General features: G+C 33.7%; 60 protein-coding genes, 1 tRNA gene and 3 rRNA genes. 43 read left to right on the forward strand and 21 right to left on the reverse strand.

Annotated elements, in window-relative coordinates:
* The 4 genes from H6411_RS03750 to H6411_RS03765 all read right to left on the reverse strand — a co-directional run.
* A partial coding sequence (locus tag H6411_RS03750) for a hypothetical protein (RefSeq protein WP_216083308.1) occupies positions 1-248 on the reverse strand: 248 nt, incomplete at its 3' end.
* A gap of 20 nt (positions 249-268) precedes the next feature.
* Positions 269-517 (reverse strand): hypothetical protein, encoded by a 249-nt coding sequence (locus tag H6411_RS03755; RefSeq protein WP_216083309.1) that lies wholly within the window; start codon positions 515-517, stop codon positions 269-271.
* 152 nt (positions 518-669) lie between these two features.
* A complete protein-coding gene (locus H6411_RS03760) occupies positions 670-3,702 on the reverse strand; it encodes a type I restriction endonuclease subunit R (protein ID WP_216083310.1) in 3,033 nt (1,010 codons plus the stop codon).
* 230 nt (positions 3,703-3,932) lie between these two features.
* Complete coding sequence (locus H6411_RS03765; protein WP_216083311.1) at positions 3,933-7,127, reverse strand: type I restriction endonuclease subunit R; 3,195 nt, start codon at positions 7,125-7,127, stop codon at positions 3,933-3,935.
* A gap of 190 nt (positions 7,128-7,317) precedes the next feature.
* On the opposite strand from H6411_RS03765, the gene H6411_RS03770 reads away from it, so the two are divergent.
* Complete coding sequence (locus H6411_RS03770; protein ID WP_216083312.1) at positions 7,318-8,877, forward strand: type I restriction-modification system subunit M; 1,560 nt, start codon at positions 7,318-7,320, stop codon at positions 8,875-8,877.
* Positions 8,878-8,890: 13 nt separating this feature from the next.
* Here the strand turns inward: H6411_RS03770 and H6411_RS03775 are convergent, their stop codons facing one another.
* Positions 8,891-10,402: a BAR domain-containing protein gene (locus tag H6411_RS03775; RefSeq protein WP_216083313.1), complete on the reverse strand. Its 1,512-nt coding sequence runs from the start codon at positions 10,400-10,402 to the stop codon at positions 8,891-8,893.
* Between the two features lie 453 nt (positions 10,403-10,855).
* Between H6411_RS03775 and H6411_RS03780 the strand changes: the two genes are divergently transcribed.
* Together H6411_RS03780 and H6411_RS03785 are read left to right on the forward strand one after the other, a co-directional pair.
* A complete protein-coding gene (locus H6411_RS03780) occupies positions 10,856-12,409 on the forward strand; it encodes a type I restriction-modification system subunit M (RefSeq protein ID WP_216083314.1) in 1,554 nt (517 codons plus the stop codon).
* Positions 12,410-12,546: 137 nt separating this feature from the next.
* Positions 12,547-14,103 (forward strand): hypothetical protein, encoded by a 1,557-nt coding sequence (locus H6411_RS03785; RefSeq protein WP_216083315.1) that lies wholly within the window; start codon positions 12,547-12,549, stop codon positions 14,101-14,103.
* A gap of 32 nt (positions 14,104-14,135) precedes the next feature.
* On the opposite strand, the gene H6411_RS03790 is transcribed toward H6411_RS03785, so the two are convergent.
* The 3 genes from H6411_RS03790 to H6411_RS05935 all read right to left on the reverse strand — a co-directional run bounded on the left by H6411_RS03790 (position 14,136) and on the right by H6411_RS05935 (position 15,539).
* On the reverse strand, positions 14,136-14,621 hold the full coding sequence (locus H6411_RS03790; protein WP_216083316.1) for a hypothetical protein: 486 nt from the start codon (positions 14,619-14,621) through the stop codon (positions 14,136-14,138).
* A 14-nt stretch (positions 14,622-14,635) separates the two neighbouring features.
* Complete coding sequence (locus H6411_RS03795) at positions 14,636-15,187, reverse strand: hypothetical protein (RefSeq protein WP_216083317.1); 552 nt, start codon at positions 15,185-15,187, stop codon at positions 14,636-14,638.
* Positions 15,188-15,410: 223 nt separating this feature from the next.
* Positions 15,411-15,539, reverse strand: coding sequence for a hypothetical protein (locus H6411_RS05935; protein ID WP_369408499.1), 129 nt, complete (start codon positions 15,537-15,539; stop codon positions 15,411-15,413).
* 212 nt (positions 15,540-15,751) lie between these two features.
* Here H6411_RS05935 and H6411_RS03800 point away from each other — a divergent pair, with 212 nt between their 5' ends.
* The 4 genes from H6411_RS03800 to H6411_RS03815 all read left to right on the forward strand — a co-directional run bounded on the left by H6411_RS03800 (position 15,752) and on the right by H6411_RS03815 (position 18,260).
* Positions 15,752-16,591 carry a hypothetical protein gene (locus H6411_RS03800; protein WP_216083318.1) on the forward strand — a complete coding sequence of 280 codons (840 nt, stop codon included), beginning with the start codon at positions 15,752-15,754 and terminating at the stop codon, positions 16,589-16,591.
* 3 nt (positions 16,592-16,594) lie between these two features.
* Positions 16,595-17,032: a hypothetical protein gene (locus tag H6411_RS03805; protein WP_216083319.1), complete on the forward strand. Its 438-nt coding sequence runs from the start codon at positions 16,595-16,597 to the stop codon at positions 17,030-17,032.
* Positions 17,033-17,120: 88 nt separating this feature from the next.
* On the forward strand, positions 17,121-17,603 hold the full coding sequence (locus tag H6411_RS03810; protein ID WP_216083320.1) for a hypothetical protein: 483 nt from the start codon (positions 17,121-17,123) through the stop codon (positions 17,601-17,603).
* Between the two features lie 192 nt (positions 17,604-17,795).
* Positions 17,796-18,260 (forward strand): hypothetical protein, encoded by a 465-nt coding sequence (locus H6411_RS03815; protein ID WP_216083321.1) that lies wholly within the window; start codon positions 17,796-17,798, stop codon positions 18,258-18,260.
* Between the two features lie 162 nt (positions 18,261-18,422).
* Here the strand turns inward: H6411_RS03815 and H6411_RS03820 are convergent.
* Positions 18,423-18,498 (reverse strand) — tRNA-Arg (locus H6411_RS03820).
* 59 nt (positions 18,499-18,557) lie between these two features.
* On the opposite strand from H6411_RS03820, the gene H6411_RS03825 reads away from it, so the two are divergent.
* From H6411_RS03825 to H6411_RS03835, 3 genes are read left to right on the forward strand one after another with little or no spacing between them, the layout of a single operon-like run.
* Complete coding sequence (locus tag H6411_RS03825; protein WP_216083322.1) at positions 18,558-19,307, forward strand: hypothetical protein; 750 nt, start codon at positions 18,558-18,560, stop codon at positions 19,305-19,307.
* Positions 19,307-19,639, forward strand: coding sequence for a thioredoxin family protein (locus H6411_RS03830; protein WP_216083323.1), 333 nt, complete (start codon positions 19,307-19,309; stop codon positions 19,637-19,639). Before H6411_RS03825 ends, H6411_RS03830 begins: the two co-directional genes overlap by 1 nt.
* Positions 19,632-20,663, forward strand: coding sequence for a glutamyl-tRNA amidotransferase (locus H6411_RS03835; protein WP_216083324.1), 1,032 nt, complete (start codon positions 19,632-19,634; stop codon positions 20,661-20,663). Before H6411_RS03830 ends, H6411_RS03835 begins: the two co-directional genes overlap by 8 nt.
* On the opposite strand, the gene ruvB is transcribed toward H6411_RS03835, so the two are convergent.
* Positions 20,643-21,566: a Holliday junction branch migration DNA helicase RuvB gene (ruvB, locus tag H6411_RS03840; RefSeq protein WP_216083325.1), complete on the reverse strand. Its 924-nt coding sequence runs from the start codon at positions 21,564-21,566 to the stop codon at positions 20,643-20,645. The genes H6411_RS03835 and ruvB overlap by 21 nt on opposite strands.
* Positions 21,567-21,568: 2 nt before the next feature.
* Positions 21,569-22,192: a Holliday junction ATP-dependent DNA helicase RuvA gene (locus H6411_RS03845; protein WP_216083326.1), complete on the reverse strand. Its 624-nt coding sequence runs from the start codon at positions 22,190-22,192 to the stop codon at positions 21,569-21,571.
* A gap of 44 nt (positions 22,193-22,236) precedes the next feature.
* On the opposite strand from H6411_RS03845, the gene H6411_RS03850 reads away from it, so the two are divergent.
* Positions 22,237-25,224 carry a hypothetical protein gene (locus tag H6411_RS03850; protein WP_216083327.1) on the forward strand — a complete coding sequence of 996 codons (2,988 nt, stop codon included), beginning with the start codon at positions 22,237-22,239 and terminating at the stop codon, positions 25,222-25,224.
* Positions 25,225-25,234: 10 nt separating this feature from the next.
* Here the strand turns inward: H6411_RS03850 and H6411_RS03855 are convergent, their stop codons facing one another.
* Entirely contained in the window at positions 25,235-25,414 is a 180-nt protein-coding gene (locus H6411_RS03855; protein ID WP_216083328.1) for a hypothetical protein, read from the reverse strand.
* 238 nt (positions 25,415-25,652) lie between these two features.
* On the opposite strand from H6411_RS03855, the gene H6411_RS03860 reads away from it, so the two are divergent.
* The 31 genes from H6411_RS03860 (at position 25,653) to H6411_RS04010 (ending at position 50,680) form a co-directional block, all read left to right on the forward strand.
* Positions 25,653-27,117 (forward strand): 16S ribosomal RNA (locus H6411_RS03860).
* A gap of 208 nt (positions 27,118-27,325) precedes the next feature.
* Positions 27,326-30,275 (forward strand): 23S ribosomal RNA (locus tag H6411_RS03865).
* Between the two features lie 63 nt (positions 30,276-30,338).
* A 5S ribosomal RNA gene (rrf, locus tag H6411_RS03870) occupies positions 30,339-30,452 on the forward strand.
* Together the 16S, 23S and 5S rRNA genes form the textbook arrangement of a ribosomal RNA operon.
* A gap of 201 nt (positions 30,453-30,653) precedes the next feature.
* A complete protein-coding gene (locus H6411_RS03875; RefSeq protein WP_216083329.1) occupies positions 30,654-31,445 on the forward strand; it encodes a hypothetical protein in 792 nt (263 codons plus the stop codon).
* Positions 31,446-31,449: 4 nt separating this feature from the next.
* Positions 31,450-32,298, forward strand: coding sequence for a hypothetical protein (locus H6411_RS03880; RefSeq protein ID WP_216083330.1), 849 nt, complete (start codon positions 31,450-31,452; stop codon positions 32,296-32,298).
* Between the two features lie 2 nt (positions 32,299-32,300).
* Positions 32,301-33,104 carry a hypothetical protein gene (locus tag H6411_RS03885; protein WP_216083331.1) on the forward strand — a complete coding sequence of 268 codons (804 nt, stop codon included), beginning with the start codon at positions 32,301-32,303 and terminating at the stop codon, positions 33,102-33,104.
* Positions 33,105-33,107: 3 nt separating this feature from the next.
* Positions 33,108-33,926, forward strand: coding sequence for a hypothetical protein (locus tag H6411_RS03890; RefSeq protein WP_216083332.1), 819 nt, complete (start codon positions 33,108-33,110; stop codon positions 33,924-33,926).
* A 2-nt stretch (positions 33,927-33,928) separates the two neighbouring features.
* Positions 33,929-34,720, forward strand: a complete 792-nt coding sequence (locus tag H6411_RS03895; protein WP_216083333.1) for a hypothetical protein — start codon at positions 33,929-33,931, stop codon at positions 34,718-34,720.
* A gap of 15 nt (positions 34,721-34,735) precedes the next feature.
* On the forward strand, positions 34,736-35,215 hold the full coding sequence (locus H6411_RS03900; RefSeq protein ID WP_216083334.1) for a hypothetical protein: 480 nt from the start codon (positions 34,736-34,738) through the stop codon (positions 35,213-35,215).
* A gap of 169 nt (positions 35,216-35,384) precedes the next feature.
* Positions 35,385-36,194 carry a hypothetical protein gene (locus H6411_RS03905; protein ID WP_216083335.1) on the forward strand — a complete coding sequence of 270 codons (810 nt, stop codon included), beginning with the start codon at positions 35,385-35,387 and terminating at the stop codon, positions 36,192-36,194.
* A complete protein-coding gene (locus H6411_RS03910) occupies positions 36,194-37,063 on the forward strand; it encodes a hypothetical protein (RefSeq protein WP_216083336.1) in 870 nt (289 codons plus the stop codon). The genes H6411_RS03905 and H6411_RS03910 overlap by 1 nt, the downstream gene beginning before the upstream one ends.
* A 7-nt stretch (positions 37,064-37,070) precedes the next feature.
* Positions 37,071-37,937 (forward strand): hypothetical protein, encoded by an 867-nt coding sequence (locus H6411_RS03915; RefSeq protein WP_216083337.1) that lies wholly within the window; start codon positions 37,071-37,073, stop codon positions 37,935-37,937.
* A gap of 2 nt (positions 37,938-37,939) precedes the next feature.
* Positions 37,940-38,761, forward strand: coding sequence for a hypothetical protein (locus H6411_RS03920; RefSeq protein WP_216083338.1), 822 nt, complete (start codon positions 37,940-37,942; stop codon positions 38,759-38,761).
* A 3-nt stretch (positions 38,762-38,764) separates the two neighbouring features.
* Complete coding sequence (locus H6411_RS03925) at positions 38,765-39,124, forward strand: hypothetical protein (RefSeq protein WP_216083339.1); 360 nt, start codon at positions 38,765-38,767, stop codon at positions 39,122-39,124.
* A 129-nt stretch (positions 39,125-39,253) separates the two neighbouring features.
* Positions 39,254-39,598, forward strand: a complete 345-nt coding sequence (locus H6411_RS03930) for a hypothetical protein (RefSeq protein ID WP_216083340.1) — start codon at positions 39,254-39,256, stop codon at positions 39,596-39,598.
* 2 nt (positions 39,599-39,600) lie between these two features.
* On the forward strand, positions 39,601-40,404 hold the full coding sequence (locus H6411_RS03935) for a hypothetical protein (RefSeq protein ID WP_216083341.1): 804 nt from the start codon (positions 39,601-39,603) through the stop codon (positions 40,402-40,404).
* Positions 40,405-40,414: 10 nt separating this feature from the next.
* On the forward strand, positions 40,415-41,248 hold the full coding sequence (locus H6411_RS03940; protein WP_216083342.1) for a hypothetical protein: 834 nt from the start codon (positions 40,415-40,417) through the stop codon (positions 41,246-41,248).
* A 131-nt stretch (positions 41,249-41,379) separates the two neighbouring features.
* The gene (locus H6411_RS03945) at positions 41,380-41,829 is read left to right on the forward strand and encodes a hypothetical protein (protein WP_216083343.1); all 450 of its coding nucleotides are present in this window, start codon (positions 41,380-41,382) and stop codon (positions 41,827-41,829) included.
* Positions 41,830-41,923: 94 nt separating this feature from the next.
* A complete protein-coding gene (locus H6411_RS03950) occupies positions 41,924-42,709 on the forward strand; it encodes a hypothetical protein (protein ID WP_216083344.1) in 786 nt (261 codons plus the stop codon).
* Positions 42,710-42,715: 6 nt separating this feature from the next.
* Positions 42,716-43,210: a hypothetical protein gene (locus H6411_RS03955; protein ID WP_216083345.1), complete on the forward strand. Its 495-nt coding sequence runs from the start codon at positions 42,716-42,718 to the stop codon at positions 43,208-43,210.
* Positions 43,210-43,707, forward strand: a complete 498-nt coding sequence (locus H6411_RS03960) for a hypothetical protein (protein WP_216083346.1) — start codon at positions 43,210-43,212, stop codon at positions 43,705-43,707. Before H6411_RS03955 ends, H6411_RS03960 begins: the two co-directional genes overlap by 1 nt.
* 143 nt (positions 43,708-43,850) lie before the next feature.
* Positions 43,851-44,174 carry a hypothetical protein gene (locus H6411_RS03965; protein WP_216083347.1) on the forward strand — a complete coding sequence of 108 codons (324 nt, stop codon included), beginning with the start codon at positions 43,851-43,853 and terminating at the stop codon, positions 44,172-44,174.
* Positions 44,175-44,510: 336 nt separating this feature from the next.
* On the forward strand, positions 44,511-45,347 hold the full coding sequence (locus H6411_RS03970) for a hypothetical protein (RefSeq protein WP_216083348.1): 837 nt from the start codon (positions 44,511-44,513) through the stop codon (positions 45,345-45,347).
* Positions 45,348-45,351: 4 nt separating this feature from the next.
* The gene (locus H6411_RS03975) at positions 45,352-46,212 is read left to right on the forward strand and encodes a hypothetical protein (protein ID WP_216083349.1); all 861 of its coding nucleotides are present in this window, start codon (positions 45,352-45,354) and stop codon (positions 46,210-46,212) included.
* 3 nt (positions 46,213-46,215) lie between these two features.
* On the forward strand, positions 46,216-46,974 hold the full coding sequence (locus H6411_RS03980) for a hypothetical protein (RefSeq protein ID WP_216083350.1): 759 nt from the start codon (positions 46,216-46,218) through the stop codon (positions 46,972-46,974).
* 6 nt (positions 46,975-46,980) lie between these two features.
* Complete coding sequence (locus H6411_RS03985) at positions 46,981-47,418, forward strand: hypothetical protein (protein ID WP_216083351.1); 438 nt, start codon at positions 46,981-46,983, stop codon at positions 47,416-47,418.
* 196 nt (positions 47,419-47,614) lie between these two features.
* Positions 47,615-48,139, forward strand: a complete 525-nt coding sequence (locus tag H6411_RS03990; protein ID WP_216083352.1) for a hypothetical protein — start codon at positions 47,615-47,617, stop codon at positions 48,137-48,139.
* A gap of 3 nt (positions 48,140-48,142) precedes the next feature.
* A complete protein-coding gene (locus H6411_RS03995) occupies positions 48,143-48,928 on the forward strand; it encodes a hypothetical protein (protein ID WP_216083353.1) in 786 nt (261 codons plus the stop codon).
* 3 nt (positions 48,929-48,931) lie between these two features.
* A complete protein-coding gene (locus H6411_RS04000; protein ID WP_216083354.1) occupies positions 48,932-49,423 on the forward strand; it encodes a hypothetical protein in 492 nt (163 codons plus the stop codon).
* A gap of 4 nt (positions 49,424-49,427) precedes the next feature.
* The gene (locus tag H6411_RS04005; RefSeq protein WP_216083355.1) at positions 49,428-50,192 is read left to right on the forward strand and encodes a hypothetical protein; all 765 of its coding nucleotides are present in this window, start codon (positions 49,428-49,430) and stop codon (positions 50,190-50,192) included.
* A 2-nt stretch (positions 50,193-50,194) separates the two neighbouring features.
* Positions 50,195-50,680, forward strand: coding sequence for a hypothetical protein (locus tag H6411_RS04010; protein WP_216083356.1), 486 nt, complete (start codon positions 50,195-50,197; stop codon positions 50,678-50,680).
* Between the two features lie 5 nt (positions 50,681-50,685).
* Here H6411_RS04010 and H6411_RS04015 read toward each other — a convergent pair whose 3' ends face one another.
* From H6411_RS04015 to H6411_RS04025, 3 genes are read right to left on the reverse strand one after another with little or no spacing between them, the layout of a single operon-like run.
* Positions 50,686-51,636, reverse strand: a complete 951-nt coding sequence (locus H6411_RS04015; protein ID WP_216083357.1) for a hypothetical protein — start codon at positions 51,634-51,636, stop codon at positions 50,686-50,688.
* Positions 51,637-51,678: 42 nt separating this feature from the next.
* A complete protein-coding gene (locus H6411_RS04020; protein ID WP_216083358.1) occupies positions 51,679-52,611 on the reverse strand; it encodes a hypothetical protein in 933 nt (310 codons plus the stop codon).
* Positions 52,611-53,267 (reverse strand): hypothetical protein, encoded by a 657-nt coding sequence (locus H6411_RS04025; RefSeq protein ID WP_216083359.1) that lies wholly within the window; start codon positions 53,265-53,267, stop codon positions 52,611-52,613. Before H6411_RS04025 ends, H6411_RS04020 begins: the two co-directional genes overlap by 1 nt.
* 189 nt (positions 53,268-53,456) lie before the next feature.
* Here H6411_RS04025 and H6411_RS04030 point away from each other — a divergent pair, with 189 nt between their 5' ends.
* Entirely contained in the window at positions 53,457-53,750 is a 294-nt protein-coding gene (locus tag H6411_RS04030; protein ID WP_216083360.1) for a hypothetical protein, read from the forward strand.
* Between the two features lie 5 nt (positions 53,751-53,755).
* Here H6411_RS04030 and H6411_RS04035 read toward each other — a convergent pair whose 3' ends face one another.
* From H6411_RS04035 to H6411_RS04060, 6 genes are all read right to left on the reverse strand, one after another.
* A complete protein-coding gene (locus H6411_RS04035) occupies positions 53,756-54,421 on the reverse strand; it encodes an ICP22 family protein (protein ID WP_216083361.1) in 666 nt (221 codons plus the stop codon).
* Between the two features lie 27 nt (positions 54,422-54,448).
* The gene (locus tag H6411_RS04040; protein WP_216083362.1) at positions 54,449-55,150 is read right to left on the reverse strand and encodes a hypothetical protein; all 702 of its coding nucleotides are present in this window, start codon (positions 55,148-55,150) and stop codon (positions 54,449-54,451) included.
* Positions 55,151-55,166: 16 nt separating this feature from the next.
* Positions 55,167-55,853, reverse strand: a complete 687-nt coding sequence (locus H6411_RS04045) for a hypothetical protein (protein ID WP_216083363.1) — start codon at positions 55,851-55,853, stop codon at positions 55,167-55,169.
* Positions 55,854-56,034: 181 nt separating this feature from the next.
* On the reverse strand, positions 56,035-56,712 hold the full coding sequence (locus tag H6411_RS04050; protein ID WP_216083364.1) for a hypothetical protein: 678 nt from the start codon (positions 56,710-56,712) through the stop codon (positions 56,035-56,037).
* Between the two features lie 231 nt (positions 56,713-56,943).
* A complete protein-coding gene (locus tag H6411_RS04055; RefSeq protein ID WP_216083365.1) occupies positions 56,944-57,324 on the reverse strand; it encodes a hypothetical protein in 381 nt (126 codons plus the stop codon).
* The gene (locus tag H6411_RS04060) at positions 57,272-57,610 is read right to left on the reverse strand and encodes a hypothetical protein (protein WP_216083366.1); all 339 of its coding nucleotides are present in this window, start codon (positions 57,608-57,610) and stop codon (positions 57,272-57,274) included. The genes H6411_RS04055 and H6411_RS04060 overlap by 53 nt, the downstream gene beginning before the upstream one ends.
* Positions 57,611-57,671 lie beyond the last annotated feature (61 nt).

The following is a 57,671-nucleotide window of genomic DNA, read 5'->3' on the forward strand; positions in this document are numbered from 1 at the left end:
CTGTCTTGTCATTTGCTTTGCTCATCTTTTTCTAAATTTTCATAAGTCTCTGCTTTTGTTGGCCTTAATTTACTTCCAAATATTTCGCTAAATTTATAACTTACTTGCCTTCATGATGAAACCTCAAATTTTTCTTCAAAACCTTCTGATTGGAATTTTTGTTTTAGTTGAGTAGTTCCTACTACACTAGAAGAAGTTACAATCGTTGCCCCCCCTGCTAATTTTGCTGCCGGAGGAACTAGCTGCATTTTGAATTAATAGAAAAACTTTATTGAGATCCTTTGCAACTGTTATCTTCTGTGTGTTTAAAGCTAAAGAAACATTTATCTTTATTTGCTTCTCTATCTCAGTTTCATAACCTGCTACTTGCATCTTTTAGTTCTTGAGTTGGTTCTCAAGGTTTTTTTATTTTTTTAACTTCTACCTTTACGCCATCTTGAACTATGTAATAAGTTCCACTTATTGCGGCAGGAAAAACCGTAGAACCAGCTAAAGCAGCTTTTATGGGAATGGACATCTTTATTTGATGCCTCAAATTTTATTTATTGTTATTTAAATTTTGAGTTCTGCTATGTATGGATAGTTATTAAGAAGTTTTTTGTAAAGCTTATTTTTTTTCAGATTTATTCACTTAATTAAAGTGATGTAAGAAATTTCGAAATATTGAAACTACTCTTCTTCTGGGAAATCTTCGTCCTCAAAAATAAAGTAATATTTGTTGAACAATTCAAATAATTCTCGAATAATCCTTTCTATTTTTTCTCTTCTTTCTTGTCTAAATTCTGCTTGTCTTGACATTGGTTTGATTAGCAACCTGTCAATCTTCCCTCCTGATAAATCAAAATTTTTATTTTTAATTCATACTAATATGATCTCTTGTAGGTATGCTTCATCTAATCCTTCTTTATTGGCCACTCTATTTGCATCCTGATCTATTTGTTTTTTAACTCATTTTTTAAATTTAACAGGTGCTATTCCTGCTCGGACTGCATCTCTGTAACTGATGATGTATCCTTTAAAATCTTTTAGGTTTATGCTGTAGTCTAAAAGATCTTCAATTTTTTCTCAAACTTTATTTACTTCTCCCTCCCTTTCTTGTTCGCTTCATTCTTCCATTAGATTGTTAAGGTATTTAAAGTCTATTTCTTCTTGCTTTAGGTACTCAACTACAAAATCCAATTCATTTTCTTCAGGAGAACTTTTTTTATTTTCTGGTTTTGGTGTATTTATTGTTGTTTCTGTTTCCATAAGAGCTAAATAGTATTTCTTTAACTGTTTTTCTTTCTGATCATCTATTATTTTTTCAGCTTCTTTGAATTCATCAAAACCTCTAAGAATGCTCTTGGCTTCTCATAATTCATGACATTGCTCTATAAATGCACTTGGTTCTTCAATAACGTCTACCATTATTTCGTTTAATTTGTAAGCTGAACTTTTATATCTTTCGTATACGGCCGGATAATCAGACAACACACTTAAAAATCTATCTTTTGATTTTTTTGAATCTTTTAGGTATATTTTGAAAGCTTTTGCTACGTTTTTTTCTGCATTATGTCTGAAACATACTACGTTTCCTGCTGGTTTAGCTGCGTCTAGAATCCTGTTGGTTCTTGAGAAAGCTTGAACTAAGTTGTGCATTTCAACGTTTTTATCTATCCATATGGTGTTTAGCGTTTTGGAGTCGAAACCGGTTAGGAACATGTTTACAACTATCAACATATCTATTTCTTTGTTTTTTAGCCTTTCAGATACATCGTATTGAAAGTTGTCGAATTTGTCTATTTTGAAAGAAGTTTTGAATGTTTGGTTGTAATCTTCTATTACTTCCTTTAGGAAATCTTTATTTTTTATAGAAAGCTTGCTTGTTGGAGGCAAATCTTTAGATTCGTCAATTTCTTCTTTTTCACAACTATTGCTGAAGATAGTTGTGATTATTAAGGGTTCTTTTTTACCTTCTTGTTGTTTTTTGAATTCTAGGTAGTAAGCTTTTGCGCTTTCAATGGAATCAGTTGCGAAAATTGAATTGAATCCTATTCTCCTTTTTGCTGCTATGCTTTGCTCTTGCCCTCTGCAGGTTACTCTATCGAAGTTATCTAGGATGTATTTAGCTATTGCCGTTATTTTTTTTGGATGTTTATAAGTTGGATCTTGGTTTATTGTTGATTTTTTAGAATCATCAGACAAATTAATTATTTTTGCGTGTAAGTAGTCTACTGTGAACTTTAGGACGTTTCCATCTTTTATTGCATCGTCAATGCTGTAACGGTGCAGCTCTTTTCCAAATAAGTTTTCTGTTGATGATTTATTTACTTTTTTAGGATCTTTTTGGTTATGGAATATAGGGGTTCCTGTGAACCCAAATAAGTGAGAATTTTTAAATGTTTCAATAATCGCTTCTCTCATTCTTCCTGCTTGACTTCTGTGACATTCATCAAAAATCAGAACAAACCTTTTATCTTCGAAGCGGGAAAGTAGTTTTTCGTATTTTTCGTGCTTTTCTGAAGTTATTGTCTTCTTAGATTGTTTATCGTTTGCGGATTTAGCTTCTTTTATTAAACGAGTTAGTCTTTGAATAGTTGTTACTATTATTTTTTCGTCATTTTCTTGCAGTAGTTTTTCAAGTAAATCTTGTGTGTTGTTGATTGCGTTTGTTGAGCCTTTTTCATATTTTTCAAATTCATCAATAATCTGTTTATTCAATTCCCTCCTGTCTACTACAAAAATAACTTGATCGACTTGTTCTATATCTTTTGCAAGTTGAGACGCCTTAAAAGAAGTTAGTGTTTTTCCTGAACCTGTTGAGTGCCATATGTATCCTCCTGTTTCTTTACTTGTTTTAAGACCCCTTATTATTGATGAATGTATCTTTTTTAATATTTTTTCTGTTGCACATATTTGGTAAGGTCTAAGAACTAGAAGTTCGTTTTGCGCGTTAAGTAAAGAGTATTTAGTCAGCATTGAATATAGAACCTCTGGATTAAGGAAGTGAACGGAGAAGTCTGAGAAAACTTTTATTTTTTCATTAGCTTGGTCTGATCAGTAGATAGTAAATTCAAAACTAGCATTTCTAGATTTTGTATTTATGTCAGGTCTGTTTGTGCTTGAGTAATATTTTGTTTCCTTCCCGTTGGAAATGATGAATATTTGTATGTACTCAAAAAGTTTGGAAGAAGGAATGTAAATGTTTTTTATTTTTTTATTGAACGCCGCTTTTATGCTTATGTTTTTATCTACTAACTCAATTTGTATTAAAGGCAATCCATTTATAAGAATTGTTACTTCGTTGCTAAATGAATTGTCTTTGTCTGGGAATTGTTTTATAAATTGAAAAGCATTTTTTTCTATGTTTTGTAAATCTAGTAAATGTATGTTTTTTATTCCTCCGGACTTTAATCTCAAGCTGTCTATCATCCATCTATTTCTGTGTATTACCTCTAATTTTTCTTCTCTGCTTTTATTAGTTAATTTGGAATAGATTTCTCTTCATTCTTCATCTGAAAGCTTAATTTCATTCAATCTCTCTAGTTGTTCTCTCAGATTTTTAATTAGTTCTTCGTTATTAGTTATTTTGCTTTCGTACTTAATTCCATGCTCGGTTAGCTCTCTTATTATTTTTTCATCTGAATCTTCTTCATCTCCAGAATCGTCATCCTGGTAAGAAAAGAAGTATTCTTGGCAGACTGTTTCTTTGAAGTGCGACATTTGTTAGGGTAGGTTAATTTGAATTGTATGTCCTTATTTTTTTCTCTGAATAATTAATTTGTGAATTTTGTTAATTACCAGATGCTTTAAATGGAATATATTCTACAAATTTGGGTTTAGGATGATTAAATCTAAACTTTCTTTTTTTTGATTTTAAGAAATAATTTAGGAACAAAATTAGCAAAAAAATTTTCTGAAAAAATAATTTTTATTAATTTTGCTAAAGGCAATTAACTGTTACTTTCTCAATCATTATCGAACAATTCCAGGAATTTAGCGAAGAAATTGTTTAATTTTTCCATGACACTTTTTACTTTGTTGTTTCTTTCCTCCCTATAAGCTGCTTGCCTTGACATAGGCCTTTGAAGAATTTCATCGAACTTATTTCCTAGCATATCCATCATTTGTTTCTTGAAGCAGCTAATCATTAGATGTTCTACTTCTTTTCTCTTTAAACCTTCTTCTTCAACAATTACACATAGATCTTCTTTGTATTTCTCTTTAACTAGATCATCTCATTCAATCTCTATTCCTTGTTCTCATTTATCGAAGTATTCAACAACTAGATCTTTTTTATTTCTGAATGTGCAGCTGGCATCTATTTTCTTAAGAGTTTCATCTTTAAATATTTCTATTTCGCTTGATTCAGCTGGTGTAACGGTTTTTATCTTTTGAGAAAATTCTTTCATTTTCTCTCTTATATAGTTGGCATCGATTTCTATTTGTTTGATTAATCCGATTTCGAATCTAACGTCTTTTCATTTTTCATCGTCATTTCCATTTTTGTCTTTTGGTTTTTCTGCATAAAGTTTGTTGTAGTGTCCGATGTAATCCTGCATCTCTCCTTCAGAGATGATTTCTTCGTCTTCTGTAAATTCGTCATAACAGGATAGGAGAGATCTTTTAAGAAGTCATTCTCCGAATTTTTTTGAGAATTCAATGTTTTCTTCTTCTGTTTTGTCTATTAGTTCTGGTATAGGGTATTTAGTTTTTATTTCATCGGAAAGTGCTTTATATGCTGGATAATTGTCTTCATATTTACCTATTATTACAATGCTTCTATCTTTGTTTTTTGAACCGTGTTCTATATAGTGATCAAAAGCTTTTTCAACATTTTCTATGGCGTCATATCTAAAGCAGATGATGTTACCGAATTGTTTGGAAGAATTAAAAATTCTGTTTGTTCTTGAGAAGGCTTGAATTAGATTGTGCATTTTCAAATTCTTGTCTATTCACAGAGTGTTTAGTGTTTTGGAATCGAAACCTGTTAGGAACATGTTTACCACTATACATATGTCAATTTCTTTGTTTTTTAGTCTCTCAGATACATCTGAGTGATAGTTGTCGAATGAATCTAACTTGAAGCCGCTTTTGAATGTTTTGTTGTAATCATCTATAACTTCTTCAAGGAAATTTTTGTTATCTCCTTTAATTTGGTCTATTGCATGAGAGTCTTCTGCTTCGTCTTTTTCATCTGAAATACAACTGTTACTGAAAATAGTTGCTACTGTTAATTTTTCCTCTTTATCTTCTTGTTGTTTTTTGAATTCTTTGTAGTAAGCTTGCGCGCTTTTTATTGAGTCTGTAGCAAAAATTGAGTTGAATCCATCTTCTCTGTTGGTTTTTAAGTTTTTGTCTTTGGATCTTAGAGTTTTCTGGTTGAAGTGCTCAATTATGTATTTAGTAACTTCTGTTATTCTGCAGACACATTTAAAAGCTAAATCTTTTTCTGTTTCTTGCAGCACTTCTAAAGATACATTGGAATTGGTTTTATTTACGTAATCTATACGAAATCCTAGGACGTTTTTGTCGCTTATCGCGTCATAAATGTTGTAACAGTGTAATTCTTCTCCAAATAATCATTCAGTTGTTTTCAAAACATTCAATTTTCTTTTAATTTCTTTGTCTTCTCTATCATCATCTGCTTCCTCTTCGTCTGTAGAAAAAATAGGGGTTCCAGTGAATCCAAAAACATGCGATTCTTTGAAAGTTTTTATGATTTGTCTTCTCATTTTTCCTGCTTGTGTTCTGTGGCATTCATCGAAAATAAGTACAAATCTTTGCTCTCTTAATATCTCCAGTAATCTTCTGTATTTTTCTTTTGTGTTTCCTAATAAATACTTATCTTCGTATTTTTGCTCTTCTTCGCTCTCTTTTTTTGATGCAGGAATAGCGTCTGTTAGAAGTCTGCTTAATTTTTGGATTGTTGTTACAACTATTTTTTCTTTATCTTCATTTAATAAGCTGTTATGTAAGTCTCTGGTATTTCTTATTGAATTAGTTGATCCTTTTTTATAGTTCTCGTATTCATCTATAGTTTGTTTGTTTAAGTCTTTTCTGTCTACTACAAAAATAACTTTATGTATTTCATCGATATGAGTCGCTAACTGCGCAGCTTTAAATGAAGTTAGTGTTTTTCCTGAACCTGTTGTATGTCATATATATCCCCCAGTTTTATTTCTTTCTTCTTCATTTGAATCGTTTCTTTTTCAGTGATGGTTTATAGACAGTTTTATTTTCTGAAGTATCTTTTCTATTGCGCAAATTTGATAGGGTCTTAAGACTAGTAAGTTATCTTTAGAGTTAAAAACGCAGTAATTTATAAGAATGTTTCTTAGTGTGTCTTTTGATAAGAAGTAATCAGCGAAATCTAATAAATCTAGTATTTTTCTATTTTTCTGATCTGTTCAGTAGGATGTAAACTCAAAATTTCCAATTTCTGATGATTTTTTAGCTCCAGTTGGTCTTGTTGTATTTGAGTAGTATTTTGTTTCTGTTCCATTTGAGATCACGAATATTTGTAGATATTCAAATAGTCCTGAAAAACTGTCTTTTTTGTTTATGTATCTATTTATTTGATTGAAAGCTTCTTTTAAATCTACACCTCTACTTTTAAGTTCTATTTGAACCATTGGCAAACCATTCATAAGAATGGTTACGTCATATCTATCTAAATTTATGTCTCGATATTGATTTATTACTTGAAATCTATTATTTCCTGGTTGAATTTTGTTTATTAGGTGTATGTTTTTAAAGCTTCCGTCACTTCTTCTTAGAGGGATAATGTGATCATTTCTTTGGATTCTGTTCGTTTTACTATTCTTGTCCCCTCTTTCTATTTCTATATAAACTGTTTCTCATTCTTGATCTGTAAATATTACGTTGTTAAGTTGTTCGAGTTGTTTTCTTAAGTTTTCTTTTAAAGATTTGGCATTTTTAATTTTCGGTTCATAAGAAATTCCCTGATTGTCTAATTTCTCTATTAGTTCTCTTTCTAATTGTTCTTCTGTTTGAAAGTGCCTATATTTTCCTTCGTGGGAAGGAATATATTCGCATACAACAGTTTTGTCCTCTAGAAGAGCAAGAATATTCCTCTTTACGTATATTTGCTCTTTGTCTTCTTTTTCTTTTGTTATTAATTGCATTTATATGTAGATTTAGTTCGTCTTAGTAAATAAAAGTTATTAAATGCACTTCAATGTATTGATTTTATTTGAATGTTATATTCTATTACCTTGTGCGCACATGTAATATAAGTTAATTAATGCCCAGCCTTTAATGATTTTTATTTAAAGCTTTAAAATTACTTGAGTTATTAATAACTTATTTACGGGCATGAAAACTTTTCAAGATTTTTGTAAAGGTGTTTGAGATGAAGCTAACAAGCTAAGGGAGAGTATTGATGCGTGGGATTTCAAGAATTATTTCTTGGGATTCATGTTTTACAAGTACATTTCAGACGATTTTTCCAAGTGGGTGAGTGACAATGAAAAGAAATGCGGGCACTTAGATTTTGATTATTCAAAAGAAAAAGATGAGAATTGAAACGAAGAAGACTTTATTGTTGATGCTGTTAAATGTAAGGGGACTTATATAAAACCTAGTCACCTTTTTCCTAGAGTTTATGAGAACTTTAAAAATAATTATGACAATTTGAACGAGGAATTAGTTCAAGTTTTTGATTCCATCGCTAAGTATTCATACGATGGTGGTATTTCTAAATTCTCTGGTTTGTTTGGTGAGGTTGATTTGGGTAGTAACAAACTGGCTGCGTCAATAATTGAGAGGAATAGAAAGATTATTGAGATTATGGAGTTTTGACAAAAGTTAAATTGGGAAGGCGTTGAAGGATATGAAGGCCAGGATAAAGTTGGTGATTTGCATGAATTTTTATTAGGTCAGTTTGCAGCCAATGCTGGAAAAAGTGGTGGTGAGTTCTACACTCCTTCAGAGGTATCTGAGTTGATGGTTAGATTAGCTCTTGTTCAAGCTAAAGATGTTACTAAGGTTTATGATCCAGCTTGTGGTTCTGGATCTTTGCTTTTGAAGTTTAGAAAAGTATGAAAAAAACAGAATCCCGATTCAGGATTTTCTGATTTGGAGATATTTGGGCAGGAGGTTAACAATCCTACTTACAACTTGTGTAGGATGAATATGTTCTTGCATGGGGTTGGTTACAACGAGTTTGATATAGATTGTGGAGATACTTTAGTTAATCCTTGTCATAGAAACCAAAAATTTGACGTTATTGTTTCTAATCCTCCATACTCTATTACTTGAAAAGGTTCAGATGATAACACTCTTGTAAATGATCCTAGGTTTACCTGTGCTGGAGTTTTAGCTCCTAAATCTAAAGCTGATTTAGCTTTCTTGATGCATTCTTTGTATCACTTAAGTGAAAAAGGGATTGCGGTTTTTGTTTCTTTCCCTGGAGTTTTATATAGAGGTGGAGCGGAGCAAAAAATAAGACAGTATTTGGTCGATTACAACTACGTTGATTGTGTTATTAACTTAGCTGAGAACTTTTTCTACGGAACAAGCATTTCAACTAGTATCTTGATTCTTAGAAAATCTAAAACAGACTCTAAAGTGTTGTTTATTAATGCTTCTGAGCAATTTGAAAAGGTTAAGAATAAAAATATTCTTAGAGAGGAGCATATTGCTTGGATAGTTGATAAATACAGGAATAGAGAGAACGTTGACTATGTTTCTAAGTTAGTAGATAACTCAGAGATTAAAGAACAAGATTACACTCTTTCAGTTTCTACTTATGTAGAAAAAGAGGACACAAGGGAAAAGATAGATATAGATGTTTTGAATTCTGAGATTGAAAGAATTGTTGAGAATACTAATAAGTTAAGACAGGGAATTAAAGAAATAATTGGTGGTTTGTAGTTAATTTTTAAATTTATTTTTTTAGTCTAGGTGTTTTATTTGTTGTAGTTGGTCTTCCTAACATTGTTTCAATTCCGGGCATAGATTCTTTCAGCAATTTATCTATTTCTTCTTCTGAGAATCAATTCATAGCTTTCCCTGCTACGTATGTTTGTAGTGATTGGCCGTATTTTACGTCTATTAAGTTTCATTCTCGCGAATTATTCTCTTGATTGGTTCCGAATAGACACAATAGACTTACTAGAAGTCAGATTAGTTCAGGGTCATAATTCACTACTTCTCCTGCAGATTTAGTTATTTTGCAACCTTGGCCGAAAGTAAAAAATTTGGTTCAAAAAGTTTTTGCATAGGTATCACAAATGCTTACCCTCTTTTCTTCTTTCTTTTTTCCTTCTACTCCCAAATAGATTGAAAGAATATTTTTTCTTAGTTTGTCGAAGTCGTCTTTTGATATTTGCTGAGAAGATGCTAGATTTTTAATTATTGATTTAAGTGAGCTTGCTTCTTCTGGTAGTTTTTCTATATCCTTTAATAATTTTTCTTTTTCGTTTAATAAAGATCCCAACAAGACTTTAGGAATTGTTTCTATTTTTTCGTTTACTTTCTTAAGTTTTTCTTTTATTTGTTTGCCTAGTTCTATTTTTTGGATTCTTATTTTTTGCGCTTCCTGAGCGATATTTCCTATATCTGCATCTTTAAGTTTGTTGGTGTCTTTTAATTTTTCAAATATCTTTTTTGCTTCTTTTACTTCTTTTTCGATTTCTTGTTTTATTTTTTCTAATTGACTTTTTATTTTTGAGGCGTGTTTATTGCTATTAGAAAGATTTATTTGTGCTTGTCAGTTTGATTGCTTGAAGAAAGAATATGTCTTTTCTTTCATTTGTTGCATTACGTCTTTACTATTTAGTATTGTTTTGTTATAGATTGTTGATTTTTGACTATCAACATTTTCATTAATTGATTTTTCAGTTTTTGCTATCGCTTCATTGAAAAATGTTTCGACTTTTTTCATAATTTCTTGTATAGAAATGTCTTTTTCTGTGACGTTTTTGAGTTCTAAATTAGGAGAAATGTTTTGGAGATCTTGTGCTAATTGGTTATGTATTTTTGAGGTTTCGCTTACTAATTTAGGTATTATTGTTTCTTCTGTTATTTTTGTATCGTCTATTTTTTTCTGCAGGTTACTTAGGTATTTGTCGCTTACTTCTTTAAGGTAATTTTTTAAGCTAGCTTCATCTTTTTTTCATGCTTTGTATAGAGATTGTTCATCTATGTATTCTTTTATGTTGTCGTATTTAGATAGTATTTCTTTTTCTAGATAGCTAGAAATTCTTCATCATTCTTTTGTATTTATGTAGTAAATAGTTAGAAGAGGAGTAGCTACTGCTGATGAGATTGTTGCGAAGAAAATTAAAGTTTTTTGGATTGCCGATAGTGAAAATTTAGCACTCTTATTGAAACTGTTTATTATTTCTGAGATTTCCGTGTCTAGGAATAATTCTTTCAAAGAGTTGTTTGTTGACATTCTTTAAAACCACTAGTTTTGTGGGGATTGGTTTTTGTACATTTCTAAAAAATGTATTGACGGGTATTTTAATAGCCTTCGCCTAATTTGAAAGCTAGAAAAATGTAAAAGTTTCAGAAGATTTTATTTTTATTCGATCCCTTTGTTAATTTATTTTTTGATTTATTGGATTCAAGTGCTTGAATTTTTATTAGAGAGTAGATCTATTAAATTGTTAGTTGTATGTAATGCGACAAAGGAATAAAATTCTATTAATTGTTAGGTGTAAATTTTCTGGAACTTGCAACATTGATAATAGATTAAAAAAATAAGTGAGATATAAGATATAAGGGATTACGACGTTTTAGTATTAAAGGCTTTTCCTATATGTTTAAGAAAAAAGAACAAAGGTCTTAAATACCAAAAAATATGAACTTTGTTCTATTAAATTTAAGAATAGGCTAGATTTATTTAATGTCTTCCGAAGTCGAAAAGAACGAGCTTTATAAGACGATTTGAGACACAGCTAATAAATTAAGAGGAAGTGTAGATGGTTGAGATTTTAAACAATATTTCTTAGGCTTAATGTTCTACAGGTATGTTTCAGAAGACTTTGTTAATTACATAAATGATAAGGAATTAAAGCAAGGAAAAGAAAATTACAACTATCTAGATAGAGCTAAGTACAAGAACAATCATGGTTCTCGTCAAATAGAGTCAATAAAGGAGGAAAAAGGTTTTTATATTCATTCACATGATTTATTCGAGAATATGTTGAAGTCACATGAAAGAAATTGTAGCCATCTTAATGAGGCACTTTTAGAGGCTTTTGAAAGAATAGAGCAGAATTCAGAAGAAGAATATCAAGGTTTATTTAAGGATATAGACGTTAATAGTAAGAGGTTGGAAAAGACAGTTGAAGCAAGGAATCAGAAGATTATTGAAGTTATGAGGAATGTTAAGAATTTAAAGATTGATTTAATAGATCAACAAGAATCAGATATTTTTGGAGATGCTTATGAGTATTTGATGGCTATGTATGCTTCTAATGCGGGTAAAAGCGGAGGAGAGTATTACACTCCAACGGAAGTTTCTGAGTTGATGGTTAAGTTGGTTCTTGAGAACAAAAAAGATGTAAAGACAATATATGATCCTGCATGTGGTTCAGGCTCTTTGTTGCTTAAGTTTGTGAAGGTACTCAAGCAGGAAAATGCTGACTTGTCTAACTTAGAAATATATGGTCAAGAGATTAACAACACAACTTACAACTTATGCAGGATGAATATTCTTCTTCATGGTATTCATTACAAGAATTTTGATATAGCTTGTGCTGATACTTTGGTAAATCCTTGCGATAGACATAACAAGAAGTTTGATGGAATAGTTTCTAATCCTCCTTATTCTGTTTGTTGAAAAGGTAACGATGATCCTAAGTTAGTCAAAGACCCTAGATTTAAAGACGCAGGAGCATTAGCTCCTAAATCTAAAGCTGATCTTGCTTTTGTCATGCATTGTCTTTATCATTTGGAGGAGAAAGGCGCTGCAGCAATTATTACTTTTCCAGGAGTTATGTATAGAGGAGGAGCTGAACAGAAGATCAGGAAGTATTTAGTTGATAACAATTATGTTGATTGTGTTATTCAGTTAGCAGAGAATTTCTTTTATGGAACAAGCATTTCTACTTGCATAATAGTTCTTAAGAAATCAAAGAAAGAGAAGAAAACCTTATTTATTAATGCTTCTGAACAGTTTGAAAAGATTAAGAATAAGAATAGATTGACCCCCGAGAATATAAATTGAATATTGGATATATATAGACAGAGAAAGAATATTGATTACATATCTAAGTTAGTAGACAATTCAGTTATAGAACAGCAAGATTATGGTCTTTCTGTTTCTTCCTATGTAGAAAAAGAAGATAAGAGAGAGAAGATAGAGATTGATGTTTTGAATAGTGAGATAGAAAGGATAGTTGAGAATACGAATAAGTTAAGACGAGGAATAAAAGAAATAATAGGCGATCTTTAGTTTTTTTTGAGTTAAGTTTTAGATTTTTGTTTTTTGAAAAAAAGTTATTTGCGTAGATAGTAAAAATTGATAAACAAAAAATTATTTTATTTTTTTTAAAAATTTTATTAAATTGTGCAACAACCGCCTTGAAGTAAATGTCACAAACAGACTTCTCAAAAGACCTGTTTTTAGAACTTGATGATTCAGAAATTATTACTTTAAAAGACAAGATTAAAGAAAGATATTTAGAGATAGTAAATGGCAATTTACGTTTTCCTTTAAATAAAGAGAGTACTAGAAGATTTATTGTTGGTTGGCAGAAATTATCTACTGTTAACAAAATTAAGATAGTTTCTGCTACATTTATTGGTTTTTCTGTAGCTATTTCTACAGGAACTATATATGGCATTGATGCTTATAACAGAGTTTGAACTTCTAATTTATTGATTAATGAGATAGTTCCTAATTATGAAGAGTTAGATAAATTCATAGATAGAGATGCTTTATATAAAGCATGGAATGCGGGTCAAACAGAGTTTCAGAAATATTTAAGTGATTCAAGTTCAAAATATTTGAATTCTCTTCAGGAGAAGGTAGATAACACTATTATTTCTAAGGAAACTAAGATATCTAAATTAGTACAAGATGTTGTTGATAAGTACAACCAGCTACAAGTAGATATTCAAAAAGCTGTTCCTAATTTTCCGCAGAAACCAATCGGAAACACTAATGTTTCTATTACTAAGGTTCTTGAATCTGCTGAGAATTATTTGAAGAAAGGTTTTGATGAGGCGTCTAAAAAGATTGCGACTAATTTAGGTAATCAGAAATCAGATGCTTTTAGTAAGACCTTACTTCAAGGAAAACAGGTAAAGACTGAGATTACAAATAGTTTTGCTAATCTTTTTCAGAATCAAAATTACAAAATAAATAATGGAGTTTTTGAGAGCAATAAATATGTTCCTGAAATGGAAAAGAAAATAAGTGAAATAAAAACAGCAATCGAAAAAGATGTATCAGAAATTGAAAAAATTTTTAAAGAGTTAAATGGTAAAGTAGATATTAAAAACGCAACTTTAAATGATCTATCTTCTAAAGCAACTTTTATTAGTGTTAACAGTCAACAATTAAAAAAACAAATAGAGGAGAAATTAAAGAAATTGAATGAAAAGATAGAAGGAATTCCAAAAGCTTTGTTTGGAACTTTATTAGGGAACAATTCACATAAGATCAAACAAGAAATAGAGAAAATTCCTGAGGCAGCAAAAGTTATTAAAACGATACTTAAAAATTTGATAGATTCAAAAACAATCAATAGAGATGATTTTGAAAAATTAAAGAAAGATAATTTGGGTGTTTATTATTACGTAGAAACTTTTAAGCAGCATGACAAATTAGAGAGTATTTGCGACAATATTTTTAAATCTATATTTATTAGATTAGGTACATTCGGAATGGGCTGTCAAATAACAAGAAACTTAGGAAAAGTTCAAGATTACGATACTCAATTAATATGGTCTATCATAGGTCTTCTTTGTATGTTTGAGACAACAAAATCTAACAATTCAAATGATTTGGCATTGTATAGTGAAAATTATCATAGAGCATTTATGACTTATGTTCCAGGGCAAATGACAAATTGATTTACCGAGAATGAAATAGAGAAAATAATAAGTGAATCAAGAGCGCTAGTTAAAAATTTGTTGTCTTAATTTTTAAATTTAAAAAAAGTTTTTGGTTAGTTTTATCCAGTTGATTGTGTTGCTTTAGTTTTGAAACAAGCTTTTTTGAATGCTTGTCATGTTTGGTCTGTATCTTGAGGTTTAGCTCCTAATTCTTTAGAAGCTATGTGTTCGCATCATTTGTTTACATAATTGGATATATCATTTTCTTTTCCTGAGGCTTCAATATCACTATCTTTTGGTTTTTCTATTACGGGCTTTATTTCATTTTCATTCATGTCATTTCAAACTGCTTTTAGGTTTGCCTTGTAAGCGTCTTTTTCGCTTCCTTCCAAAACTGACTTTATATCTGTTTGACTGTTTCCCATATATTCTTTTTGGTTCTTAATGTCTGCTTCTTCTTTTGCGAGAGTCAAATAAGTATTTTTTACTGTCTCTTCTTTTGTTGTTGTAGGTGTAAACGCTCCAGCTGCATAAGCAGCTAAAGCGCCACCACCACCTACTACTGATGTTCCAGCTACAGCAGCTCCTATTGCTTGAGTTGACATTTAATATATCTTTTTTATTGTGTTCCGGCTCCTTGAGAAGTATTTACTGTATTTTGATTTTGAGCAACCGGAGCAACGGTTATATTTTTCTTCTCTAAACAAACAGTTTCAAAAGGTTTTCAATCAGGATCAGATTCAATAGTTGCTTTAGTTCATTTTTCATCTTTTTCTGCATATTTTTTTATTTTTGTAGCTTCGCATCAAGTTTTTGCTTTTTCGAATACCTTATTTAAACTGTCATCATTAGCAGTTGCATTATCTAAATCTGTTGTTTGTACGTCTGTTGCGCCTTCTCTTATTACTATTTTTTCTAACTCTTTTTTGTAATTTTCTTTGTTGGCGTTTGTTGCTTCTAAATTAGTCTTTATCTTGTTTTTTAGTTCATTTCCTCCTCCTATATAAGTATGAGTTTCATTTAATTTAGCATTCAGATAAGCTTGAAAATCTTCGTATTTTTCAGATTCATTCTTTTGATTAAAAGCTCCAGCAGCATAAGCAGCAAGAGTTCCCCCACCTCCTAATATTGCTGCACTTGCAGCTGCTCCAGCTATTGCTTGAGTTGACATATTTTTGAAATTTAAAGCGGCATTATAAAAATTAAGATTTAATTTATCAGTTTTAAAAATCTCTTTTTTAATTTATTTATTTTCTACTGTTAGTATTTTTTGGCATAAGAAAGTTGAATATTATAAAAACGTTGAAAGAAAAAACATTTTTAGCAGTTGTATTTTGTCTTTTTTAAAGTTGCTTCTATAGTCTTAAATGTTTTTTCGAGACTAAAAGTTGTAACTATTCGTCTGATTCTTCTTTCTCTATAGTTGCGGGTTGTGAGTAGGAATATTTAACCCCACACGCAATTGTCATGCAACCGCTAATTATTACTAGAGAGTAAACACCTATTTTTAAAGGGTTTGACATTTTTTTATATTGCCGCAAGAATAATTCTCAAGAGTATAATTTTTTGTCTTTTCGGCTCTTGTTTTCAAGACTTTATGAGGTTTATTTTTGCGGAAATAGGAAATAATTAACTCTACCAAGTGAACCTCTTATGAGGATTTTTGTTACTTAATCTTTTATTTCTTGTTTCGGATAAATTTGTTGGTTTGTAAGCGTCTATTAACTAAATATATATGGCTCACCTAGGATATATTGCTGCATCAATAGGAGTTGTAGTTGTTGCAACAGCGGCCGGTTGAGGGGTGAGTAATTTATTAATTTCAAGCATGCCAGCTTATGTTGTTCTTTCTGAGGGAGTGCCAAATGGAACTACTTATACAGATGACAATATAGGAAAAATTTACGGAGATTATTTAATAGCTCCTTATGGTTCTAATGAGTCTAAAAACTCAGCAGGTGATAGTAATTCAAATAACAATAAGGAATGATGAGAATGGTCTTATGCTTTATTTCAGGAAGATTTGAAATCGGAATCATTACAAGAATGAAGTGATGAATTTAGTGAAATAGAAAGCGCTTTTTCTCCAACTCCTGCTTCGGATGAATCTTCTAAAAAAGCTCTAAATCAAGTTTGTGAAGTTGTCTACAAGAAAAATAAAAACGATTTAAAGCCCTCTAAGGATAAACCTAACAACGCAAAACTTATTAACAATTTTTGAAGGTATTGTTCTTTTTTCCATACAAAGCCAAGAACAATAGAGGAAAACCAAGATAAATATGATGGCGTTAATAAGTATGGAAATCTTAAAAAATCTAGTTTAATTTCAACAGACTTAGAAAAATGAGAGTGAAATGCTTCTTTTTGAGAAGCAAGAAATAAAGAGTTTCTTGGCAATAATGGAGAAAAATCTAATACTAAAGCGACAAAAGGTTCTAAATTTGAGTTAAAAGGAGACGAAGAAGAGAAACATATAAAAGATATTTGTTCAAATGCATACAATAGCGAAAAAGATAACAATAATGATTATCCTGAAGCAGATGTGACTAGATTTTGTACTTTAGAGGGTAAATAGTTTATGTCTGTTGCTAAGGGAGCTGCTGCAATAGGAGCAGGAGCTGTTGTGATAGTTAGTGGGGGGTATGGTGTTAGTACTTTGTTTAAAGTTCCTTATGCATATTCTTTAGATGATTATTTGAAAAAACCCGATTATAAATCTAAAGAGTCAACATATACAACAGGAAAGTTCGGAAATAAAAATAAAACTAAGTTGATTGCTTCTTTTGATCCAGACAATAAAGATAGGTGGAATTACATATATGAGAAAATTCTTAAACCATTACAAATGGCGAATAATGCAAGCAGTAAATTGGATTCTGCTTTTCAGAAGAACCAAGTTACTGTTGGTTATTCAGAAGAAAGCGGCTCTAACGCATCTACGGCACTTAATAAGATATGCGATGATGCTTATAAAGTTGATGATCCCACAGGTACTAAGAAATCTAATATTTGATAATTTTGTTCTTTAGATGGTCAAGAACCTTCTTCAAATTAGAAGTTTGTTTATTTGCTAGTTTGTTAAAAATGTTTAGTACAAAGAATTAATGGATCCACTTAAAGCTGGAATTTGTGCGGGATCTGCTGCGTTAGCGATAGGCGGCGGAATAGGAATCTCTCTTATGAATAGAGAACCTTTTGCTTACACTTTGAATTCTTCTGAGGCCGTTACAGTAGCAGCTACTTACACAAATGGAAATTTAGGCGCCATACAAGCAAATAAGACTAAGTTGGTTGCCGACATAGAAAAAAATAAGAATTGATTTGAGTGGATCTATAAGAATGAGTTAGAGCCCAAAAAAACGAAAGATAGCAAGGCAAGCAATGAGCTTTCAAGTGAATTTCAAGCAGTTACTAAGGGATACGGAAAAGAAACAAATGATACATCTATTGCTTTGAATAAAGTTTGTGATTCTGCGTATAAAAAGTCGAAGACTGATTTTGAAACAGAAGCCAATAAGATCAAATATAAATCAGATGTAGAAAAATTTTGTGTTTATGGGAGTGATAAGTCGTTGAATTTAGAATAGTTTCTTTAAAAGGATCTGAATAAAAATTTAGTTTAAATCGAATATATTTGTCTACATACTTGTTTTTCTTGGCGATATAAGCAATAAAATTAGGATTATAGGACTCATATTATTTTTCTTTATAAGAAGATTGAATAAATAAATCTAAACAGAGCTATAAGGGCAAAATTTGAAGTTAGTTATTAGTTTTCAGTGCTAAATCAAGTTAAGTCTAGGATAGAAATGGCGGCTGTAATTAAGGCTATTTTTACCATTGTAGCTTCTGCTTTTCTAGTTTATGGCGTTGCTAAAGCTATTGATTTGACAACAGCCAAAGAAGTAAAAGAACCGAGAATAACTCTGAATATTAATGATGAAAATAGGGATAAGTTTGGAGGAAAACATGCTAATTTTTTATTGTCTGTTAATCCAGGAGACAATACTAAGTTATGAACGGAGAGAGCATTTAATTTATATAACAACAATTTAACTTCTGGTAGTTTTTTTGAAAACGCAAAATCTCAACAGAATTTAAGTCTTGTTACTGATGAATTGAAGAAAGCATGTGAATCAAAATATAAGACAGATAAAGATATGGGGAACGATTCTTTATGGGCAGAGGTATGAGCTTATTGTTCTATTGATGGTAGAAATTATGAATGAGAAAAACAAAACTAGTGCTTTTTTAACTTTTATAAATGATCCAATATATGCAAAAGAATATTTTTGATAAATGTCTAATTCAAAAGGGGGTTTATAGAAACTAAACAATTAATATTTTGAGTTGTTTTTTCCTTTTCTGTTAAGGGTTAAAATATAGTGTGTTTTTAGCGAAAAAAATGGCACACCTGATAGGATTCGAACCTATAACCTTTTGATCCGAAGTCAAATGCTCTCTCCATTGAGCTACAGGTGTTAAGGTATTAAATTAACAGTGTTAACTAAAAAACTATTAACCTAATAATAGGATATTTAATGTTAGTCGATTGAATGATAGATAAGGAGGAGGCGAATGGGAAAAGGTTTGTAAAACCTGACCATAATGCCTGGCTAGTTCCTGACTTTATTGCTGCATGTAAGAATTTTGAGAATGAATTTGGACTTAGTCTGTGAGAAGCATTGCTTGAATATGTAAGTTATCACAATCCATATTGTGCTTACCTAGGAAGATCTTATGAAGGAGAGGTTGAATTGTATCCTTTGCTTGAGTACAACCATGAATTAAGAAGAGCAACTCTTAAGAAAATATTCTTCATTTCAAAACAAGTTAAGACTATATTTACTCATGATTATCTGGAAGAAGGAAGCAAGAATCCAAATGCAACACCATTCTTTAATTTACTTAATAAGAACATTGCAGAAAAGTATGAAGAGTATCCAGAATTGGAATTTATGGTTGTTCACAATAATATTGAGCCTTCATATGCAAAAGAGATACTTATGAGAATTTCTTTCTACAGAAGATCAGTTAAAAGGTTGTTTGTTTTAGAAAATGAGGCAGTTGGGATAGATTACAACAGTTCAAATATAGTTGCCATCGATTTTGATTTGAGTTTCCTTAAGGAATGCAGATTTTTATATGCTAAAAGGTATTCAAATTTTGAGGAGTTGCTGCCCAAGAATTTGATTATGACTGTTAGTTGTAAGTTAGATTTTGTTTTACCTGAGATTCCAAAACAACTTAGAAGACAGCAACTATTGGATTTAAGTGATGTAAATAACTAATGGCGTTAGTTTTAATTAATACACTGCAGGAAGCAAAAGATCATATTTTTAATGATCAGAATGTGTTGCTTATGGCTAGTGCTACGTTTTGTCCTCCTTGCAAATTGTTGACACCAGTTATTGAGAGTATTGCTAATGATTTTAAGGATAGAAATATTGTTTTTTTGAAGGTAAATTTGGATGATGTTAGGGATGTAAATGATTTATTGTCTGTGGGATCAGTTCCTACACTTATTTTTTTCAAAGATGGTCAAGAATTGCATAGAAGTATTGGATTTTCTGATAGAGAATCAATAGTTTCTCGTTTGAAGCAGTTCTTTCCTGGTGAGTAGTTCATTGAGTAGCGAGCATATAGCTTACAGCTATGTGCTTACTGTTGTTGCCTACTGCTTGATTCTTGCAGTTAGGAAGATAAGACTAAAGAAAAAACAAGGTTTAGATTTTTTTATTATTCCTAAGTTAAATATTCATGGTATCTCGGGGATATCCATGATGACGGCTATGAATATAGCCTTGATAATTACTATTTCCCTTCTGAGTAATCAGATTATGGGAATATTCTTTAAGGTTTATCCTGGTGCTAGGTTCTTAATAGAGAACATTCTTATTAAGTTAGGAGGAATCTTGTATGGACCTTTAATTGGTATTTTTATTGGTTTTACTACTGATTTACTTACTGTTATTTTTACTTCTTCAGTACTTAACTATGGTTATTTCTTTTCTGCCATGATGAATGGTTTCTTAGGTGGTTTAATTCATCAGATAATAAAGATTCAGAATGATAAGGGGAATTCCAAGAAAACAGCTTCTTCAATAGGATTAGCCTTAGTTTCTTTATTTTTTGTAGGGATTGTTTTGAGTGTTAATGCTGAAGGGAAGGAATTTAGTGCAAGAATATTGTCTTTCTCAATTTCTTTACACTGGGGTATATTGTTTGGAATAATATTTGCACTTACAGGAATTGCTATTGCATTGCTAGCAATATCTAGTTTTGCTAATAAAAATGTGGATAACGAGAAATATAACTACAAGGCATGAATTCATATCATGTCTAAGAAATATTTGTTTTTTCTAATACTTGTATGTAATAGTGCCATATACATATTGATTGACATTATTGCTCTTCCTATGTTTGACATTTCTCTTTCTACTCTTCCATATGAGCAATTCTTAATCTGTAGGATTATTACTTCTATTCCTTCTGTTATTTTGTTTTCTTACTTGATTCACTATATATACAGATTGCATTCAAGTATTAGTAGCAGGAATTCAAATGATGCTAAGGGTATGACTGTTGGTGTACAACCGTTTAAGGAAGAGAAGAAAAAGGATTATTTACCCAAACTGATTCATTAACTCTTTTAGAAGTTCCTTCCCTTCTTCTGTTAGATATCTTCCTTTATTGTTTTTTGATATTCAGGAGTTTGAGTATAGATAGGGTTCTATTTTGTTGACTATTGTTTTTTCATCTACATTTATTCTGTAGCTTATAGAAGTTAGAGAACAGCAGTTTTCTTTTAGGGAGTTTAAATATTTAATATCAACTGAATTTAGGCCTTTGTACAGAAAACCGCATTCTTTGATTATTTCTTTTATAGGAGCTTTTTCGTAGGCTAAAGAGTAGTCCTTTACTCTTTTTAGTATTCTTACTGTGTTTCTCGGTATTCCTCTGGAAGAATCTACTATTTCTCTAATATCTTCTTTTTGTAATGTGAGTTCCATTTTTTTGGCTATAGATTTAACTATTAGAGTCAATTCTTTTGGTGTGTATTCATCTAGATAGAAGACATATCCAAATCTTTCTTCTAGAGCTTTTGTTATGTCTCCTAGATTTGTGGTTGCTGCAACTACTGTGAAATTAGGATGAGGAATTCTTATTGTTCTTTTGTTTAGGTTTTTTCCTACTATTAGGTCTATTATTTTGTGTTCTAGGACTGGATAGAGTATTTCTGCTATTTTGTTATTTATGGCGTGTATTTCATCTATGAATAAAACATCTCCTTTCTTTAGCGAACTTATTACTCCCATTAGGTCTGAAATGTGATTTATATTTGCTCCTTGGATGATTTTTATCTGTGATTTAAGTTCATAGGATATTGCGTGAGCTAATGATGTTTTTCCTACTCCTGGAGGGCCATATAAGAGAATGTGGTCTAGGGATTTTTCTGAATTTACTGCTGCTTTAATACCTATTTTTAGAGCTTTAATGATTTTCTCTTTTCCTATAAATTGAGATAAGTTTTGTGGATTTATCTTCATTTTTATTTGTTTAGGGAAAGCAAGGCTAAGGTTTCCTTTATTGCTTCTTCTAACTTAAGACCTTCTATACCTCTTGTTTTTCCTTCACTTATTAGTTTGAAATTTATTTCGTTTAGAGCTGCTTCTGTTTTGTCTTCATCTAGTTCCATTTCTTTGAGTACTCAGATAACTTCTGATCTGATATTTCTTTTTTCTGTTGGAGAAATTAATTTTTTTAGAAGTTCTTTATTTGATGGTTTGCTTAATGAGCCTATGATAAGGGGTAGGTATTTTTTGGAAATGTTTGCTATTTTTTCATGATTTTGATCTAGTAGAGCATCTATGAGAGAATAGGTTCCTCCCATTGAATTGATGATTGAAATAGCTCCTTTTGATCCAATTCCTTTTATTGAGACTAAAAATCTAAATAAATTCAGTGTATTTGAGCTCAAAAAACCAAATCTATTTATTATTAGAATGTTTGAGTTGTCAAGTTTCTGCTCTTCGTAGGTGTGTATTTTGTATTCTTTTTCTGTTAAGAAGCTGTCTTCTTTTGCGGTTCATAATTTGATACCGATTCCATTATTAGTTTCGATAATTATGTAATTAGTGTCTACTAATTTGATTTTTCCTTTTATGAATTCCATTTCTATATCCTTATTAGATTTATTTGGGTAAAAAGGAATAAATTATGTTTTTTACTACATGGTTTACCGCAACCAATCTATTAAAGAAGGGTTTGGGTATTTCTTTACTCTTAGCTGGGGGTGGCTCTCTTCTACATTGAGTAGTTATTAGTCCTGAAATAGAGGGTTCAAAAGCTAAGAATTTACCTGGATCAACTCCTGTTTTAGATAGTAGGAAAGGAAATCCTTATAAGTGACAGCATGGAGATATGTCCTCTGCAGGAGAGTTTTCTAAATTTGATGGTGTTCCGAACATATTTCCTAATCTAACTTCTGCTTATCTGAATGGAAACACTAAGTCAAGGCATTTGTCGGAATTACATAAGTCTTTAAGGGAGCATGTATCTAAGAATGAAGATGTATGGTATGTTTGGACAGATAAGACTTATAAGAATGATGCTATTACTCAGCAAAGTGCTGCAAGATTGAAAAGAGACAATGTTAGTATGTCTCATATTTCAGCTATTGAGATTCCATATAAAAGTCATCAGTTTGTAAGGAACGTTAATTCTTTAACTAAGTCACAGATAATTCAGGATTTACTCTGATCTTTGATAGAGGAGTCAACAGAAGGGAAGTTTTCAGTTAGACCTGATTCAGTAAAGATTGATTTTTCTATAGAGAAGCCGTTATTTGACGTATCTAATTCAGGAGATCAGGATGTATTTCCATTACCTGCTAATAAATTAAAGAACTTTAAGATTCATTTCAAAGTATTTAATTACAGTCAGAATGTTGTTAAGGTATTCAAGACTATACCAATAGAGCCTTTAAGAGAGAAAGAGATACGTATTCAGATTGATAGTGCTGAGATTAGACCTTTTCCTGTTTCTCTTTGAATAGGGATGCAGTCTGCTGTTAAATGAGGATTGTTGCCTACAGATGATAATCAGTTTAACTTGAGTATATATGAGATCTTTCCTACATTAAATACCAGACACTTAAAACTACCTGATCTTTCTATTATCTATGGAAGAAGTAGATTTATCTCTGACTCTGTTGCTTCTCCTTCCTATTCTAGGATGGTAAATACACCTACTTATAAAAACCTTAAAGATGCTGTTGATCCTTTCTTGATAGGTATTACTCCTAAACAGATTGAAGAGGATTTAGAGACTTGGTATGGTTCATTGGCAGCTTTCCATACAAGACTGAGAATACAGGATGTTCGTAAGTTTTTGAGGATTTTGGAGATGCCAATTACAAGTGGTGATGATCATAAGACTTATTCAGTAATAGAGAACTTTGTTAAACATCCTCACTTTAGAAATAACTTCTATAACTTGATTTTCTTCAATGAAACAGGTAGGAAGATGGTTGATAAGGTTTTTGATACTACAAGGGAAGACTCTGTTAATGCTAAGGAGTTGTCTGCAATGTTGAAGGCTCTTGCAAAACAACTTGAGACATTGGAGAACAATATGAAGATTACATTTACTTGGGAGAAGAAGCCAGAGTTAGTTGTTTCTAACGTTGAAGATCAGTCTCCTTATCCTGCTGTATCCTTTAGTTTTTCACAGGAGTTTTCATGAGATCAAGAGATAGTTATTCCGTTTAAGGGGTGTTGGGATGATGATGGTAATAATTTTGAAAAAGATACCCAAAAAGATAGTTGTTCAGGCAATAAACAATACTTTGATTTATCAAATAAATTAGATGGATTAGATGAGATTCTGAAACCTATTGCAAGTTCTATTAGTCCATTTATATTTGGTTTAATTCCTAGTGCTAAGAAATTTATTGGTTGAGAGCAGTGGAAAATTGGTAATAACGAAAAAGTAACAAATAAATATATAGCTCATCACAGTCCTATTTCTCCTGCGATAACTAAGACAAGTGACTATTATGAGCAGACAAGAATGGCTGCAGGATGGAAAGCTCTAGATGTTAAGGTTGTGCATGATATGAGCCAATTCCATGAATTTGTTCATAGTGTTTATTCCAAGATTGATTCTTATAAAGATTTAAATGGAGTGAATATTACGAATTTTGCATCAACTATTGCTGCGGGAGCTACTTTATCAAATGAAAAAAAGAAAAAGGAAATAATGAACGATCTTGTTGCTTTCGGGGTTCATTTGATAAATCAGTCGTTCGATGAAAGTTACTTTAAAAAAGATCAAACATCTCCAGAGAATCAAAGACCATGGCCAGTCTTTTTTAAAACTTTATTGCAACAGCCTTTCAAAATTGATAGTACACAAGTTTTTGCGGGATACAGTAGAGCTATATTTGATGTAGATGAATTTGTTTTAAAGAATACTAAAGAACAACAGCAACAACAGAAATCAGGGGTAACAAAGAATGTTTACAAGATTTCAAAAGATTGACAATCTAAGGATGTAAATGGAAGCAAAAATAGTTCAATTAAAGAATGAGATTATCCAGCTAAATATAAGAGCGAAAGCGTAAAAAACATAGTTCAGAATTATGAAAATACTTATTCAAGTAACTTCCCTAAATCACCTATGATCTTTGATTTTCCTTCAAATGAAAAATGGAATTTGTTTTTGCGACAGGAAGGAGCAACCTCTACTGGATTTATGAGGTACAGGGATAATTTGAAAAATATTATGTTAGAGGCTTTACATAATAAGCATATTCCTGGATCTAATCCTCCAACTGCCTTAAAACACTTCCCAGACCAGAAATTTATTAATTGAAATAGGGTAAAAATTAGTGCCACTCCTATAGATTTGGAGAAGGCATTGAGATCAGTGCTTGCTTTAACTAATCAGTGAAGTACGATATTTAATGCTTATGCTAAAGTAAAACTCCACTCTATGTTAGGTGAGATGATACAAAGAGATCCAATGCTTATTACTGTGAATATGATGATGGAGGATGGTACTTTTAGATTTATAAGAGATCCAATGGTTTTTTCTATTAATTCCGTTTATAGTACTTATCAGTTTTCAGTTCTTCCAAATCTTGATTTCGATAAGATTTCAACAGATTTGAAAGATTTCATTAAGAGAGTTGGGATAAATTAGTTAAATCAGCTTAGTAATAATCGTCTTCGTCGAAAAATTCAAGTTGTTCTTCTTCATCAAGTTCTAAGTCTTCCTCCATTTCTTCTAATTCATTTTTTCAAGTTTCATCTTCTTCTCAAAGTAGATCGTCTTCTTCATCTTCACCTCCAGGAATAAGTAGATAAATTCAGTTATTTAGAAGTAGTTTCATGGGACTGTTTTTCTCGTTCTTGTAAAAAAATTTTCGAGATTATATGGTTTCTGGTTTTTTGTAGGTTTTTAAAAAAGTAAAAAATAAAAATTTCTTCACTTATAAAATGATCTTTTGAAAATTAACTTATTTCTTTTTTCATATATGGCCAAAGAATAAAAATTTGAAAAGATACCTGTTCTGTAATATAATTAATCACCGTCAGATAGTTTTTTGAAAACTGAAAGTCGTCTGTTAATTTACTGAGAGTTTGATCCTAGCTCAGAATTAACGCTGATGGCATGCCTAATACATGCAAGTCGAGCGGACTCGCAAGAGTTAGCGGCGAACGGGTGAGTAATACATATTTAACATACCCCCCAAAAGTGCATAGCTACCCGAAAGGGTAATTAATACACTATAGGAGGCTCCGACACAAGTCGGGGTCTTTAAAGGCCTTGGCCGATGAGGGATTGGAATATGCTCTATTAGCTTGTTGGCGGGATAAAAGCCCACCAAGGCAATGATAGATAGCTGGTCTAAGAGGATGAACAGCCACAATGGGATTGAGATACGGCCCATATTCCTACGGGAAGCAGCAGTAGGGAATCTTCCACAATGGGCGAAAGCCTGATGGAGCGATGCCATGTGAACGATGAAGGTCTTTTTGATTGTAAAGTTCTTTTATAGGAGAAAATAATGATTGTATCCTATGAATAAGTGACAGCAAACTATGTGCCAGCAGCTGCGGTAATACATAGGTCGCGAGCGTTATTCGGATTTATTGGGCGTAAAGCAAGCGCAGGCGGACGGACAAGTTTTGTGTTAAAAGCAGTTGCTCAACAATTGTTTGCGCTGAATACTGTCCGTCTAGAATACGGTAGGAAGTTTTGGAATTTAATATGGAGCGGTGGAATGTGTAGATATATTAAAGAACACCAGAGGCGAAGGCGAAAACTTAGGCCGTTATTGACGCTTAGGCTTGAAAGTGTGGGGAGCAAATGGGATTAGATACCCCAGTAGTCCACACCGTAAACGATGGATATTAGATGTTGGGACTTGCGTCTCAGCGTTGTAGCTTACGTGTTAAATATCCCGCCTGGGTAGTACATATGCAAATATGAAACTCAAAGGAATTGACGGGGACCTGAACAAGTGGTGGAACATGTTGCTTAATTCGATAATACACGAAAAACCTTACCAAGGTTTGACATCCCCAGCAAAGCTATAGAAATATAGTGGAGGTTATCTGGGTGACAGGTGGTGCATGGCTGTCGTCAGCTCGTGTCATGAGATGTTTGGTTAAGTCCCGCAACGAGCGCAACCCCACTCTTTAGTTGTTTTTCTAAAGAGACTGAACAGTAATGTATAGGAAGGTTGGGATCACGTCAAGTCATCATGCCCCTTATACCTTGGGCCGCAAACGTGTTACAATGTTGAGTACAACGTGCTGCAAACCAGCGATGGTAAGCAAATCACTAAAAACTCATCTCAGTCCGGATAAAAGGCTGCAATTCGCCTTTTTGAAGTTGGAATCACTAGTAATCCCGTGTCAGCTATATCGGGGTGAATACGTTCCCAGGTCTTGTACACACCGCCCGTCAAACTATGAGAGGGAGGGCCATTCAAAAACGTATTAATTTGCGTCTAGAGTGAATCTCCTGATTGGAGTTAAGTCGTAACAAGGTACCCGTACGAGAACGTGCGGGTGGATAATCTTCTTTTGAGAGTTTGTGTAAAAGCAAACTAATTTATAGTGAATGAGGTTTCAACTTGATTATGATCACGGCAAAATAGTTCTGTGATCTGTAAAGATCAAGGCGGATGACTTTCAGCTTTGAGAGAACTAATGCAGTTGCTCTCTGAAGATTGTTTTTTGAAAGTAGAAAAGATAATAACCGAGTTAACTTAATTAAAAGTAAGTTAATCATGCGTGAATAAACAAAGGGCTAGAGGTGGATTTCTTGGAAATGGAAGGCGATGAAAGACGTGCTAATCTGCGATAAGCCTGGGGGAGCCGATAAGAGGTTGCGATCCCAGGATCTCTGAATGTAGAAATACGACAAACCTTATGGTATGTCATCAACAGGTGAATCAATAACCTGCTGAGGCGAACCTTGCGAAGTGAAACATCTCAGTAGCAAGAGGAAAAGAAAACGAAGTGATTCCCTAAGTAGTGGTGAGCGAAAGGGGAGGAGGACAAACCATCCTTCGGGATGGGGTTGTAGGACTCTAATATGGTGGCGCCTGCGAGGGCGTTTTGATAAAGGAGAAATTTTTGGAAAAAAATGGCAAAGAGGGCGAACCCCCCGTATCTTAAATATCATGAACACTTATGAGTATCCTGAGTAGGGCGGGACACGTGTAATCCTGTCTGAATCTGCCCAGACCATTGGGTAATCCTAAATACTAACCATTTACCGATAGTGAACAAGTACTGTGAAGGAAAGATGAAAAGAACCCGGAAGCGGGAGTGAAATAGAAACATGAAACCCCTAGCCTACAAAGAGCCAGAGCTCTATACGCCCCGCAAGGGGATGGACGAGTGATGGCGTGCGTTTTGAAGTATGAGCCGGCGAGTTATTGTTGCATGCAAGGTTAAGCCGACAAAAGCGTAGCCTAAGCGAAAGCGAGTACTAATAGTGCGATTAGTATGTGGCAATAGACCCGAAACAGAGTGAGCTATCCATGGGCAGGTTGAAGGCGGGATAAAACCCTCTGGAGGACCGAACCGACTGCCGTTGAAACGTTAGCGGATGACCTGTGGATAGGGGTGAAATTCCAATCGAACTCTGTGATAGCTGGTTCTCGCCGATATAGTTTTAGGACTAGCGTTGGATTATCGAGGTGGCGGAGGTAAAGCACTGAATTCATGATGGCGTGCCCTGCATGTACTGAATGAAATTAAACTCTGAATGCCGTCAACTCTATTCCAGCAGTGAGACTACGGGGGATAAGCTTCGTGGTCGTGAGGGAAAGAGCCCAGATCAACAAATAAGGTTCCAAAATTTAGCTAAGTGGGAAAGGAAGTATCAATTCGTAAACAACTAGTATGTTGGCTTAGAAGCAGCCATCATTTAAAGAGTGCGTAACAGCTCACTAGTCTAGTTTTTTTGCACCGACAGTATAACGGAGCTAAGCTAAATACCGAATTTTTGAGCTCTCTGTATACCAGACGTAAACGGAGAGCGGTAGGCGAGTGTTATATAGGCGATGAAGCTTGAGCGGGAGCACAAGTGGAGCCTACATAAGTAAGAATGCCGGCGTGAGTAACGTATGAAAGTGAAAATCTTTCTAGCCGATTGACTAAGGTTTCCAGGGCAAGGGTCGTCCTCCCTGGGTTAGTCGGTCCTAAGATGAGGCCGAAAGGCGTAGTCGATGGAGAGCGAGTTAATATTCTTGCACTAATTTGATTGGCGATGGGATGACGAAAGAGGTTAATATGGGCGGGTTATTGGATTCCCGTTTAAATTCTTAGTGGGGGGAGTAGGCAAATCCGCTCTCCGTCAACCGCGAGGGATGAATACGAGCGAAAGCTATTTTGCAACTAGCGAAGCCATAAACATCATATTTCCAAGAAAATTCTCTAGCTTAACAATCAAGTAACCGTACCGAGAACGAACACACGTGGTCAAGGAGAAAATCCTAAGGCTATCGAGATAACTACAGTTAAGGAACTCTGCAAAATAGCCCCGTAACTTAGGGAGAAGGGGTGCCTATCAGAAGGTAGGTCACAGTAAAGAATGAGGGGGGACTGTTTAACAAAAACACAGCTATATGCAAAAGTGAAAACTAAAGTATATGTGGCGACACCTGCCCAGTGCCAGAAGGTCAATGAAGGCCGTTAGCTTATGCGAAGCGTCTAACTTAAGCCCTGGTGAACGGCGGCCGTAACTATAACGGTCCTAAGGTAGCGAAATTCCTTGTCAGGTAAATTCTGTCCCGCTTGAATGGTGTAACCATCTCTTAACTGTCTCGACTGTAGGCTCGGTGAAATCCTGGTGAGAGTGAAGACACTCTCTCGCCGCTGGGGGACAAAAAGACCCTATGAAGCTTTACTGTAGCTTGATATTGAAAAAAACCAATGAATTTAGAGAATAAGTGGGAGACTGAGAGGACTAGGCGCCAGTCTAGTCGGAGTCGACAGTGGAATACCACTATTTCTTTGGTTTTTTTCTTACATTCGACCCCTTATCGGGGGAATGGACAGTGTTAGGTAGGCAGTTTGACTGGGGCGGTCGCCTCCTAAAAAGTAACGGAGGCGTGCAATGGTGCCTTTAGCATGGTTGGAAATCATGTGCAAAGCATAATAGTATAAGGGCGCTTGACTGCGAGATATACAAATCGAGCAGGTAGGAAACTAGGCTATAGTGATCCGGTGGTTCCGAATGGAAGGGCCATCGCTCAACGGATAAAAGCTACTCTAGGGATAACAGGCTAATAATGTCCAAGAGTTCATATCGACGACATTGTTTGGCACCTCGATGTCGACTCATCTTATCCTGGGGCTGAAGCAGGTCCCAAGGGTTCGGCTGTTCGCCGATTAAAAAGATACGTGAGTTGGGTTCAAACCGTCGTGAGACAGGTTGGTCTCTATCTCCAGCGGCCGTTGGAAAATTGAGGAGATTCGTTCCTAGTACGAGAGGATCGGAATGAACATACCTCTAGTGTTGGAGTTGTCGCGCCAGCGGCATGGCTCCCTAGCTAAGTATGGAATAGATAAACGCTGAAAGCATCTAAGTGTGAAACTAACTCCGAGACTAATTTTCCCGTCCCTTCGGGGACTAAGAATCCTAATAGAAGATTAGGTTGATAGGGCACCTGTGTAAGCGCTGTAAGGCGTTGAGCTACGTGCTACTAATAATTCGAGTGAATTTACGCATTACTTATAAAGTTAGCTCTCTATTATCTTTTCACTTTCTAATATGAAAAACAATCTGATCTGCGCGGTGAGGATAGTGCGGGGGAAATACTTATACCCATTCCGAACATAAAAGTCAAGCCCCGCACGCCATCTCATTCTTAACAGGAAGTTAACGATAGAGTTGGTTTGCCGCGCTATTTTTCATAGCAACATAAAGTTGCAATACAGCAAAACGAAATACAGGTCATTTGAAATTTAGAGAAAATATTTTTGAATTGTTGATTTTGATTAATGTTTAAAAATGTTTTCTCAATTGACCAAAACATTGATTTATTTAATTTTTTATGATTTATGTCGATGATTTAATTATCTTTGTAAATTAAAAATCAGAAACTCATGGATCCCACAAAATTAGCCGTAGGAGCTGGAACAGCTGTATTAATAGCTGGTGGCGGTTACGGAGTAAGCACATTATTTAAAGGTGGAATGCCTGATTATTTTTCCTTAGCAGCTCAAACCAATAAATACACTACAGATTTCCCAGATTATTTTGTAGATATAGATCACAAAGATAGCAGTTCATGATGAACTTGAGTTTACAACACAAGATATTGAGTTGGTTCAGATGGAAAGACGATTGAAGAAGAAGCAAGACCCGCACCAAAAAAGGCTTTTGAAAATTTAAAAGATGCGGAAGGGATTAAAGGGGCTTGTAAGAAGGTTTATGAAGCAGATAAGGCAAAAGTTAAGTCAGATAATAATCCTACAAATAACGATGAATTTGCAGAAGTAGATGTTTGAAGATACTGTACAGCAATTAAGAAGAAACCAAAGACGATTCAAGAACAAACAGGTGAGTCTTATTCAACTTCCGGCACGTATGGGCAAGCTGATCCAACCAAGCTAATTTCTGTTGAATCTCCTGATAATACATCTTTCTGAAAAGAACAACAGAGATTGTTCTTTAAGGGAGGAGGGAATAGAAGTGGCTCATCGCTAAAAAATAATTCTGCATTTCAAGATTTATATGAAGGTTGAAAATCAGGTAAATCAGTAAAGGATGATGCTCTCAAGAAAACATGTAAAGATGCTTATGGACAGCCAACAACATCTTCTCAGAATCCTAATAAATATCCAGAAGCAGATGTGTTTAGATATTGTTCTTTAAAGCGAACTAAAACTTCTTAATTCTATGGATCCAACTAAATTAGCTGCGGGGATAGGTGCAACTGCTGTATTAATTGCAGGTGGAGGATATGGAATAAGTGCTTTATTAGCAGATGGAATGCCAGATTATATTGTTTTGTCCAAAGGAGAACCTACACCTACCGATAGTACAATAGGTAAACTATACGGCAACTATCTAGTAGCTCCTTATGGCTCTAGAGGAAAAACTAATATCTCTGACGAAACTAAATCTAATAGCAAAAAGTGATGAGAGTGATCTTATAGGAGGTGAGAAAAAGACTTTAAGAAAGGAAGTCAATTAAGTGATGCATTTAAAGATGACAAAAAAATAAATTCAGGTTTTTCTGATGTTACTCCTGAAGCCAATAAAGCAAAAGCTTTAAATCAAGTTTGCGAGGATGTTTACAAGAAAACAGAGAACGATATAACTCCTGATACCGACAATAATAAAAAAAGACTTAGAGATGATATGTGGAAGTATTGCTCTTTTTTTGGAAGGAAGCCAACAACAGTTAAAGAAAAAGATGGAGAGAGTTATGATGCAGGAAAATATGGACAGACTAAAGAAACGGAACTAATTTCTATTGATGATCCATTAAATAAATTATTTTGAGAAATAAGAAATGAAGAATTTTTTGGAAAGCCTTCTATTGACGGTATAGGGGTTGGTTTACAAGAAACAGATAACTCTTTGTTTAAGTCTTTATATGATAGTAAGAGTTCTCAAGGTAGAGGAACAATAAAAAATGCTTGTAAAGAAGCATATTCTCTAACTTCTAATGAAACAGGAACAAAGAAAGCAAAACAAGATAGTGTTCTTAAATTCTGCTCTTTAAAAGGAAAAGATAGTTAATTATGTCTGTATTAGTTAAAGCAGCAGCTGGTTTAGGTGCAGCAGCAACAGTAGCTACTGGAGGATATTTCTTATTTGCTGGAGGTTCAATAGAAGTGTTTGTTATTTCGGAACAAGGAAGTGTTGATAGTGCCATATATGGCACAAATACATTTGGAAATGCGTATGCTGATTATATGGCTGATCCAGGAGAGGAAAAGAATAAGCCATTTTGGGAAGAGTCATTTAAAAAGTGGCAGAATGATAAAAATGTAAAGAAAATACAATTTGGAAAAAAATTTGAAAATGTTGGGTTTGCGTACAAAGGTGATCAAGAAACAAACAATAATACAGCATTAAATCAAATTTGTAAGGCTGCTTTTAAGGAATCAAAGGAAAATGTTGCGAGCAACGTTGATGATACAGATACAACCAAATTTAAAGAGTCTGAAGTCTGAAAATATTGTTCAGCATCAAGAACTGGTTCTAAGCCGGTTTTATTGAAAGATTCACAAGTTAAAGAAGATGCTGATTTAATTGCAGCAACAGAAAGTCCAGAGACATGAGGTAAAAAATCTAAAGAACATTTAGTTTCAACAAAAGATACATCTAATGATTGATTCTGAGAGTTAAGGGAGAAGAAGTTCCGTTCAGAACAGGACTCAACAGAGGCAAGCGAGAAGAATATATTCAAGACTAGAAAGAAAAGCGGAAATACAGTCAAACAAACTTGTCAACTTGCATATGTTAAAGATTCAGGTAGTTCAGCAGATGTTACAGATGCTGATCTTAAAAAATATTGTTACTTTGAAAAAACAACTCAATAATCGATGGATCCAACTAAATTAGCCGTAGGAGCGGGAACAGCTGTTTTAATAGCTGGAGGAGGTTACGGAGTAAGCACTCTATTTCAAGGAGGTATGCCTGACTATGTATCTTTTTCTACTACAACCAGCGCCCTTTATGTTTTTGATTCTCCGGATTATTTTGTAGATATAGATCATAAAGATAGTAGTTCATGATGAACTTGAGTTTACAACACAAGATATTGAGTTGATTCAGATAACAAGACAGCTGAAAAAGAGACAAGACCTACACCAAAAAGAGGTTTTGAGAATTTAAAAGATGCAGAGGGGATTAAGGCGACCTGTAAAGCGGTTTATGCTGCAGCAAAAGAAAAAGTTAAGTCAACAGGAGAACCAAGTACAAATGAATACTTTGAAGCAGATGTTTGAAGATACTGTACAGCAGTTAAGAAGAAACCAATAGTTGTTGGTTCGACTTTCAAACCAGGTTCTACAAGCGAAAAAGAAGATAGTGAATATTCTAATGGAACCTTTGGAAAGGCTAATAAAGATAAATTAGTATCTATAACAGCCAAAGATAATGATTCTTTCTGGCAAGAACAGCAAAGATTGTTTTTTAAAAAGCAAGGTAATAGAAGTGGCGCATCTTTAAAAAATAATTCTGCATTTCAAGATTTATACGAAAATTGAAAATCAGGTAAATCAATTAAGGATGATGCTCTTAAGAGTTTATGTCAAGAGTCTTACGGAAAAGTAGAAGCAACAACATCTTCTCAAAGTCCTAATAAATATCCAAAGGAAGATGTATTTAAATTCTGTTCTTTAAAAGGATCCAGTAATTAAATATGTCACCATTGGCTAAAGCTGCAGCAGGCGCAGGAACTTTGTCAGTTATTGGTGGTGGAGGTTATTTGGCTTATGACAATCTAATTGATACTGGAATTCGTGTTCTAGTTGATTCTGGGAAATTTAAGGAGACATATAAAGATACAAATTTATTTGGCGCCAAATATGGTAGATATTTAGTTGATCCTGAAAGCTCTAAGAATAAAGAATGATGATCAGGTGCTTTTGGGAGATGAAGCACTTTTAAAGTTCAAGATGGTAGTGCTTCTAAGTTGAATGATGCGTTTAAAAATGATGAAAAGGTTAAAAGAGGATTTGGTTCTGTTGAAACTGATTTAAACAAGGTTTGTGAAGTTGCTTATAAGAAGTCTGAAACAGATATAAAAAACACAAGCAATACTAATTACGAAGACAATGTTTGACAATTCTGTTCTTTATTAGAAGGAAAACCAAAATTTATTGGAGACAATGAGTATACAAACCAAGTAGGAAAAGATCATAAAGATAAGGCAGTATCTGTTACGTCAACTGATAAGCAAAATAATAGCTTTTGAGATCTAAGAAATAAAGAGTTTTTTGGTAATAGAAATGCTGCTTTTAAAGGAGATAAGTCATCTAATGGTACTGTATTTAGAGATTTGTTAGAAGGAAAAAATAATGTTGATACTGTTAAAGCAGCTTGCAAAAAAGCTTATGAGACAGATAAAACTAATGGAACTTCTACACCAACCGAATTAGAGAATGATATTAAGAAATTCTGTTATTTAGTTCCTGAACCGGCTCAGTCATAAATTAAACATAAGAATATGTCAACACAAGCGATTGCAGGGGCTGCTGCTGGAGCAGCATTGTTAGGCGGAGGAGGAACTTTGGCTGCTTATGCAGCAGGAGCTTTCGAGAAAGAGCCTGTTAACACTTATAAAACTCAAGTTTTAGCGGATGATACAGTAAAAACTAAGGAATATATTGGCGATTCAACTGAGAAGATAAAGAAGCATTTAGAAGGAGATAAGAATCCTAAATATTCAGATACTTTGAAGGGTGTATGAGATGATATGGCAGATGATGCAAAGAAGACAATGCAGAAGCCATCTGAAGAAAAAGATAATTTATTTTCGGAATCTAATTTAACTTCTAAGAAAGGTGAAATATCTAATTTTGTAAACAAATGATGTGAAGCAACATCTAGAGAAACACTGCAAGAAAAACCAAGCAATGAGACTTCTCCAGAGGGCAAGAAATGAAAAGCATTTAAAGATGCTTGTTTTTATAAGGCAAGTACATAATTAGTTTTAGTTTCATGGTAAATCTTTTTTTGATTCTTAAAAAATATGTTTTTTCAAACGCTGTTAATGGTTTCAAAAATATTAAAAATGAAGTTTTCCGCTTTGTGTTTAGATTTTTATTTATTTACTGTTGCAAACTTTAACACCAATTAAGTAGGAAGATTGTTTTATGGATCCAACTAAATTAGTTGTAGGAGCAGGAATAGCAATTTTGGTAGGCGGAGGAGGATATGGAGTTAGTGCTTTATTTAGTGGCGATGGTATGCCTGATTATGTTGTTTTGTCTGTAGGAAATCCTTCATCTACTGCTGATACATTAGGTAAGCTTTATGGAAATTATTTAGTAGCCCCCTACGGATCTAGAGGCAAAGAAAGCAATGGAGATGTAACTAAATCTAACAATAGTGATTGATGAGAGTGATCCTATAAGAGATGAGAAAAAGACCTTAAGAAGGGAAGTACGCTAAGTGATGAGTTTAAAGATAATCAGAAGATAAATGGAGCTTTTTCTATTACTACCCCTACAAGCGGCACAGCAAAAGCTTTAAATCAAGTTTGTGAGGAAGTTTATGGAAAGCAGAAAGAAGACATAACACATGATACTGGCAATCCAAATAAAAAAAATCTTGATCATGATTTATGAAAGTACTGTTCCTTCTTCACTGCTAAACCTAAAACTATTTCTGAAACTTATTCAAATGGTAGTTATGGACTAACTAAAAAAGCAGAACTTATTTCAGTTAAGGATTCAAGTAATAGTAGATTTCGAGAGGCGAGAAATAAGGAGTTTTATGCTTCTAGCGGGGATAAATCAGGAACAAATGCTACTAGTGGAGTATTTAAAACTGCTTTTGATGGCAGAAATAAAAATAAAAAACACGTAAGAGAAATATGTTCTGGTGCTTATTCAATAACCAAAACTAATAATGAAACAAGTTATCCAGAAAATGATGTTGTTAAGTTCTGTTCATTAGGATAATGTCAGTAGCAAAAGCGGCCGGAGTTGCAGCGGTTGTTGTTGGAGTAGCTGGAACAGGTTATGGAGTTTCTGAGTATTTAAAACGACCTTATTTACTTTCTTACTTTTTGTCTACTAGTGATGGTCAAAGTAAAAAAGGGGAGTATGAGCATCAATTAGGAAAAGTTGGCGGGAATAGTGATGTTTTTGTTGCCGATATGAAAGAGAACGAGAATTGATGGAAGAATAGGTTTGAGGAGTTAAAGGAAAAACATAAGGCGAGAAGCGCCTTTTTTACTGACGCAACTACTTATAGTCTTGATACTTCTTCGTCTTCAAAAGCAATTAATAAGTTGTGCGATGCAGCATATAAGAAACATGTTTCAGAGTTTTCTGAAGATGAGTCTTCAACAGAAAAGAAGAAATACAAAAAAGACGTTGAGTTATTTTGTACTTTATCAGGCAAAGAAGGTTCTATTGTTTTAGGAATAGAGGGAGTTCCTACTACTTTAAAAGGACAAAGTGGCTATTCATCAGACAGTGATAAGTCTAAATACGGTTATAAACATGCTGATAAGTTAATTTCTACAGCAGCAGATAGAAATAAAGTATTTTGAGAAGAAAGGGTTAAGAAGTTGGTTGCAAACAACACTTCTATTGAGACAGAAGGCTTTTTTAAAGATAGTTTTAAAACCGAATTTGAAGGTTACAAAAGTTCAACAAATGACTCTAGTAAATTAAATACAGCTGTTGAAAAATTAAAGGAAGGTTGTAAACAACAGTATGGAAAAACTTCTGACCCAACAGCTACAGATAAAGCTAAATGAGAAGAGTTTTGAAGGTTCTGTTCTGTTGATGGAAGTGTTCCCGGTAATCTAATATCAACATAATAAAAGTATGTCATTAGAAAAGGTAGCTGTTGGTGCAGGTGTTACTGTTTTGACTGTAGGAGGCGGCTATGGAATAAGTGCTTTATTTACTGGAGGTACGCCGAGTTTTGAAGTTTTGAGAAAAGATCCTAGTTTTGCCCAAACTTATAATGACAACGATGTTATAGGAAAACTATATGGAAACTATTTAGTTGCTCCTTATGGATCTAGAGGCAAAACAAATACTGAAGATACAACCAAATCTAATAATAAAGAATGATGAGAATGATCCTATAAGAATTGAAAAGCAGATTTTGATAACACGCAGACAAAAGGAAATTTGAGTAGTGAATTTTTAGATGATAAGAAGGTTAGTTCAGGTTTTGATGTAACTTCTAAAACAGGTTCTCCCAAAGCTTTAAATCAAGTTTGTGAAGATGTTTATAAGAAGAATAAAACTGACATAACTAAGTTAGATAGTGATGCAAACAAACAAAAACTTCATGATGATCTTTGGAAGTATTGTTCTTTCTTAGAAAAGAGACCAACAACTGTTGAGGAATATTCGAAAGAAAGTTACGGAACAGGAAATGAGCACGGAAAAACTCATAAATCAAAATTAGTTTCTATTGATGATCCATCTAATAAATTGTTTTGAGAGATCAGGAATGAAGAGTTTTTTGGTTCTAAGGAAAGTCCCTTTAAGGGAGACAATTTAGTGGCCTCAGATGATTCTTTATTCAAAGATTTATATGACAGCCCTTTTGAAAGCAGAGGAACAATAAAAGATATTTGCCAAAAAGCATATTCTTTCACTACTGCAGAAAAGGATGGTAAAAAAGTGAAACAAGAAAGTGTTCTTAAGTTTTGTTCTCTAAATTTATCTAGTAATTAAATATGTCAGCGCTAACTAAAGCAGCAATAGGAGGAGGAGCTGTATTAGCCGTTAGTAGTGGGGGCTATGGAATGAGTTTTTTATTTAGAGGAATAATGCCTGATTTTTCAACTTTAGAAGAACAAGAAATAACTACTTATGACACTAGCAAATATGCCAAAGATTTCAAGCCGTTTTTTATAGATGACGTTTTTGAGGATAACCAAAAATGATGGGATTGATCTTATAACACCAGATGGTTAGAGGATAATTCTGATAGTTCAAGTATGAAAGCAAAAAAGAAATTTCAAGGAGTTACAGGAGGTTACAAGGATAAAGATGGATCTGATACTAACTCTTTAAAACAGAAATGTAAGGAAGCTTATGGAGCAAATTCTAATGGGGATGTTTTAGATAGTACAGATGCAACTGATAAATTTGAAACAAAAGATATCTGAAGATATTGTTCTATAAAAGGAGTTAAGCCTGTTTTGGTTTCTGGCTATGCAACTACTAAATTTGGAGGTAAGACTGGTTTAGCTGAAAGTTTGGTATCAGTAAAAGATGAACATAAAGAATCAAACGATTGATTCTGAGAAATAAGAGAAAGAGAGTTTAGAGTTGGGGTAAAGACTAAAAGTAAGAAAACTCAAGAACCTGCAGGAACTAAAGCAAAGACAGGTAAAAAGTTCGATCTTCTATACAAAAATGAAAAAAATAGAACAGTTAAAGAATTGTGTAGGGAGATTTATGAAACTAATCAGAATGATGGTAGTACAAAAAATATAGAAGAGAGCGATATTAAAAGATTCTGTTTTTTAACTCCTGTTACTACAGATAATTAATTTATGAATCCAACACAAGCAGCAGCAGGCGCAGCAGCGGGAACTGCAATAATAGGTGGTAGTTATTTAGGTTACAAGTATCTTTCTATTAGCTGTACAACTATAGCTAATTCAGTAAATAAAGATTCTTATGCTGCTGGAACTATAGGAGGAGATAACAAAGATAAGTTTGTAGATCCTTTACTAGCAGATAATGAAGGTTGATGAAAAGGTGTGTTTGAGGCTTTGAAGCAAGAAAAAAGTTTGCCAAACAATGATTTAAGTGTTGAATTTAACGCTGTAACTGAAGGATTTCAGAAAACTTCTGGGAATAGCACAACTCATTTAAATAAGGTATGTGATACAGCTATTAGGAAAACATAAGCAAGCGTTATCAATGATAAATATTTAAAAAATATTTGAAAATATTGTTCTATAAATCCAAATCTTGCTGATGGTAAAGGAGGAGAGCCGGATGCGAAAACAATTAGTGAGAGGGCTCCAACACCCAGCTTGACAACAGGTAATTTAGGAGCAGTAGAAGACAACAAAAATAAGTTAGTAGCAGATCATGCAGATAATACAACTTGGTGAAATTGAACTTATGAGAATAAGTTGAAACCAGCCAAAGCAAAGACCACTGCAAGCAGCGATTTAGATTCTGCTTTTAATGCTGTAACAGGGGGTTATGGAAACGATTCAACTACTAATTTAAACAAAGTGTGCGAAACACATTACAAAAAAACTGCTTCTAGTGATTTCTCAGATTCAACAAATGAGGCAGAAAAAAACAAAAGAAAGAAAAATGTGGAACAGTTCTGTACTAAAGGAGACAATGTAACTTTATCTCTTAGTTAGTTATGTCAGCAATAAAAGCAGCAGCTGCAGCTGCCTTTGGTACTGCAATATTAGGCGGTGGAGGTTATTTGATTTGAGATAGTTTTACTCATTCAGATATTAAGTATTTAAATACAGATGGTTATGGGGATAATACGTTTGGTAAGAAACATGCAATATATCTTATAGATCCTTATCATCACAGAAATAAATCTGTATGAGAGAAATCATTTGATAGATGAGATATTGCTCAGAGAAAAACACCTCCATCACCAACATTGAGTACAGAATTTGGAGTTGGTAAGTTTGAAAAAGGGTATGTCTCTAAGAGAGAAGGTAATAGTAAGGTATTGAATTTAGCTTGCGAAGATGCTTTTAAGGTGGAAGATAGTAGTTTAACTAGTCAAAGAAGAACAAATACTTGAATCTATTGTTCTGTCTTTGGAGTTGAGCCTAAGCTAGTTTCTAGTGAAACCGGCCAAGACAGTGTTTATAAAGACAAACATGGAGGAAAGACAGATTTTAAAGGTAAGTTAGTTGAAGTTAAAGAAGGAAATAACTATATAAATGCTGAATTTTGAAAAAGAAGAGATGAGGAATTTTTTGATTCTATAAAGCTAGAGAAAGCTTCAGGAGAGAAGTCTTCTGATGGTTCTATATTTAGAATTTTATACGATAAGAAAAATCAACAACGTGGGGATAGTGATACTGTTAAACATACTTGTGAGAAAGCTTATAACAAGGCGATTACGGGCGGAGATGCAAGTATTAAATTTACAGATGAAGATATAAAGAGATTCTGTTATTTAGTTCCAGAAGGGAATTAATTATTGTTAGATGGATCCAGTAAAAGGAGCAGTAGGTTTAGGAGCTGTAGCTTTAGTAGTTGGTGGGGGATATGCCTTAAAAGGAGGACTGGATAGTTGAACACCTGAACATTCTTTTCTATATGAAATGAATGAATTTGAAAAAACTTATGCAGTTGGAACCTTTGGAAGGATATATGGAAAGTACTTAATAGATCCTAATAAAGATCAGGCATGATGAAATAAACAATTTAAGGAGGTTTGAAAGAAAGATTATGAGCCTAAAGCCGGAACAGCTTTAGATAGTAATTTAAGCGATGAATTTAAAAAAGATACAAAAGTAGATAAAGCTTTTGGAACAGATGAGAAAGCTCTAAATAGAGTATGTGAGGCAGCTTATAAAAAAACATCAAAAGATGAAATAAAGCCTGCAACCGATACTGATGAACCAAAAAAGAAATACAGAGCAGCTATCTGAAAATACTGTTCTATATTTGAAAAAGAATTGTTGACAGTAAAAGATGGAGCAGATGAGGGTCTTGATGGGACAAAAATAGGAAAAGCAAAAGAAACAATATTAGCTTCTGTTAAATCTGAAAACAACAACAAGTTTTGAATTCATAGACAAAAAGAGTTCTTTTATGGCGGGAATAGTAAAGAAGGAATAGGCAAGGATGCTAACAAAGAAAAAGCATTTGGAAAACTTTATAAAGAGAAAAATAGTAAGTCTGAAAAAGCAGATGCTTTAAAAGACACTTGCAAAAGCGTTTATTCAGAAGTGTCTACAGATGCTACTTTACAAACAGAAGCAGTTAAATACTGTGGCTTATTGGAAGAAACAACTCCACCTGCCGATAACGCATAGTCTAAAAACTTAAATTTTTTATATTCTCTACATTTAGTTGTTTTATTTGCATAGCTCTATTAATCAGAGATAAAGATGTTTGTGCTTTTTCTGGCTTATTACAATTTCCGCCGACAGTTCAGTTGGGCGCTATGGATCTTCCTAAGAAGATTGAAATTAAATCAGCTAAAGCTCAGAAGATAATAGTAACTTTAGAAGAATTATTTGATCCTGATCTTGCAGGATCTGTTGAAATTAGAGATCGTTTTCATGCTAAGTTAAAGATTGAAGCGGACGCTTGCAAACTTAAAGCTATTGAAGAAGGTTTTATGCCTTTAGCTCATTATTGTGATTTCTGAACTCCAAGAGGAGGGAAAGCATTTTTAATGCAGACACCTTCTCATATTTCGGCACTTAAGGGAGTTAAAGTTATTTGTTTAGTGGATAGTGCTATTTGAGCAGTTTTTGAAGATGTTAGAAAAGATTTTCAGATAGGCAACACAGTTAAGTTTGTAGGAGCTTGAGGAAGAATATATGAATATCAGAAGAGGAAAGAAAAGTTTTTTGTATTTAGTTTGTTGCCTTTAGAAACATATAACTAATTTTTGGTTCTCATAATTTAACTCTGTTAAGTTTGAGAAATTGCAGTAGTACAGAGCTCTTTAGGGTGTTTCTTATAATGTTTCTAATCAAATTATGGTACAAGCATCAAAAGTGGCTTTGGCCTTGACTGTTGTAGCTTCAGCAGTTGTTGGGAGTTATTTACTTATTACATTAGGAACAAGAGAAGTTAAAGAAGCTTTTGTTCTTTCTTCTAGAGATGATTTGAATGGCTCTTATGAAAGTGGTAAGTTTGGAAATGATTATGCAATTTATATGGTTGATCCTGATAATGAGAAGAATAAGTGATGGTGAGAAGAGAGTTATAAGAATTTAAAGAGCGATATATCTAATAGTGATAAGAGGTCTAAATTGTATGAGGCTTTTTATAAAGGGGGTGTTGAGAAAGTTAATTTGGGTTTTGGAACAACAGAAGATTCTCTGAATAAGGTTTGCGATGTTGCTTTTAAAAAGAAACCTAGCGATTTAAGCGAAGAACATTATGGAGACAATGTGTGAGCTTATTGTTCAGTGGTTGGGGCTAAGTATACGTTTGTTGCCGATGATGATTATGCCGGTAAATTTGGTTCTAAACTCGAACACAAAAATAAGATTCTTTCTGTAAAAAATAGTGATAATGAGTCATTTTGAGCAGAAAGGAATAAACAGTTTTTTGGTAGAACAGGAAAGGACGGTTCAGGAGCCGATGCTTCTGCAGGTTCGGAATTTAAAAAGCTTTATGCTAAGGGAGTGGAAAGCAATGGAGAAGGCGTTGATAGCGTAAAGAAAAAATGTGAAGATGCTTATGATGTTGTTGTATCAGACACTTCCATAGTAAAAGATGAAGATATTAAAAGATTCTGTTACTTAATTCCGGAATAGATTTTTATGACACCACAAGTAGCTGGAGGTATAGTAGTAGGGACTGTTTTGGTGGGAGGAACGGGAGTAGGAGTTTACATGCTTGCTACTCGTACTAGTGATCCTGTAACCTTAAAACAAGCGTTAGTGGGCATCATCGATAAGGGCGACTATGAAAATAATGCTAAATTAGCTGGATATGGAACAAATAAAGATGTCTTGGTTGCAGATGTGCCGGAAAATCAAAGTTGGTGAAATGCTAGGTACAAAGAGAAATTGGAAAAAATAAAAGGACAAGACAATAATAGAGCTTTGTCTTCACATTTTAGGTTTGTAGATAAGGGTTATGGCGTTGGTGAGACTGATGCCGCTACTGCCTTAAATAAAGTTTGTGATACTGCTTATAAATTAGACAGAGATGGGTTTAAAGGCACTGAAGATACGGATACAAAGTTTCAGTATAGAAAAGATGTAGAAAAATTTTGTACCGTAAAGGGAACAGAAACTTTACAAGTTGAGTAATGGATCCAATTAAAGTAGCTATCGCCGGAGGCGGAGTTGCTTTGGCAATAGGAGGAGGAATAGGGATTTCTATGATTTCTTCTAGCCCATGAACTTTGGAACAAGCATTAGACAACGATAAGATAGCTCAATCAGAAAAAACAAATTACACAGATGGCAGTAAGTTGTCTGTTTTTGGAGACAATAAAAAGGTGTTAGTTGCTGATATAGAAGAAAATGAGAGTTGGTGGAATGCGAGGTATAAAGAGAAGTTAGAAAAGCTGAAAGATAAAACCACCAATAGAGCTTCTTCTTCTGAATTTCTGGCTGTAAATAAGGGTTATAGCTCTGACGAAGGAGATGTGCTGACTGCTTTGAATAAAGTTTGTGATGCCTCTTACAAGAAGGAAAAAACGGAGTTCAATGGAGCAGAAGGTAGCAGTAATAAAGTAAAATATAGAGAGGATATAGGAAAGTTTTGTACACTAAAAGGAACAGAAGTTTTACAAATTGAGTAGATTGGGTTCAATCAAAGCAGAAGTTTTTGCAGGCTAAGTAAGGAGTTTCTATGATTTTTATCTGGTGTGTTTTGAGACAGTAAAATGAAAGAGGAACAAACAACCTGATTCTAAAAGAGTTAAGAAGAGTTTACTAGTTTGTAGTGACCAATCTTTCGATAGCAGGAATTGCTGTTTTGGCAATAGGGGCAGTAGCGATAGGCGTTTACCAAGGAACTAAAGAAGATAAAGAGGCAATCGCGTTAAAAAGAATAGAAAGAAAAAGCGCATTGAATAGAAGATACACTTATCTTCGAGAACATGAATGGCCACAAGAATTTCTACAATATTGTGACACTTATCAAAAGATGTCTCAATTAGGTTTTTTTAGAGAAAAAGATTGCCTTAATGCTCAAGTAGAAAAATATAAACCTGATAGAGATACATGATTAAAACAAGAATTAGATAAGGAGGAACATAATATATAAGCAGGGTGTTAGCAGTTCGCAAAATTTAATTATTAACAAATTGATAACTTATATATGTTTTCTAATAAACAGATTAATGAGAAGTTAATTTAGTAATCATTTAATACGTAAAAAACTTTAGAGATAATTTACTAATAACTATTATTAGCTTATTTGTATCTATTTATTATCTCATCTGACACGTTAAACCGACCATTAATTTACAGACAAGTCTCTTGTTTTTAAGGAAAAAGCAACAACTAAGTCTTTTGTATGGAATAAAAGTGTTACAAACTTAAGAATAGATCGGTTGAAAAACTTAAACATATTTATAAGTCACTTCTTCAAATTTAAATAATGACACCACTTAAAGGAGCAGCTGTTGTAGGAGGTGGAGCAGTATTGGCGGCTAGTGGAGGATATGGTTTAAGTAGGCTTCTTGATGATTCTATGCCTAGTTATGTTGTTTTGTCTGAAGGGGCGCCAATTACAGAAGGAGAAAACACAGTAGGAAAAGCATATGGTAATTATCTGATAGCTCCCTATGGCAAAAAGGGAAATATTAATCCTGCAGATGCTTCCAATAAAGATAAAGAAGATAATGAAAAATGATGGACTTGATCTTATAAGAGATGACTTTATGATTTGGAGAATAAGAACAAAGATAATGCTTTAAGTACAGAATTTCAGGATAAATTAAAGGTAGGTTCTGCTTTTTCATTAACTGCAGTAGAAGACGGCAAACCTAAACCTTTGAATCAGGTGTGTGAAGGTGTTTATAAAAAGACAAAAACCGATGTGAGCAATAATTCAGATGAAAATAAGAAAAAGCTTTGAAACAACTTGTGAAAATACTGTTCTTTCTTTGCAACCAAAATAACAACAGTTGAGAAAAATGGGGATAGTTATGGAAATGGTGTTTATGGAACTACTAAGAAGGCAGGATTAATATCCGTTAAAGATTCAAATAATGATGTTTTTTGAAATAAAAGAAATGAGGAATTCTATAGTGATAAAGGAGATAAGAAAGGAAAAGATGCGTCTAACGGAAAATTCAAAGATGCATATAACAATAGAGATAGTAATAGAAGACACATTAAGGAGATTTGCGAAGTAGCTTATGACAAATCCTCTTCAACTGATGCAACTAATTATCCAGAGGGAGATGTTATTAAATTCTGTTCAATAACTTAGAGAGATGTCAGTAGCAAAAGCAGCCGGAGCTGCAGCAGTTGTTGTTGGGGTAGCTGGAACAGGTTATGGTGTTTCAGAATATTTGAGAAGACCTTATACACTTGCTAATTTTTTGTCTTCTACTAGCGATCAAAGCAAAAAGCGAGAATATGAAAATAAGTTAGGAGGCATAGAAGCGAATAAACATGTTTTTGTTGCAGATATGCCCGAGAATGAAAATTGATGAAAGAAAAGATTTGATGATTTAAGTCAGAAGAGTGTAGAGAAAAGCACTGAATTTAGTAATGTAGTTACTTATAGTTCTTCTGATCAAAAAGCCATTAATAAGTTATGTGATGCAGCTTATAAAAAACATGTTTCTTTGTTTTCTGATGATTCTTCTTCCGATGACAAAAATAAATATAAGAAAAATGTTGAGGCATATTGTACTTTATCTGGAGAGGCAGGATCAGTTGTATTAGGAGCTGAAGGAGTTCCTACTACTTTAAAGGGAGAGGATGATTACTCTGGTGCCAATAACAATAAATATGGTTTTAAACATGCAGATAAATTAATTTCTGTAGAGGCAGATAGGAATAAACCTTTCTGAGAAAAGAGGGTGGAAGAGTTGTCTAATGAGAGTGGTTTGACTATAGCAGAAGATGGATTCTTTAAAACAGATTTCAAATCTAAACTTGAGGCATATAAAAGCGCGAAGACGGAAGTTAATAAATTAAATGAAGCGGTAAAAGCTCTTAAAGATGATTGCAAAGCAAAATATTCTGATGAAACTAATTCAGAAGAAAATGATAAATCTAAATGAGCTGAGGTCTGGAAATTCTGTTCTGTTGATAGAAAAATACCAGACAACTTAAAAACTCAATAGATAATGTCACTTCCTAAATTAGCTGCTGGAGGAGGAGCGGTTTTGGCAATAGCAAGTGGAGGTTATGGAATAAGTACTTTATTTAATAAAGGGATGCCTGATTATTCTTCTATAAGCGAGACTACTGAAAAGGATAAATATGTGGATTCATATTTTGATTATTTTGTAAGTGCAGAAAATAATGATCCTTGATGAGATTGAGTTTATAAGGAAAGATATTCTTCAAAGGGACAGACTTCTCCCGGAAAAATGTTTGAAGGAGTTACAAGTGGTTCAGAAGGAAATAATTCTATAAAAGTTAAATGTGGAGATGTTTATGAAAAAACGAATAATGAAATAAATACTTCGGATACTGCGGAAAATTCTAAATATTCAGAAGCTGATATTTGAAGATATTGTACTGCTGTAAATAAGAAGCCAACTAATATTCCTTCAGAAGGAGAATCAGAAAAATATGATAATGGAACTTATGGAGCTACAAATAAAGGTAAATTAGTAGCTGTAAATGACGCAAGTAATGATTCTTTCTGGCAAGAACAACAAAGATTGTTTTTTAAGACAGAAAAAAAGAGCAATAGGTCTGGAGCGCATGCAAAGGGAACATCTGGCACCTTTTTCAAAGATTTATGAAATGCCAAAAAAGGAAGTTTAAAAGAGACTTGTAGGTTGGCTTATAAAGAGTTAGAAAACGCAACTGGCGCGGATAAAAAAGTACATAAGGAAGATTTGTTTAAGTTCTGTTCTTTAAAAGGAAAAGAATAATAAATTATGGATCCACTTAAAGTGGGAGCTGCAACGGCTGCGGTAGCAGTTGGAGCTACTGGAGCAGGATTTGGTATTTCTAGTTATCTGAACACTCCTTATAGTCTTTATAGTTTTTTGAATTCTAATGATGGTAAAGATTTAAAAGAAAGCTATAAAGATAAGTTAGGAGGGATAGAAAAGAATCAACATTTATTTGTTGCTGATACTAAGAAGAATGAGTGATGATGAAAAGCAAAATATCAGAAATTGAAAAATGAAGAAGATAAGAGCGATGAGTTTAAAAATGCGACCGATTATGATTCGCAAACGGCTAATAATACAAATGCAATAAATAAATTATGTGATGCTGCTTATAAAAAAGACAGTTCAGGTTTTACTACGGAAACAACTACTACAAATAATAAGACAACATACAAAAAAGATATAGCTAAGTATTGCTAAGATTCTTCTAAAGATACAGACATCACTTGGCCAACAACAGCTCCAGCAGCAGGTTAAATAAATAGATCTCTTGCAAGTAGAGATCTTGTGTTTTGGTAGAGTTTAAGAGCCATAAACAGGGTTTCTTATAATGTCTGTACAAAGAACAAAATTCTTTTAGAAAAATAGAAGATTTTTGGGGGTAGTAAGGTAGTTTATGGATCCACTTAAAGTAGGAGTAGCTTCTGGTGTAGTTGTAGCTGCAGTCGGTGGAGGTTTAGGTCTTAAGTTTATCTTGGATGGAAGAGTAGTTACTCTAGAGGGAAATAGTAGTTATTCTGGGGATGAAAATAAAACAAAAGTTGGTGGAAAATTTGCTTCTTTATTAGCTTCAGTTGATGAGGGTGTTAATGCGTCTTTCTGATCTGAAAGAGTACATAGTTTAGCTTCTAGACATGAAGAGTTGCAGATAAAAACTGATGGTTTTTTCAAAGATGCAAAAACTGAATTTGAAGCTTACAAGAAGGAATTAAAAAAAGAAAAAGCAGCTCGAGATGATTTAGAAGCAAAAGCTAAAAATGCAACTGAGAAAGTAAAAGAAAAATGTAAAGCTAGGTATGGGGAAGATACACCTATAAGCAATATTTCTGATGAAGATAAACCAAAGTGAAAAGAGTTCTGAGAGTTTTGTTCTGTAGAGGGAAAAGACAAAACAGACACTATGGTTAGTCAACCTTCTTAGATAATGAATCCAACTAAAGCAGCTGTAGCTAGTGGAATTGTTGTATTAGCTGTTGGAACAGGTTATGGAGTAAGCACTTTATTTAACAACGATATGCCTGAGTATTTTTCTTTAGCAGCGCCAGCTACTGAAAAGTATGTTTCAGGTTACAAAGATTATTTTGTTGATCGCTCTAAAGTAGAAAATAATGATTGGTGAAAATGAGTTCACAAGAATAGGTATTCTGGCAAGGCTCCAATAACTGGGAAGTTTGCTGGTCTTGAAAGCGGAGATGCCGAAGAGAAATCCATCAAGAAGGTTTGTGGTGAATTTTATGAAGAAGTGATAGCTAATGTTGAAACAACCGATGCTTCGACAGATGTAAATAAATATTTAGAAGCAGATGTGTGAACGTATTGTTCTGTTTTGGAGAAAAAACCTAAGACTATTTCAGAGGCGAACAGAATTTCAGATTACAGTACGACTGGCACTTACGGAAATGTGAAGGCTTCTAATTTATTGGATGTAGAACACGGAGATAATTCGTATTTTTGAAATTTAAAAAATGATGAATTCTTTGGTAGAAGCAAAAGAAAAGGAGCAACTTCTATTGAGTCTGATTTAACGACAGATACTTCAATATTTAAGGCGCTTTACGGGAAGTTCAAAAATAAGAAAGGATTTAATCCATATGTAGACACTGTAAAAAATACTTGTAAGGAAGCTTACTCAAAGAATATTAGCAGAGATAATACGGCACCTTCTGTAGAGGTGTTTAAGTTCTGTTCTTTAAAAGGGGAAGGTAGTTAATTAATGGATCCAATTAAAGTAGGCGCTGCTGTTGCAGCAGTAGGAGTTGGCGCAACAGGTGCAGGGTTTGGTGTTTTTAACTATTTGAACACTCCCTATAGTCTTTATAGTTTTTTGAATTCCGTTGATGGACAAGCATTAAAAACTAATTATGAAAATAAGTTAGGAGGAATAGTAGAGAATCAGAATTTGTTTGTAGCTAACACACCTAAAAATGAATGATGATGGAAGAAGAAGTTTGAGGAGTTTAAACATGAGACTATTAAAAGTACTGAATTTACAGATTTAACTGATTATGGTGTTGCGGAAGGCGATAGCAGTAAAGCTATAAATAAAGTGTGCGATGAAGCCTATAAAAAAGCATCTTCAGAATTTAATGGGGATGATTCAAATGGCAATAAAGTTAGATACAAGAAAAACATAGCTAAATATTGTACTGTTTCTTCTAATGAGATAGATATTACTTGGAAAACTTCTGTCTCTGATGACGCTTAAGTAAATGGATCCAACTAAAGCAGCTGTAGCTAGTGGAGTTGTTGCATTAGCTGTTGGAACAGGTTACGGAGTAAGTACTCTGTTCAACAATGTTATGCCGGATTATTCAGCTAGACAGAAGCCAGATCCAAGTGACGGAAAGTATGTTTCCAATTATCCAGATTATTTTGTAAATGCTGACGACAACTCAAATGATCCATGATGAGATTGAGTTTATAAGGAAAGATATCAATTAGATGTATCTTTAAGCAGTCCTATAAAACCGATTGCTAAATTTGAAAGCTTAAAAAGTGGATTTGAGATTAAAGGAATTTGTAAATCATCTTATGCAGAAAATGCAAGCGGAGGAAAAATTAAGCAAGAAATTTCCGCTGGCGGTGACGGAAAGAATGAGTATTTAGAAGCAAATGTTTGAAGATACTGTACTGCTGTAAATAAGAAGCCAACTGATATTCCTGATGCAGGTTCAACTGAATCATACAACTCAGGAACTTACGGAGCAGAGAATAAGGGTAAGTTAGCGGCTATAAATGATGTAAGTAATGATTCTTTCTGAAAAGAACAACAAAGATTGTTTTTTAAGGGAAGCGGAGGAAGATCAGGAAGTCAGACAACTGAGGAAAATGTGTTTAAGAATTTGTGAGACACCAAAAAGGGAAATTTAAAAGACACATGCAAGTTAGCTTATGAAACTACGAAAAAAGAAAATGATACAAACTTCAAAAAGGATTTATTTAAGTTTTGTTCTCTAAAAGGAACAGAAAGTTAATTATGGACCCACTTAAAGTAGGTGCTGCTGTTGCAGCAGTAGGAATTGGAGCAACAGGAGCGGGATTTGGTGTTTTTAATTATTTGAATGCTCCATATTCTTTAAAGAATTTCTTGGATGGCTCTTCAGAGAAATCTAGTGCGTATGAGGGCAAGTTGGGAGATATTGGAAATAATAAAGCATTGTTTTTAGCCAATATGCCTGAAAATAAAAAATGATGGGAAGAAAGGTTTAAAGATTGAAGCAAAGAGACTGAGAAGAGTACTGAATTTGATAATTTGAAAACTTATAGTACCGAAGTAAGTGATAACAAGGCAATTAACAACGTTTGCGACGCTGCCTATAAATTAGGTGTGTCTACTGCATTTACTTCAACTGATTCAGGCACCAATAAAGTTAAATACAAGCAAAACATAGCTAAATACTGCACAATATCTGGGAATGATGAAGGAATTACTTGAACTGTTGCAACTTCTTCGGGCGGTTAAAAAATTTAAGGCTTTGCTTCAAACTTGTCTTTTAAGTTGTTAAGGCTTGTTTTCAAAGTATCGAACATATCTGATTTAGCTCCCAAAAGTTTCTTTACCGCGGTTTGTTTTTTATCTAAAGCTCCAATTAATTTTTCAATACCTTCTTTTGCTTGTTTCATTCCCTCTTCACCTATTAATAGATCTGTAAGTATTTTCTCTGGATCTCCTTCATAACTACTAGCATCGTTTTTTATCTTCTCTGCATTCTTTTTAGTCTCTTCTACAAATTTAGATATTTCACTCTTCTTAACTGATCTTAGGTATTCAATGATCTCTCCTATTTGTTTATTGGTGAAATTACTGATTGTGTCTTGGAGAGATAAGAACATCTCTTTTATAGAACTTCAAAGACTTGAAGAATTACTGTCAGAAACTATACCCTCTATTTTTTGGACTCCTAATAAAGAATCACTGTCTGGACTTGCAGTTTCTTTTATTGAGTCAATAAGTATTTCATTTATATAGGGAAGTAACTTCTGGACTATACTTCCCAATTCAAACACGTAATAGTTAATAGTTTCGATTAATGAAAGATTCTTTGATAAGCCATTCTTAAAGTTTTCAACCCCCCCTTTAACAGAATTACTTCATGTATTTAGTGTTGTTAGTAACGGATTGCTGGTTGATAAGACTTCTTGACTTAGTTCTTGTTCTCATGAACCGTAAGCTTTAAATATAGAGTTTCCTCCTTTTCCTATTTCTTCTTTAAAGAATTTGGGTATTGTTTCTGTAAATACTGATGTAAATGGTTTTAAAGCTTCAGTTAGTTTGCTATCTGATGCTACCATTTTGTTTTGCCAGGTAGATACCCCTGCTGTAACAGCAGAAACACCTAATAATCCTATTGATAGACCTGCTTTTAGGGGAAAGCTAAATGCAGATATATGAAATGGGATTAAAAGTAATTGAGGCACAACTTTCTGGTTAGAGGGCTAAATATTTTACTTGTAAAAAGTTTATTTTTTTGAGAATTTTGTTTTTAAGTTTGTAAGTGTTTCAGATAAAGCTGTTACTTGATCCCCACTAACTCCTTTTATTCCATTTGTTTTGCGTCTTTCTAGTTGAGATATTAAACTGCTCAATACACTTTGAAATGCTTGTAAAGCCTTTTGACCTATAAAAAGTTCAGTCAATAGCTCATCTGTTTTGTCTTTATATTTTTCGGTATCTTTTTGGACTTCATCCGTATTTTCTTTTATAGTTTTTAAATATTCTGGAATTTCGTTCTTTGCCTTATTTCTAAACATATTAAGAACTTCATTAGCTTGAGAGCTAGTTATTTTTTCTATGGTGCCTGAAAGAACTTTAAATACACTTCTTAGTCCGTCAATACAATCATTAAATCCTTTATCTTCAATTATTGATTGTATTTTTTGGATTCCTATAGAAGCATTCTCTCCATTTTTTCCGTCATTTAATGCTGTTTCTGTTATTGAATCTATCAAGATTGTTGGAACAAACTCTATTACTTTTCCAACAATTGTTCCTAATTCAAATAGATAATAGTTAGCTTCTTCTGCTATTGAAGCAGTGGATTTGATTTGTTCTGTAGAGACAACCCCCCCTTTAATTGCACCTCCTCATGAGGTTACTTTTGTTAGTAGTGGGTTTTCAGTATTAAGAACATCATTTCCTATTACATCCTTTCAGTTTCCATATTCTTTAAATATAGATTCGCTTCCATCTCATAGGTTCTCTTTTAAAAATTTAGGAATTGTATCTTTAAATACATTTTTTACTTCTTCATCTATAGAAACATTTTGATTTTGTCAGGTAGATACTCCAGCTGTGATAGCTGATACACCTAATAGTCCTATTGATAATCCTGCTTTAAGCGGTAGGCTGAATGTAGCAGAGGAAGCAAAAGGGGCAACTAATAAGTGAGACACTATGAGGGACTAGATCCTTGATCTTTCTCTTTTAAAGAATCAATAGTTTGTTTTAGTTTTGATGTGCTTTGAATAAATTGGAATGTAGCTGCAAAATTATCTTTTTGAGCTATTAAATCATTCGCTCTTTCTTGTACGCTTGCCATTAGTTGTCTAATTAATTCTTCTATTTGTTCTTCAGTCATTTCTCCTGGTGAGCCTGAGGCAGGAGAACCTTGGTTTTCCCCTTTACCATCTTGTTGAGTGTTTTGTTGTGAATTTTCAGGTGGCGAGGTTTGTCCTTCATCTTGTTTTGACGATTCAGGAGCTTCTGTTGAAGGTTCTTTAGGAGATGGAGCAGTTTCTGTCTCTTGTTCTGCTTTTTTTTCTTCAGCAGGAAGGGGACTTGATCCTTCTGGACTAACCCCCCCCTTATTGTCGCCTTCTGAAGTTGTTGAAGACTGAGAACTAGGTACATTAGAGCCTCTTCCTTTTCCAGAACTACCACTGCTTCCTCCGCCACCTGAGGATCCTCCTTCAGATGGCTTCATTTTTATTTTGACTTCCTCTTCAATAAGCTTGTCTTCTTCATGCAGTTCAGGCATTTCTTCTAAATTCAATACTTCAATAAATGGCATATGAGTTTTAGGAGTGTTAGTTAGATATACTGTTGCCATGAAGGGACTGCCAATTCCCAGTACTGTTAGAAATAATTTAGCTAGATTCTTTAGCATGAGTAGATTGTGTTACAGAAATCTACGGGATTTTATTGGTTTTTACTTATATTGAATCTATGAAAGAAGATAATTTATTTGGAAATGACAGTATTAGGAAAGAATCTTTATCTATTATTTAGTATCTAATTTATGTTTGGCTTAGGTGCTGGCTATTTAGCAGGAGGAACAGCAGTTGGTGTAGTTGCAATTGCTGGGTTTATATATTTATTTAAATATGGAATTGATGCTTCAATTAAAGATTTTGAAAAGCCTATAGAACCTGGATTAAGTGATGATGGTGAATTAAGAAGAGAGTTTGATGAAAGAATGGATAGGGCAAGAGGAATAATAAATAAGAGAGGAGAAAGAGGAGCAAGTGCAACTATTACTGAGACTCATAAAGAAGTTAGAACAACTGAAGTAAGTAGATCAGGAAACTTATAGTTTCTTTAGGATCCTGGTTGACCTGCTGATTCTCCTGTTTCCAATTCAGACATACATTTATTAAATATTTCTATTTTTCTAATTAGAGTCAGGGTATTTGATAGTTGTAGATTCTGCGCGGATTGTTTGATCATATCGTCAAATAATTTTTCCATAACACAGACATCTTCTGTTGGTCTGCCGCCAGATGAATTGCTTCCTGATTGGGGTTGAGATGATTCTGTAGTGTCAGATTGTGGCGCTTCTTGAGATTTTGTTTCTGGAAGTTGACTAGGAGTTTCGGAAGGCTCGCTAGGAGGCGCAAGATCTTTTTCACCTGATGTGCTGTCTTGATCTTTAGATTTTTGTTCTTTTTCTGCTGAAGGTTCCGGAGAAGTTCCATTTGCTTCCCCCCCCTTATCGCCTTCTGTACTTGATGCTGGAGTTCCGGAACCATCTGCGCCACTTTCTCCATTTCCGTCGCCACTTCCTTCTCCAGCATTTGGTCTTTTAAATTCAACTGCTTCTTCAATAAGTTTGTCTTGTTCATCAAGTTCTGTCATTGCTATTATTTCTAAGCTTTCTAGAAAAGGAGTAGGTGTTTTATGCTTGTTTGTAAGGTACATGGTAGCAATGAAAGGGCTGCCAACCCCTAACACACTTAAAAGTAATTTACTTATATAGCCAAACATATTTCTTGTTCTTTTCTATTAGTAAATTTAGTTTGCTTTATCTTCTTCTGGAACTTCATCAATACATTTCTTAAGTATTTCTACTTTTCTAGTTGTCTGAAAAGCATTAGAAAAACCTAGGTTTTTATCAGAAAGTTGAGTCAAAGATTCTATTAGTAAAGCTATATTTTCGCATGGATTTTCTGAATTTCCTGTTCCTCCAGATTGTGATGATGAATTCATAGTTCCCGTGTTTTTTCCTTCTTCTCCTGTTTCTGGAGTTGAAGGAGCTTGTTCTGGTGGAGTTTGTGGTGAATCTTTTTGATTTTCTTGTGAGTCTTTACCACCTTCTTCATCTGATTTATCTTTAGCTTCTACTGTTTCTTGTTCTTTACTTTCTGCATTTTCTTTTGTTGATTTTTCTTGTTTATCTGTATCCCCAGTTTGAGATGCTGAATCATCTGTAGGAACAGAATCAGTTGAAGAATTGCTACTTTGTTCTCCATCTTGACTTCCGCCAGAACCGCCCGATGAAGAGCTGTCAACACCAGCAGCACTTCCTGCTTCTCCATTTCCATTACTTAAGGGCGCATGTTCTTCTTCATTAACTTTAGGTCTAGGAAGAAAAGCAATATCTATTTCTATTTCTTTATTTAGTGTTTTGTTTGTGTTAGTCAACATCATGCTAGTTGCTGCTGCTCCAGGAACAGAACAACAAGCTAAATACTTAAGTAATGTTGATTTTTTCATCAGGAAATCTGCATGCTTATGAGCTTTTATCTTCTGGTAATTTTGAAATGCAACTGCTTAGGGTATTTACATTTCTATCTATTCTTAAAAATTCAGAAAAATTACTTACATTTTGTGAAGGGCTGCTAGTTAGTTTTGCTATTAGGTTTTGTATGTCTGCGCAAGGATCAGAACCTTCTCTTGAAGTAGTAGATCCTGAAGGAGATGATTGACCTTCTGCTGGCGTTTGACTCTGTTCTTGTGGAGGTTGTTCTGGACCAGTGGCGCTTGAGTCTTCTGTTGTTTTTGCTGTTTCTTCAGTCGTTTCAGCTTGTTTTTCTGATTCTTGTTCTTTTCCTTTATCTTCAGCGTCATTTTTATCTTTTTCTTTATCTCCTTTCGTAGTAGTTGATTCATCAGCTTGTTCTCCTTTGCCATCGGCAGTATCAGATGGATTACTTCCTGTTCCTGCATCTCCTCCACCTCCTGCTTCACCACTACTTTTCCCTCCATCACCTCCTACAACAGCTGCTCCATCCCCGTTTCCTTTTCCATCGCTTATAAATACTTTGTCCTCTTCTGGAACTTTTACTATTTCTTTCAGTGTTAGTGTTTCTTTAAAAGGATTAGGTTCTTTAGGAGTATTAGTTAAGTAAACAGTAGCAATAAATGGACTACTGATTCCTATAAGGCATAGAAGTAGCTTAGATATTTGTTTGATCATGAATTCTTATATAGAGTGAATTGATTAATCTTTCTTTTGTTATTTTTCTTAGAAGTTTTGCAAATGAACTTATTTATTCTCTGTTAGTCAAAGTATTTGAAACCTCAGTAGAAATTTTCTAATTTATTCTTTGATTATCTCCTATTTATATTTTTTTTAATTTTTAATCGCTGTTGATGATTTAATTTTTAAGACTTTCGCTTTCTTTTTGTTTTATACATTGATTAAGAGTGTTCATATTTCTACTTAGTTCCATTAATCCAGAAAATTCGACTTCTTGTTCGTTTATCTTCTCTACTATTTTTTGAATATCCTTGCAAGGATCTACATCAGTTGCTCCTGGAGAGCCAGATTGTTGACCTGTAGAAGATGGTTCTCCTTCTGCTTGTGGTTCAGGGGGAGATGCTTCTTGAGCTTTTTGTTCATCGCCTTGATCTTTAGGATCTGTTTTACTACTTTTATCTTCAGTAGGTTCACTAGGAGGCGCCAAATCTTTTTCTCCTGATGCGCTTTCAAGATCAGTTGCTTGATTTGTTGCTTCCTGATTTTTCGGTGGCGTATCAGAATCTCCATCACTTCCCCCCCCCTTATCTTGAATGCCTGAAGTAGCACTTCCTGGATCACTATGACCTGTTCCTCCCCCTCCGCCACTGTTTCCAGAAGAACTTGTTGACATTCTAATTATCCCTCCCTCATCCATAAGCTTGTCTTCTTCAACAAGTTCTGTCATTTCTACTATTTCTAAACTTTCTATAAAAGGATTAGGTGTTTTATGTTTGTTTGTAAGGTACATGGTAGCAATGAAAGGGCTACCAACACCTAGAACACTTATTAGTAGTTTGCTTATATAACGAAACATATTCTTATGACGATTTATTAATAGTTTTCTTCTTCTTTATTTATATGGATGAGTACTAGAAAGTCCTAAGCTTTTATCAGAAAATTAATCTTCAGATTCTTGCATTTTTGTATTGAGACTTTGAATTTATAGTTTCGTTATTTCTAAGACATATCTTCATATCTTGTTTATGTATAGGAGGAATTGTTAGTTCTTACTACAAGTTTTAAAAAACATTTATTTGTTGTCGATTTAACTTTGTGCTTGCGCCTCTCCTTGTTTTTCAATACATTGTTTAAGAGTACTTGCATTCCTAATTAGCTGCGCTATGTTGGAAAAGTCGCTGTTTTGTTTGTTTATTGTGTTTATTAGACCTGTCATATCTTCACATGGATCTTTTGCATTAGATTCTGATGCAGAACTAGATTGAGTTTGATGCGATGCAGCTTGTGAATCGGTTTGTTCTGCCACAGAATTTTGACTTTCCTGCTCTGGATTAGATTTTCCTTCTTCTTGGGAATCGCCAGGTGCTTCTGGACTTTGTTTTGCTTTTGGTTGAGGGGCAGCATCAGGTTCTTGACTAGTCGCCGGAGGAGAACCAGGATTTCCATCCCCCCCCCTTAATATCGCCACTTTCTCCTGTAGCTTTTGCTCCAGATCCTACAGAATTGGCAGTACTTCCTAGGCCGCCACTATCACTCGCCTCACCTCCTCCGGAATGGCCTTTTTTAACTTTTATTTGAGCCACTGCTTCTTCAATAAGTTTGTCTTGTTCGTCAATTTCTGTCATTTCTAGTATTTCCAAGTTTTCTAGAAAAGGAGTAGGAGTTTTATGTTTGTTTGTAAGGTACATAGTAGCTATAAAAGGACTACCAACTCCTAAAACGCTTAGAAGTAGTTTTCCTATGTAACCAAACATGTTTTCTGTATTGTTTTGTTAAATAACTTATTGTTCTTTAGTTTCTTTTTTTGGTTCTCTG

The organism is Candidatus Mycoplasma haematohominis, from assembly GCF_902712995.1.
In the GTDB taxonomy this organism is placed as follows: Bacteria; Bacillota_I; Bacilli_A; order Mycoplasmatales; family Mycoplasmoidaceae; genus Eperythrozoon_B; species Eperythrozoon_B haematohominis.